At 54.2% G+C, this 44118-nt stretch carries 34 protein-coding genes and 2 pseudogenes; 12 read left to right on the top strand and 24 right to left on the bottom strand.

All coding sequences use genetic code 11. The features are described from left to right. Positions 1–3128: pseudogene (locus BLR64_RS20855) on the bottom strand (hypothetical protein); the annotation flags it as partial. A gap of 311 nt (positions 3129–3439) precedes the next feature. On the opposite strand from BLR64_RS20855, the gene BLR64_RS20860 reads away from it, so the two are divergent. Both BLR64_RS20860 and asd read left to right on the top strand, forming a co-directional pair. Beyond that, positions 3440–4537: a YheC/YheD family endospore coat-associated protein gene (locus BLR64_RS20860; RefSeq protein ID WP_090717094.1), complete on the top strand. Its 1098-nt coding sequence runs from the start codon at positions 3440–3442 to the stop codon at positions 4535–4537. A 90-nt stretch (positions 4538–4627) separates the two neighbouring features. After that, positions 4628–5416, top strand: coding sequence for an archaetidylserine decarboxylase (gene asd / locus BLR64_RS20865; protein WP_090717096.1), 789 nt, complete (start codon positions 4628–4630; stop codon positions 5414–5416). Positions 5417–5506: 90 nt separating this feature from the next. Here asd and gpmA read toward each other — a convergent pair whose 3' ends face one another. From gpmA to BLR64_RS20880, 3 genes are all read right to left on the bottom strand, one after another. Beyond that, complete coding sequence (gpmA, locus tag BLR64_RS20870; RefSeq protein WP_090717097.1) at positions 5507–6256, bottom strand: 2,3-diphosphoglycerate-dependent phosphoglycerate mutase; 750 nt, start codon at positions 6254–6256, stop codon at positions 5507–5509. 509 nt (positions 6257–6765) lie between these two features. Next, positions 6766–7551 (bottom strand): helix-turn-helix domain-containing protein, encoded by a 786-nt coding sequence (locus BLR64_RS20875; protein WP_090717099.1) that lies wholly within the window; start codon positions 7549–7551, stop codon positions 6766–6768. 895 nt (positions 7552–8446) lie between these two features. Then, the gene (locus BLR64_RS20880) at positions 8447–10201 is read right to left on the bottom strand and encodes an aminotransferase-like domain-containing protein (RefSeq protein ID WP_090717101.1); all 1755 of its coding nucleotides are present in this window, start codon (positions 10199–10201) and stop codon (positions 8447–8449) included. Between the two features lie 149 nt (positions 10202–10350). Here BLR64_RS20880 and BLR64_RS20885 point away from each other — a divergent pair. From BLR64_RS20885 to BLR64_RS30595, 3 genes and pseudogenes are all read left to right on the top strand, one after another. Next, a pseudogene (locus BLR64_RS20885) lies at positions 10351–10912 on the top strand (pyridoxamine 5'-phosphate oxidase family protein). A gap of 124 nt (positions 10913–11036) precedes the next feature. Next, entirely contained in the window at positions 11037–12344 is a 1308-nt protein-coding gene (locus BLR64_RS20890; RefSeq protein ID WP_090717103.1) for an aminotransferase class I/II-fold pyridoxal phosphate-dependent enzyme, read from the top strand. A 216-nt stretch (positions 12345–12560) separates the two neighbouring features. Further along, on the top strand, positions 12561–12671 hold the full coding sequence (locus tag BLR64_RS30595; protein WP_020429695.1) for a hypothetical protein: 111 nt from the start codon (positions 12561–12563) through the stop codon (positions 12669–12671). A gap of 89 nt (positions 12672–12760) precedes the next feature. Here the strand turns inward: BLR64_RS30595 and BLR64_RS20895 are convergent, their stop codons facing one another. The 5 genes from BLR64_RS20895 to BLR64_RS20915 form a co-directional block, all read right to left on the bottom strand. Further along, positions 12761–13981, bottom strand: a complete 1221-nt coding sequence (locus tag BLR64_RS20895) for an ABC transporter permease (protein ID WP_090717104.1) — start codon at positions 13979–13981, stop codon at positions 12761–12763. Between the two features lies 1 nt (position 13982). Next, positions 13983–14729: an ABC transporter ATP-binding protein gene (locus tag BLR64_RS20900; RefSeq protein ID WP_090717106.1), complete on the bottom strand. Its 747-nt coding sequence runs from the start codon at positions 14727–14729 to the stop codon at positions 13983–13985. Further along, entirely contained in the window at positions 14726–16204 is a 1479-nt protein-coding gene (locus BLR64_RS20905) for a DEAD/DEAH box helicase (RefSeq protein ID WP_090717107.1), read from the bottom strand. The genes BLR64_RS20900 and BLR64_RS20905 overlap by 4 nt, the downstream gene beginning before the upstream one ends. Positions 16205–16299: 95 nt before the next feature. Then, entirely contained in the window at positions 16300–17079 is a 780-nt protein-coding gene (locus tag BLR64_RS20910) for an SDR family NAD(P)-dependent oxidoreductase (RefSeq protein ID WP_090717109.1), read from the bottom strand. A 27-nt stretch (positions 17080–17106) separates the two neighbouring features. After that, on the bottom strand, positions 17107–17562 hold the full coding sequence (locus BLR64_RS20915) for a chemotaxis protein CheX (RefSeq protein WP_090717110.1): 456 nt from the start codon (positions 17560–17562) through the stop codon (positions 17107–17109). A 338-nt stretch (positions 17563–17900) separates the two neighbouring features. On the opposite strand from BLR64_RS20915, the gene BLR64_RS20920 reads away from it, so the two are divergent. Together BLR64_RS20920 and BLR64_RS20925 are read left to right on the top strand one after the other, a co-directional pair. After that, positions 17901–18803 carry a LysR family transcriptional regulator gene (locus tag BLR64_RS20920; RefSeq protein WP_068726435.1) on the top strand — a complete coding sequence of 301 codons (903 nt, stop codon included), beginning with the start codon at positions 17901–17903 and terminating at the stop codon, positions 18801–18803. A gap of 57 nt (positions 18804–18860) precedes the next feature. After that, a complete protein-coding gene (locus BLR64_RS20925) occupies positions 18861–19673 on the top strand; it encodes a histidinol-phosphatase (protein WP_090717112.1) in 813 nt (270 codons plus the stop codon). Positions 19674–19769: 96 nt separating this feature from the next. Here the strand turns inward: BLR64_RS20925 and BLR64_RS20930 are convergent, their stop codons facing one another. From BLR64_RS20930 to BLR64_RS20965, 8 genes are all read right to left on the bottom strand, one after another. Continuing rightward, positions 19770–20516 carry an NADPH-dependent oxidoreductase gene (locus tag BLR64_RS20930; RefSeq protein ID WP_090717114.1) on the bottom strand — a complete coding sequence of 249 codons (747 nt, stop codon included), beginning with the start codon at positions 20514–20516 and terminating at the stop codon, positions 19770–19772. A 227-nt stretch (positions 20517–20743) separates the two neighbouring features. Continuing rightward, the gene (locus BLR64_RS20935) at positions 20744–21292 is read right to left on the bottom strand and encodes a GNAT family N-acetyltransferase (RefSeq protein WP_090717115.1); all 549 of its coding nucleotides are present in this window, start codon (positions 21290–21292) and stop codon (positions 20744–20746) included. A gap of 61 nt (positions 21293–21353) precedes the next feature. After that, the gene (locus BLR64_RS20940; protein WP_090717117.1) at positions 21354–22289 is read right to left on the bottom strand and encodes a metallophosphoesterase; all 936 of its coding nucleotides are present in this window, start codon (positions 22287–22289) and stop codon (positions 21354–21356) included. A gap of 20 nt (positions 22290–22309) precedes the next feature. After that, positions 22310–23044: an ion channel gene (locus BLR64_RS20945; protein ID WP_090717118.1), complete on the bottom strand. Its 735-nt coding sequence runs from the start codon at positions 23042–23044 to the stop codon at positions 22310–22312. Positions 23045–23127: 83 nt separating this feature from the next. Next, on the bottom strand, positions 23128–23937 hold the full coding sequence (locus BLR64_RS20950) for a DUF3891 family protein (RefSeq protein WP_167360747.1): 810 nt from the start codon (positions 23935–23937) through the stop codon (positions 23128–23130). A 400-nt stretch (positions 23938–24337) separates the two neighbouring features. Further along, entirely contained in the window at positions 24338–25102 is a 765-nt protein-coding gene (gene sdhB, locus BLR64_RS20955; protein ID WP_090717121.1) for a succinate dehydrogenase iron-sulfur subunit, read from the bottom strand. Positions 25103–25152: 50 nt separating this feature from the next. Next, complete coding sequence (gene sdhA, locus BLR64_RS20960) at positions 25153–26895, bottom strand: succinate dehydrogenase flavoprotein subunit (protein WP_090717122.1); 1743 nt, start codon at positions 26893–26895, stop codon at positions 25153–25155. Between the two features lie 80 nt (positions 26896–26975). Continuing rightward, positions 26976–27641 (bottom strand): succinate dehydrogenase cytochrome b558 subunit, encoded by a 666-nt coding sequence (locus tag BLR64_RS20965; RefSeq protein ID WP_090717124.1) that lies wholly within the window; start codon positions 27639–27641, stop codon positions 26976–26978. Between the two features lie 433 nt (positions 27642–28074). On the opposite strand from BLR64_RS20965, the gene BLR64_RS20970 reads away from it, so the two are divergent. Continuing rightward, the gene (locus tag BLR64_RS20970; RefSeq protein WP_090717125.1) at positions 28075–28974 is read left to right on the top strand and encodes a LysR family transcriptional regulator; all 900 of its coding nucleotides are present in this window, start codon (positions 28075–28077) and stop codon (positions 28972–28974) included. Positions 28975–29071: 97 nt separating this feature from the next. Here the strand turns inward: BLR64_RS20970 and BLR64_RS20975 are convergent, their stop codons facing one another. From BLR64_RS20975 to BLR64_RS21005, 7 genes are all read right to left on the bottom strand, one after another. After that, positions 29072–30721, bottom strand: a complete 1650-nt coding sequence (locus BLR64_RS20975) for a type 2 periplasmic-binding domain-containing protein (protein WP_090717127.1) — start codon at positions 30719–30721, stop codon at positions 29072–29074. Between the two features lie 57 nt (positions 30722–30778). After that, complete coding sequence (locus tag BLR64_RS20980) at positions 30779–31678, bottom strand: carbohydrate ABC transporter permease (protein ID WP_090717128.1); 900 nt, start codon at positions 31676–31678, stop codon at positions 30779–30781. A gap of 14 nt (positions 31679–31692) precedes the next feature. After that, entirely contained in the window at positions 31693–32649 is a 957-nt protein-coding gene (locus tag BLR64_RS20985) for an ABC transporter permease (protein WP_244157797.1), read from the bottom strand. Positions 32650–32898: 249 nt separating this feature from the next. Beyond that, positions 32899–35166, bottom strand: a complete 2268-nt coding sequence (locus BLR64_RS20990; RefSeq protein ID WP_090717131.1) for an AraC family transcriptional regulator — start codon at positions 35164–35166, stop codon at positions 32899–32901. A gap of 46 nt (positions 35167–35212) precedes the next feature. After that, on the bottom strand, positions 35213–36313 hold the full coding sequence (locus BLR64_RS20995; RefSeq protein ID WP_090717133.1) for a rhamnogalacturonan acetylesterase: 1101 nt from the start codon (positions 36311–36313) through the stop codon (positions 35213–35215). A gap of 354 nt (positions 36314–36667) precedes the next feature. Beyond that, entirely contained in the window at positions 36668–37339 is a 672-nt protein-coding gene (locus BLR64_RS21000) for a potassium channel family protein (protein ID WP_090717135.1), read from the bottom strand. 12 nt (positions 37340–37351) lie between these two features. Beyond that, positions 37352–38710: a TrkH family potassium uptake protein gene (locus BLR64_RS21005; protein WP_244157798.1), complete on the bottom strand. Its 1359-nt coding sequence runs from the start codon at positions 38708–38710 to the stop codon at positions 37352–37354. 228 nt (positions 38711–38938) lie between these two features. Here BLR64_RS21005 and BLR64_RS21010 point away from each other — a divergent pair, with 228 nt between their 5' ends. The 4 genes from BLR64_RS21010 to BLR64_RS21025 all read left to right on the top strand — a co-directional run bounded on the left by BLR64_RS21010 (position 38939) and on the right by BLR64_RS21025 (position 43478). After that, positions 38939–39331 carry a GntR family transcriptional regulator gene (locus BLR64_RS21010; RefSeq protein WP_090717138.1) on the top strand — a complete coding sequence of 131 codons (393 nt, stop codon included), beginning with the start codon at positions 38939–38941 and terminating at the stop codon, positions 39329–39331. After that, on the top strand, positions 39321–40052 hold the full coding sequence (locus tag BLR64_RS21015) for an ATP-binding cassette domain-containing protein (protein ID WP_244157799.1): 732 nt from the start codon (positions 39321–39323) through the stop codon (positions 40050–40052). Before BLR64_RS21010 ends, BLR64_RS21015 begins: the two co-directional genes overlap by 11 nt. Beyond that, the gene (locus BLR64_RS21020; protein ID WP_090717140.1) at positions 40049–41614 is read left to right on the top strand and encodes a hypothetical protein; all 1566 of its coding nucleotides are present in this window, start codon (positions 40049–40051) and stop codon (positions 41612–41614) included. Before BLR64_RS21015 ends, BLR64_RS21020 begins: the two co-directional genes overlap by 4 nt. 136 nt (positions 41615–41750) lie before the next feature. Further along, complete coding sequence (locus tag BLR64_RS21025) at positions 41751–43478, top strand: CPBP family intramembrane glutamic endopeptidase (RefSeq protein ID WP_090717141.1); 1728 nt, start codon at positions 41751–41753, stop codon at positions 43476–43478. Positions 43479–44118: the final 640 nt, after the last annotated feature.

Below are 44118 nucleotides of genomic sequence, written 5' to 3' on the forward strand. Positions count from 1 at the left end.
CGGCCTGCTACCGCATCGTCTGCCAGCTTGGAACCGCCGATGCTGCCGTCTGGCAGCAGCTCCGCACTCCGGACTTCACCGGACAGATGCTCCAGCGTGATCTCGCCTTTGCCAATGTGACGGCCGGTTACTGCGTCGTTCACCAAATGACTTCCATACACACTGTCTGCCGCCAAATGGCGGAAGCTGACGGAATCATCGGCGAGCTTGGAGCCGCCGATACTGCCGTCAGGCAGCAGTTCGGAGGTACGCGTCTCCTCTGACAAATGCTTCAGCGTAATGCTGCCTTTTTTGATATGGCGACTGTCTACGGCTTCCTTGACCAGATGGTCGCCATACACACTGCCGGGAGCCAGCTTCAGCGGGCCGATGGTGCCATCCGCCAGTTTTTCGGCACTGATGCTGCCGTCGGGAAGCCACTGCGCGCTGATAACTTCCTCAGACAAATGGTCAGGTGTTATTTCGCCTCCGCCGATATGACGGCTGCTTACCGCATCATCCGTCAGATGGCTGCCGTCCACACTGCCGGGCGACAGATGGCGGGAGGTCACCGCCTCATCCGCCAGCTTGGAGGCGCCGACACTGTGCTCAGGCAGCAGCTCGGAGGTGAAGACCTCCTCAGACAGATGATCCAGCGTAATACTGCCGCTGCGGATATGGCGGCTGTCCACCGCTTCTTGAATCAGGTGGTCACCGTATACACTGCCGGAAACCAGATGAGAAGCATCAATGGAGCCTTCGGCCAGCTTATCGCCGTCTATACTGCGCTCAGGCAGCCACTGCGCGCTGCGTACTTCCGCGGCCAGATGCTCCAGGGTGATCTCACCCTCGCGGATATGCCGGCTTGCTACCGCATTCTCCGCCAGATGATCGCCTTCCACACTCTCCGGCGACAGATGGCGGGAGCTCACCGCTTCATCGGTCAGCTTGGAGCTGTTGATACTGCCATCCTGTATCTGGATGGAGGATACCGAGCCGGGCAAAATATGCCCGTTCCCGACAGACATCGGCCGGATATGGGCACCGCCGACGCTTCCCGGAGCCAGATGTCTGCCTTGTACAGCGGCATCGCTGATCGAAGCCGGAGCAACAGCTCCCGGAGCCAGATGCTCGGTGGTTACTGCAGCAGGCACCAGCTTGGAGGAAGTCACACTGCCGTCTGCAAGTTTAATGGAAGTAACAGCAAGATCGCTGATTTTATCGGTAGAAATGCTCTCCGGTGATATCTTTAATGAAGTAACGGCATGATCTGCCAGATGATGCGGCTGTACCACACCCGCCGCCAGATGGACCTCCTTCACTGCTCCGGAAGCCAGCTTATCCCCCGTCACAGCCCCGGCCTGCAGTGCGGTATTGCTTACACTGTGCTCAGCCAGATGTCTGCGCTCAACAGCTCCTGGAGCCAGGTGCTCCGTATCCACAACTCCGCCCTGCAGCACACGGCCGCCCACACTGGCATCCGCCAGATGCTTTTCTTCAACGGCACAGAAGGCGATATGCTCACCGCTCACACTTTCCCGGGCGATTGCATTGGCGTTCACGGCACCGCCGGCCAGCTTCGCACCGGTCACTGCTCCGTCCGCGAGTTTGGCTGTAGTTACGCTATGCGGAAGCAGATGCTCAGCATTGACAGAGTCATGCGCAAGCGCTTTGCCGCTTACCGAGCCGGCTGCAAGATGGCTCCCCAATACGGCACCGGCCTGCAGCTGCTCTGACCCGACAGATTCTGCCGCCAGATGGGACTGGTCCACCGCCTCACGCTGTAAATGAGCGGAGGAGACGGACTGCATGGCGATCTGCGGGCCTCGGACGGCTGACTTGGCCAGATGGCGGGTGGTTACTGCCTCATCAGCCAGCTTATGCGTCAGAATGCTTTGATCGGCGATTTTGGAGGAGGTGACTGCCTGCTCTACAATCTGGGCCGTCCCTACTGCTCCCTCTGCCAGCTTCACAAACGTAATACTCCGGTCTGCCAGATGATGCCCGTTAATTTCCCCGTCGCCGATATGCGACCCGTTTACGCTTTCCGGACTTAAATGCTGGCTACGTACAGCCTTTTCTCCAAGCTGCCGCGCTCCTATTGCACCATCAGCCAGGTGAGTGCTCTCGATAACTGCGGAACCCAGCTGCTCTTTGCCGATCAGACGGCTGGCCAGCTGTTCACGCCCGATCGCCCCCGGAGCCAGGTGCTTCGCCGATACGGTCCCTTCCTTGAGATGGCGGCTGTCAATGGCACCTTCGGCGATTTTGTCGCCGCTGATTTCGCCGTCGGCGATTTTGTCGCCGGATACCGCATCATCCGCCAGCTTGGAGCGGTCAATAATCCCGTTGGCCAAATGACGGCTGACGATGCTGCTGCTGAGAATTTTCTCGCCGCTTACGGCGCCGTCCTCCAGCAGCTCGGAGGTAATCAGCAGCTCGCTGAGATGCCGTCCGGAAATCGAGCGGTCCGCAATCTGCTCCCCGCCGATTGTCCGGTCAGCCAGCTTTTCAGGGCCGATGCTGCCGTTTTTCAGCTTTTCGCCGCCGATGGAATGATCCAGCAGCTTGCCGCCGCTGATGCTGCCTTCCGCCAAATGCTCGCCTGAAATGGATTCGTGGGCGATTTTAGAGGAGGTAACCGCCTTTTCAGCAATGTTGATGCTCTGTACCGCATAATCCTGCAGCCATGGTGTACCGATAATGCCGAATTTCAGCTTGGACCCGTCAATCGTGCGGGGGGCGATTTTGGAGCCGGTAACCGCCGCTTCGGAAATATCATCGGTATAGACCTTCTGCAGCCGTTCCTTTTCTGTCAGCAAAGGTTCAGCAGGGATGCTTACCCGGACATCCGTCTCGTTCAGGAGCGGAGCCTCGGCTGCCGGCTGTTGCTGCGTCTCTGGCTGTAGCTGCGGAGCCGGTTCAACTGTAACAGCTTCTGCCGGAGCCGGAAGCTCCGCCGTGCCTACCCCGCTGACCACCAGTGTCTGATCCGGCGTATCCGCCACCGTATCCGTTTCCCCGGTTGATGTATCCCCCTGTACTCTTTGACCGCTACGTAGCATGCTCAGTTCTGTTTTATTGGGATTATCCACATAATAAAGACGCCGTTTGGATTGGTTATGCCGGTTCTTTCTGGAGCCCTTCACAAGCAGTCTCCTCCTTCCATCGATTGTTTCTCCTTGGCATCATATGCAGTGGCATAGGCGGATGACACCCTTTTACACCAGGCCCGGCATGGTTTAGCAGTACAACATTCATCTTTTTTAACCGGATATCCCCCTCTTCTGAAATATAAGAATGAGGTATAGTGTAAAACTTATAAATTCTTATATTTTAAAAAAGGGCATCTGCCGCCGCGCATTCGTCCATCCTCAAGCCCCAGTACAAACATACAATGCTAGAGAAGCGGAACCGCCGTCACAGGGCGTCATTACAGAAGCTAACAGGAGGAACGAACATGGGGCAAAAGCTCGTGGGGATACTGCTAAATGCCGCTATGCACCGGGGCGTTCCCCGGTTAAAAACGGGACAGGAGTCGCTGGAGGCCTACGAGGAGGCTGCTGCCGGATATGGAATGGTTCCCTGCTTCCTGCAGCTGTCCGATATCAATCTTGAACCGGGATTCAGCGTGGCTTATGTGAAAGGCCTTCAGGGATACCAGCGGACCGTCGTCCCGACGCCGGCCGTCATTCATAACAGGGCCATTTTCAGCCCGGGCAGTACCGGAATCGAACGGCTGCTGGGGCAGGGTCTCCAGATTTTTAATACATGCAACCGTTATGGAAAAGATCACATTCATGGTCTGCTGCAGCAGAATGAGGCTTTGCGGGGATTCTTGCCTGACTCTGCAGCCGGGCTGGCCGGACTCAGGGACATGGTAAACCGCCATCATGATCTCATTCTCAAGCCGTGCCGCGGGAGTGTCGGGAAGGGCGTCATGCGCCTGTCGCGCAAAGCCGGTTCCCGGCGCTGGAGCTGGACTTATCTTCCTGCCGGTTCCCGCCGCTATGTCAGCAGAAACGTCAGCCCGGAGAATCTGCACCCGGCGCTGCGGGCACGCTTTGCTGCCATGCCTTATCTGGTGCAGGAGCGCATTCCGCTGGCTGAAATGAACGGCCGCCCCTTTGATCTGCGTGTCACTGTTCAGCGCGGATGGGGCGGAGACTGGCAGGTAACCGGCATGTTCGCCAAGCTTGCGGCACCGGGCGGCTTCGTCTCCAATATCGCCAGGGGCGGCGAAGCGTTCAGCGCCTCTGCGGTGCTGGAGCAGGTCTTCGGCGGTGAGGCGGCTGCAAGCATCCGCAGGTCCGTCCAGATGCTCAGCCTCTCGATCGCCCGCCAGCTGGAGCAAAGTCTGCCCGGACTGGCCGACATCGGGCTGGACATCGGTATCACCAAAGACCTGCGCCTGTACTTTATTGAGTGTAACGGGCGCGACCAGCGCTACGGCTTCCAAAAAGCCGGGCTCAGCGGCACCTGGAAGGACAGCTACCGCAGACCCATGGGCTATGCCCGTTTCCTGCTGGATAACCCCTCCAGGTATATCCGTTATTGATTTGTCTCCTATTCTATGTCAATATAATGCAGAGCAGTAACGGCCCCGGCTTACGGGACCGTTACTCTGCAAGACGGAAGGGAGATAATCATGGTTAAACAATTGCTGCGGCTGATGACCGAGCTGTCTTCGCATAGGTGGCTTTCCCGGTTAATGGGGGCTTTTTCCCATAGCAGACTCAGCCGTTTTTTGATCCCAACATTTATACGGACTTATCATATTCCTGCCGCCGAAGCGGAGAAACCGTCCGGAGAGTATCACACGCTGAATGAATTTTTCAGCCGCAGGCTGAAGCCGGGCATGCGCCAGATCGCAGAAGGCGCGAACGCCGTGGCAAGTCCCGTAGACGCTCTGATCACCGCGATGGGCGAGATTCATTCCGGAACCATTATGAATGTCAAGGGTCAGGATTACCTGCTGGAGGAGCTGCTCAACCACTCACCGCATCAGGAGCTTTACAAAAAGGGCTTCTTTTTCGTCCTGTACCTCAGTCCGACCGATTACCACCGTATTCACTCTCCGCTTACCGGACGCCGGATTGAGAGCGATTATATCCGCGGACGGGCATATCCAGTCAACGAATTCGGCATGAGACATATGAAAAGCGTGCTGAGCCGCAACGAACGGCTCATTACTTATATTGCCGGAGCAAATGGTGAGGCCGCCGTTGTGAAGGTGGGCGCGATGAATGTCAGCAGTATCCGCTATTCGGATGAGCAGGCTGATCAGTGGCTGATCGGCGATGACCTCGCCTATTTTGAATTCGGCTCCACAGTAGTATTGCTGCTTGAGAACGGGACCTTTACCCCTCGTCCCGGACTTGCGGAAGGAACCAAGGTCAGGATGGGTGAACTGCTCGGAACGCAAAGCAGGCCTTAGCTTGAATCCTGTTATCTTTGCAAAAAGGGTACTCCATTTGCCGGTTAAGGCAGGGAGTACCCTTTATTGTGGTTTGATTCTCAGGCTCCGTTATTCCATTACCTTGCCCGGGTTGGCTACATCGCGGGCCTTCTCCTGTACCTCTTCAGGAACACCGAGATAAAAACGGCTGACCGGCTTCACGTCATCATCCAGCTTGTAGACAAGCGGGACTCCGGTGGGCACATTCAGATTCAGCAGGGTCGGCTCATCCAGATCCTCCATGAATTTAATCAGTGCCCGCAGCGTGTTGCCATGGGCCGAGATCAGCACCCGCTCCTTCTTGCGGATCAGAGGCACAATCCGATTGTTCCAGAAATCGCCGACGCGGCCGACGGTATCCTGCAGACTCTCACCGCGCGGGATATCGCCTTGGCGGACCTCTTTGTAGCGGACATCGTTGCGGGCATACCGCGGATCATCCGGCGTAAGCAGCGGCGGACGGACCGACAGGCTGCGCCGCCAGATATGCAGCTGCTCTTCCCCGTATTTAACGGCGGTTTCGCTTTTGCTCAGCCCCTGCAGCGCCCCGTAATGCCGCTCGTTCAGCTTCCATGATTTCTGCACCGGAATCCAGAGCAGGTCCATCTCCTCGAGCACATAGTTCAGCGTCTTGATCGAGCGCTTCAGCACAGAAGCAAAAGCAAGATCGAAAGAGTAGCCCGCTTCCCGGAGCAGCTTGCCGGCGGCTTTGGCCTCCTGAACCCCTTTCTCCGTCAAATCCGGATCACTCCAGCCCGTAAACAGGTTCTGGCGGTTGTATTCGCTCTCTCCATGCCGTATCAACACGATTTCGTACATACTCTCTCTCCTTTACCCTTTGGCTCATTTGCTTGCTGTTCTGATTATACGATACTCCGGCAGTCTGTATCCGGCTTCTGTATGGGAATGTAGCCCCTCCTTACCCTTATACCCCGGCAGGAAGGGACAGATACGCATAGCCGGAAATACGTCTCACGGCCGCCAAAACCGGAAATCAAAAAACCGGCCGCCTGCCGGCTCCGGTTCTCTGCTGAAACTGCTCTATACTTACGTTATTTCTGTTATTTCCGTTATTTCATATAAAAGCTTTAGAACCACTGATCAGTGGCTGCGCCGCTCATCTGTTTCATACGTCTCCAGCGGCTCCGGCAATAACCGGCGCTCCCGCACTTGAGTGCATTATTTGAAATCCGGCGTCCTCTTAACATGCCTGTTTCTCCCCTTTCATGCTGCGTATACATCTTCTGCTAAACCAGGTTGCAACGTATTTACCCTCAGCAGAAAGGGCTGAAACAAAGCGGCACACGTACCGGAAGACCCACAGGCGGTCAGCGGATCTCGGAAGGACTTTTACCGGTGTGCTGCTTGAATTGGCGGCTGAAAAAGAAAATGTCGCGGTATCCCAGCGCATCCGCCACCTCGGTCACATTCATCCCGGCATACAGCAGCAGATGCTGTGCCCGCTCAATCCGGGCTCGGATCACATAAGACTGCACTGAAGATCCGGTGATCTCCTTAAATTTAATAGAAAAGTAGCGCGGGGACAGGCCCGCCCGGGCGGCCAGATCCTCGACCCGGTGCGAAGCCCCGGGATGCTGGCTTACATAATTGGCCACCTCATGGATAATTTCGGTCAGATGATTGCTGACATGCCGTTCTACCGGCATCATCCGGTCCTCACGCAGCAGATGAATCATCAGCTGCTTCAGAATCAATCGTCCCTCCTCCTCAGCGGCAAAGGTCTTCACCAGAAACAGCCGCACATAACGGGCCAGCAGATGCTCGAACTCCACCGTTTCATTCAGTTCCCGGTAAGGCTCGGGGATCTCGGTCACCGCTTCGGTCACATCAAAATGAATATATGTAAGAACCAGAGGCTTTTGCGGATTATGTGTCGCATGCGTATAATCGCCCGGCCGGAACAGGAAGCAGCTTCCCTTGCCCACCTGAAAAGGCGTACCGTTGCGCACGACCGTCCCTTCCCCGCTCCAGACATAGAACAAATCATAATTTTGCAGCGGCTTCTCTCTTTTCTGCCACCTCCAGCCCGGTTCACAGACGATCTTCGCCAGGGCCGGAAGTATGACAAAAGAGGTCGGCGATGCGTGAAGCATAATTTTCCCCTCCTAAAGGTTGTTTACCTATAAAAAATTGAACGGATCATTGTAATTTTCGGGATTGGTTGTAACTCCGGAAATTGTTGGAACTCCGGCCTCTGTTTGCGGTAAAAATCAGCTGACTGCTTAGGCATCCGGAGAGAGCTTGTCTGTGCCGAAATGCTTTCGAGGGAGACGCGCTCCCTACAATTCCCCCTGCCTTGGGCTGATTGCCGGACTGGATTTTCCACAGTTAAACAGACAAGCTTCCCGTGGACGTCAGCTTATCAGATTAAGTGGACTTAATCCTATAGTGGAGTGCTTTGGGTCTGATATTGGTGTTATTAAGGGGATTTTTCCCTTTAATTGATCACTTTCGGCATGGTATTGATGCCATTAAAGGGATTTTTCCCTTTAAATGAGTACTCTCGACTCGCTATTGATGCCATTAAAGGGATTTTTCCCTCTAAATGACCACTTTCGGCCCTCTACTGGTGTCATTAAAGGGATTTTCCCCTCTAATTGAGTACTCTCGGCATGCTATTGGTGCCATTAAGGGGATTTTCCCTTTATTTGAGTACTCTAGGCCTGCTACTGGTGCCATTAAGGGGAATTTTCCCTTTATTTGAGTACTTTCGGCACGCTACTGGTGACATTAAGGGGATTTTTCCCTCTAATTGAGTACTCTCGGCATGCTATTGGTGCCATTAAGGGGATTTTTCCCTTTAATCAAGTACATTCGGCACGCTACTGGTGACATTAAGGGGATTTTTCCCTTTATTTAAGCACTTAGACCGCTTTTCTAAAAGACTTATGCTCATTTAGCTCTTGGCTACGATTCCGGCCCAATTAGCTCCTGCATCAAGGCAAAATCTATTCAGCACCCTTTTTTCTTACCTTTTATAATACCTTGTCACGCGCGGTTTTGCACATCATTCCACGCCAGCTGCAGGCGGTTCACGCCCTCCTCCAGCGCTGCGGCATCCAGGTGGGAGAACGAAAAGCAGGCTGCCGCCCCGGAGGGCCTTATCCGGTACAGCGCGGCGTCGCGGAAATCTGCACCGCGCCGGAGAGCCGCCGTCCGGAAGGCGGCGAATTCCGCGTCTGTGCGCAGCCATCGCGCATAAAGATGCAGGCCGGCGTCGCCCGGCAGCACTTCAAAAACCGTCCCGAGCCGCGCGGCCAGCAGCGTCCGGAGAAGACGCGCACGTTCACCGTAAACGCGCGTCATGCGCCGCAGGTGTCGGCTATACCCGCCGGTACCCATGAAACGTGCTAAGGCGCGCTGTTCCAGCTGGCCCGCGGGCAGCGGCTCATACAGCGCCTTGGCGGCGGTTACCGGCGCCACCAGTGATGAAGGCAGCACGGCAAAGCCTACCCGCAGCCCGAAGAACATGCTGTTGGAGAAGGAGCCGACATAAACGACCCGCTCCTCCCGGTCAAGTGCCTTCAGCGGCTCAATCGGCCGTCCGCCCCAGCGGAACTCGCTGTCATAATCATCCTCGATGATGACAGCCTGATGACGCCGGGCCCACTCCAGCAGCCTGCGCCGCCGCTCCAGAGGCAGCACAGCCCCGGTAGGAAACTGGCGGCTCGGCGTGACGAACAGCAGCCGGGCCTCCCAGTCCTCCGGGACCATTCCTTCCGAATCCACCCTGCCCGGGAGCAGCCTGCCGCCGCTGATCTCCACTGCCCGGCGGATGCCGTGATAGCCCGGGTCCTCAACCACAGCGCAGCTGCCCTGCTCCAGCAGGAGTTGGGTCAGGATGACAATGCCCTGCATAGAGCCGCTGAACAGCACGATCTGTCCGGCCTCTGCGCGGATACCGCGGGTAATCCGCAGATGGGCGGCGATCGCCCGCCGCAGCCCTTCGTCACCCTGGGGCGGGCAGTAGCTGTCCAGCAGGCCGCCTTGCTTGCCCCCGGCATAATTCAGCGCGCTCCGCCACTCAGAATACGGGAACTGCCCCCGCTCCATACCGCTGCTGCGGAAGCTGATGAAGCCGTCCCCGGCCCGTTCATAGACAGAGAGCTGCCGCTCCATCAGCCGCTCTCCCCAGGCACTGAGCTTAACCGGCGCTGTTGAACCCGCCGTCCTGTTCCCGTAATCCGGATCGCCCTCTGCAGATGCTCCTCCACTGATAGCCGCGGCCACAGTCGTACCAGCACCAGCCCCCGGCCTGCTACCGCCACCGTCTCTCAGCTCAGCGCGCTCATCCTCTCCGGGCAAGCCTCGGAATGCATTGCTCCCCTCATATGCAGCAGTCCCAGCACCAGCCTCAGGCACATTCCAGCCTCTGCCTCCCGGCACGGAACCGGCTGTCTCCCCGTGCTGCTCAATTTCAATTCCCGCCCGGTTTGCCGGCAGTTCTCCGGCATCTTTCCTTCCGCCGTCCTCCCCAAACACGTCAAACACGCCGGCCTCCGAGACAAAGGTGCCGCGCCCCCGTTCGGTTTGGATGTAGCCGTCGGCCAGCAGCATATCGTATACCTGCGAGGCCGAGCCGCGGGACAGCTGGTACAGCTCTGCCAGCTTCCTTGTTGAAGGCAGCCGGGTCCCTCCCGGCAGCGTGCCGCCAATGATGGCTGTGCGGAGTGCATGATACAGTGCAAGATATTTGTAGCGGTAGATGTCGAGATACTGTTCATAAGGCAGCGTAAAATTCATGCCTCTCCTTCTCCCTCCAAAGTGGACCATTAAAATTAATGTAAACCGGTCCTTTTTTTATGTCAATTCTTACTCTATGCTGATTGAAATCTGATAGGCACCTGCACCCACATGTATCTGCTACTCAGTAAAGGAGAGGATGACCAGCCATGCGCAGAAAAGAGTTCAAGATCGAACAGGAAGAGGAAATCACAGCTTTTCTCCAGGGGATGAGTTTTGGCTTTCTGGGAACCGTTACTGAACAGGGGCTCCCCCGGGTGACACCGCTGAACTTCGTATATTCGGAAGGCCATTTCTATTTTCACGGCAGCCATGCCGGAGGCAAGATGGAACACATCCGCCGCCAGCAGCAGGTCTGCTTCACCGTAGCAGATGAATTTGCGCTGATCCCGTCCTATTTCAGCGATCCTGAGCTGGCCTGCCCGGCCACCGCCTATTTCAAAAGCGTGACAGTCTTCGGGCAGGCCGAGCCTGTGGAGGATCTCATTGAAAAAGCAGCCGCTTTATCTCTCTTCATGCAAAAGCTGCAGCCTGAAGGGGGTTGCGGTTGTCCGGATCACCCCCGATGAGCTGACCGCCAAATTCAAATTCGGCCAGAATCTGAAGGAGGAGGGGCGGGCAGGCGTTACGCGCGGCCTCACAGAACGCGGCGGAGCCCGCGATGCTGAAACACTGGAAATGATGAAGAAATACTGCCCCTACCATTCCTGACGGAATTTTTCGAAAAGTATTCAAAAAACGCGGCTTTCTTCAGTGACGCAGGCAGGCCACGGTGATATAATGTTAGGCAATGTTAACGTATATATCCCAGAAGAATACCGGAAGGATGAAAGTGATGAATCCACTGGCTGGACAATTGAACGACAATATCAAGGCAGGCAATGAACATGTGTACGACATGCTTTCCAATCTTGGCAAAGCGATCTATTTTCCAAAAGAGGGCATTCTGAGCCAATCTGCCGAGGCGGCGGCTCACGCCAAGAAGTACAATGCTACCATCGGTATCGCCACCGAGAACGGTGTCCCTATGCATCTTGCCGTCATTCAGGATAAGCTGTCCGCATACAGTCCCAAAGACCTGTACGGCTATGCGCCTCCTGCCGGCAAACCGGAGCTGCGTACCGTATGGCGGGAAAAGATGCTTCGCGAAAACCCTTCGCTCGAAGGCAAATCCTTCGGCAATCCCATTGTAACCAACGCCCTTACCCACGGGCTTAGTATTGTTGCCGATCTGTTCGCCGAGGAAGGCGATGCCATCATCTATCCGGACAAGAACTGGGAGAACTACGAGCTGACCTTCGGAATCCGCCGGCTCAGCCGCATCGTCAATTATCCCCTGTTCACTGAAGATATGAAGTTTAACAGCGAAGGCCTGCTCGATGCACTGCTGGCCCAGAAGGACAACGGCAAAGCCATCGTGCTGCTGAACTTCCCTAATAATCCTACCGGCTATACACCGGGCCTTGAAGAAGGCGAAGCGATTGTCGCCGCCATTCTCCGTGCTGCCGAGGAAGGCATCAATGTTGTCGTGGTCAGCGATGACGCCTATTTCGGGCTCTTCTTTGAGGATTCACTCAAGGAATCCCTGTTCGGCCGTCTGGCCAACCTGCATCCGCGCGTGCTGGCCGTCAAGGTTGACGGGGCTACCAAGGAAGAGTTCGTCTGGGGCTTCCGTGTCGGATTCATCACTTTTGCTTCGCAAGACAAAGAGCTGCTGGCTGCCCTGGAGCAGAAGACGCTCGGCATTATCCGTGCAACGATTTCCAGCGGAGCCCATCCTTCACAGACCTTTGTGCTGGATGCCCTGAAAGCGCCGGAGTTCGCGCAGCAGAAGGAAGAAAAGTTCCAGATCATGAAAGGCCGTGCCAACAAAGTGAAGGCACTGCTGGACAGCGGCAAATACGGTGACGACGTATGGACCTATTATCCGTTCAACTCCGGCTACTTCATGTGTCTGAAGCTGCACACGGTGCCGGCCGAAGCCCTGCGTCTCCACCTGATCCACCAGTACGGACTGGGCACGATCGCCCTGGGCGAGACGGATCTGCGCGTTGCCTTCTCCTGTATCGAAGAAGATCAGCTTGAGGATCTGTTCGACATGGTATACGCAGGCATCCGTGATCTGGAGCAGGCCAGCAAATAAGCTTAGCCAATACAAGCAGACAGTCCCGGATTACCGGGGCTGTTTTTTTTCGAATTCTAAGGGGCGTTGTTTAGCTTTGGAGCCAGCTGCCATGCCAAGTTTTAAATTTGTAGGGTTATTTTGCAGCCTCATGGCATTGGCCTATACACGTTCTTCCCTCCGCACATACAATACGGTGTACTCAAGTACAACAACACATTCGAAAGGGGAATGAACATGAGCGAAGAAGTAAGAGGCGGATACGGATACCCTGGATTCACAAGCACTGGCGCTATTCTGGTTCTCTTCATCCTGCTGGTTATCATCAGCCGTTCACTCTTTGTCTAACTGAAATCTTTTGATATACAGCAAAGAAGCCTTGATGCGGAGCCTGTGCTCCCTTCAAGGCTTCTTGCTGTTATGCTTGCTTCTATCCGTTACAGGTCATCATCGTCCGGGTCAGCCGCTTTGCGCTGCATATACATTTTGAAAAAGAAGGCCAGCAGCGCACCGCACAGCAGGCTGCCGGCGGCCGGAAGCGGCCGTTCCCCCAGGGTGAGCAGAAAAGGCCAGCCAAGGACCAGCACAAGCACCAGCAATGTGCGGAAGATGAATTGCGTAGTGCTGTCTGCCCTGCTGCCTGCAGGCAGCGGATACACCGTCAGCCAGAACGACTCACTGTGCAGCTTGCGCAGTGCCGACAGCTGAATGCCGGTGATGAACAGGAAAAACAGGTAGATGCCGGTTCCGGCATAGCTGCTGCGGTTCCAGAGGACCAGCAGCATGCCCAGAACGGCAATCCGCAGCACGATGCCGAAGACATCGCCGCGGGCGAAGCTTTTGGTCAGCAGGAAGCGGTAGGCGCTGTCCCGCCGCCAGGCAATGCCGCCGCCCCAGCGGGACAGATAACGCCGGGCGTAGACCCGCTGCTCGCGTCCCGGCACGTCCACGAACCAGCCGAGCATCATCAGGGCTCTCGTGCCCTGGTTCTTCTCGGTGGCAATCAGCCGCTCCCAGGGAACGGCATGCCGGTTAGGAACACGAAGCGCCGCGAAATAGGCTGCAGACAGAATAACGATGAAGATCAATGCCCGCAGCGGCGGCTGCCATAGCCATGCCGCGATCATCAGCCCGCCTACGGCCCAGCGCAGCAGCTGGTATCCGGCTGCAGCAGGACGTGAGAGCATCGCGGTCTCCCGCCACAGCCCGTAACTGGACAGCAGCTTCACTGCAATCAGCACCAGGGCTGTAAGCAGCAGGGACCCGTGCGCAGCATCGGTGCGTATGTACAGCGGCCATAATGTAATGAGAATGAAGGCCAGCCGAAGTATTTTCCAGACGTTTCCGCTCACCCAGGCCGGTGCAAAATACTCCTTCATCCGGTGGCCCTGCGGCAGGAGAAAGATTGTGTCCGGGCTCCGCAGATAGGTCCGGAAGCTGCTGTGCACCGCTGCAGGCAGCAGAAGCACCAGCATAATCCAGCGGATCGGCAGATCGGCCGGCGTGTCGCGCAGCAGCGCGGTATACCAGGCTGAGAAGGCGATCAGCACAAGCAGGAGCACCATGGCTACACCGCTTCTGATTACATATCCCGCATAAGGGATCATGCTGCCCATGAACCGGCTGCGCCGCTGCCGGCGCAGCTCTTTCAAATCCATATCATTTCCCTCCCTGCACCAGTTCGTAGAACAGCTGCTCCAGATTCAGGCCGCGCAGGCCGGCAGCTTCGGTCATCTCGGCAAGCGTGCCCTGGGCGATAACCTTGCCGCGGTGCAGCACGATGAAGCGGTCGCAATAGTTCTCAATTGTGGAGAGGATATGGGAGCTTAGCAGGATGGAGGCCCCCGATTGTTTCAGCTCCAGCATGAAATCAAGCAGGGAGCGGATACCGAGCGGATCAAGCCCCAGGAAGGGCTCGTCAATGACATAGAGTGCCGGCCTTGCCACAAAGGCACACATAATCATAACCTTCTGCTTCATCCCCTTGGATAAATGGGAGGACAGCGTATCCATCTTGTCCTCCATATTAAAGAGTGCAGCCAGCTGCAGGCTGCGGGTCTCATAATCACTGCGCTCAACCCCGTAAGCCCTGGCAGTAAACTCAACATGCTCGCGGACCGTCATCTCCTCGTACAGAAGAGGCGATTCCGGCACGAACGTCAGCGCGCTGTGATACCCTTCCGGGTCGCTGCTCCGGGTCTTCCCCTGGACGGTGATTTCGCCCTTGTGCGGCGACATCAGCCCCAGGATATGCTTCATCGTTGTGCTCTTGCCTGCTCCGTTCAGGCCGATCAGCCCGACCATTTCGCCGGGCTTCACCTGCAGGCCAATGTCATGCAGCACCGGCTTGTTCAGGCTGTATCCTCCGCTTAATCCCGTAATTTGCAGTACGGGCGCACTATTCATTGACCGTCACCTCCCGTGGTTTTGTTCTTGAGCCACTTGGGCGCTCCTTTATTCTTGCGGTTCTTCTCGCGTTCCGCACTGCTGCTGCGGGCTTTGCCGCCGCCCGCAGCAGAGGCTGCTCCCGCCCCGCTGCGCCCGCCCGGGGCCCGGCCGGCCCCATGCTGCGGCTCACGCCGCACAGCCGCGCCGTCCGGCCGCGCTGCAGCCGGCCTTGCGCCTGCCGTGTCCGGCTGCACAGCCGCCGTCCGCACCGTCTTGCCGCCGCGCGGCGCTGCGCTCTCCCCGCGCTGGCCGCCTGAACTCCCGCCGCCTTGGCCGGGCGCCGGTCTGCGGGCTTCTTCCGCCGGCAGCACCTTGCCGGCGGACAGGGCCCGTTCCTCGAGCTGAATATCCAGCTCGCGGGCGAACTTGCGCATGATAAACGTCTGCTGCTCGGTGACGATCGTCACCGACAGCCCGCGTTTGCCCATGCGCCCGGTACGGCCGGCCCGGTGCACATAGTGCTCGGCGTCAAAGGCCGGATCGAAGCTGACGACAAGCGTCAGATCTTCGATATCGAGGCCCCTGGCCGCCACGTCACTGGCGACCAGGACGCGGAACTTGCCGTCCCGGAATTTGGCCAGCACGTTGCTGCGCGTAACCTTGTCGGCATCGCCGTACAGTGCCGCCGCCGTAAGACCAAGATGGTTCAGCTTGGCCTCCACCTCGGCTATGTCCTCCGTTGCATTAACGAACACAATCGCCCGTTTCGGATTGTAGTGGCGGATAATCCGGCGCAGCATATCCACCTTGTTCCGTTCCTCTGTCACCACATAATGATGCTCCAGCGTCTGGGCGGTCATTACGCCCGGGTCAATGCCGATCTCGGCCGGGTTCTTCATCTCCCGCGCGGCCAGTGCTTTTGTCTCCGGGCCGATGGTCGCAGACAGCATGACCAGCTGGCGGGTACGCAGCGCGCTGCTGACAATCTTGGCCACCTCGCCGGCTCCGCTGAGCTGGAACATCTGGTCGGCCTCGTCAATGACAATCGTGCTGACCTCGTGCATCTTGAGCTTGCGCAGGCCGATCAGCTCGCGGATGCGTCCCGGTGTGCCGACGACAAGCTGGGGATGCTCGCGCAGCTTGTCAATCTGGCGTTTGATCGCCGCTCCGCCGATCAGTCCCATCACCTTGATGCCGCGGTAATCGCCGTACCGCTCCGCCTCGCGGAGAATCTGCATGGCCAGCTCCTGGGTCGGGGCCAGCACCAGCTTTTGCACCACTCTCTGCTCCGGGTTAATCCCTTGAAGCAGCGGCAGCAGGTAAGCCAGCGTCTTGCCTGTTCCGGTCTGGGATGCGGCAAGCACGTCCCTGCCCTCCAGCAGCAGCGGGATCGTCTGCTCCTGAACGGGAGACGGGGCGGTAATGCCGAATTCCGACAATCGGGCAACAAGGTCCTCCTGGATGCCGATGGCCGCAAAAGAAGCGTTAGTCATAAGTAGGTTTCATCCTTTTCGCTAAGTAATATCTTCATTATATGCCAAAAAGGCCTCTCCACCAAATGGAAGGCCATTTCTTTGTAAATACACCTCTATTTACGGTTCATTGCATTATAGGTCAGCTTGTCTGCCAGACGGGGGAACAAACCGTACAGCCGGATGCCGAAGCCGGCAATTCCGGGAAGATCGATTTCTTCCTTGCGCTTCTCCATCAGCTTGACGATTCTGGCGGAGACATACTCGGGGGTCATCATCATCCGGGCCACATTCTTCTGGTAATTGCCGGAGGGATCTGCCGTCTTGAAGAAATCGGTGGCAATCGGTCCAGGATTGACCGCAGACACGGTGATACCGCTCTTACGCAGCTCCTGGCGCAGGGCATTGGTGAAGCCCAGCACGGCATGCTTGGTCGCCGTGTAGGCAACCGACCGGGCTGTGCCGATTTTTCCGGCCATTGAGGCGACATTGACAATCTGGCCGCTGCCCCGCTGCAGCATATGAGGAACGACCGCCTTGGTACAGCGGACGATGCCCATGTAGTTGACATCCATCATATCATCGAACTCCTGCGGCTCCATCTCGGTGAATCCGGCAAACTTGCCGTATCCGGCGTTGTTCAGCAGAATATCAATTCTGCCGTATGCCGCCAGGATCTCAGTGAACACCCGTGCCACTTCAGATTCGTCAGTAACATCGCAGGTATACAGTCCAAAAACGCCCGGAATTCCGGCCGCCGTTTCTTTCAGCTTCTTCTCCGAACGGGCCAGCAGAACGGGAACCGCTCCCTTGGCGCTGAGCATCCGGGCAGTAATGGCTCCGATCCCGCTTGAAGCTCCTGTAATCACAACAATCTTGTCTTTAAGCTGTTGCATGAATATCTTTCAGCTCCTAAAGTCCGCCTAAGAAATCATCACTTGAATATCGAGTTCTCCAATGCCTTCCATCAGCAGCGGGATGCTGAGTGCTCTGCGCGGAACAATCGCCATGCTCTCCAGCTTCATCAGCTTGGGCGGCGTAATATCAACGGATACCCCCTGATTGGAAAGAATCGTACTGGCATTTCCGCTGATCATATTGCCCAGCTCCGAAATGGCACTCTGCCCCATTTCATCCATTTCTGCGATCGGATAGCCGCCCATCATTGCAGATACCATCTTCAGCGCCACATGCTCCTCAAGCCCAAAAATAATATCCCCGCTGAGCTGCCCTGTCATCCCCACCTGAATCCATATATGATTATCGATCAGTTCAATATCCTTGATGCCCAGATTTCCGGTGGATGGCGAGACCTGAATCACCTGCTCAATTACAATGCGTGCAGACTCTAGAAATGGATTGATTACTTCTGCTTTCATGAAAGTGCTGTCCCCCCTCTACCTGGCTTTAGTCATATACCAAAAGTCCTAAGCGATAATGATTAATTATACTTCATATATCGGCATTATTCACCAAAAATTAATGCTTCTGTCGAAGGAATTGAAAAGATAGTTTTATGCCGTGCATTGCCCTGCCGGATGTAATCTCCTATAATTTAATCAAATGCCAACATTCCGCGTAAGATAAGCCTGTTTAAACCATCTATTTCCCTGTACAGCATTTCAGATTAATTATCCTGCGAAAACGCCCGGTTTCCACACTATATAACAATTCAGCTATTCGGCGAACGATTCGGTAGGCAAAAGGGGGCACATCTATGAACATTAGCCAGCTGGAGACACTGATCACAATCTCCAAGACGATGAGCTTTCGCAAGGCAGGTGAACTGCTTAACCTGACCCAGCCGGCAGTTTCGGCACAGATCAAAAGTCTGGAGGAAGAGTTCAAAACACAGCTTGTAGACCGGAACCAGCCGGTTACCCTGACGGACCGGGGCAAAGTATTCCTTACGCATGCAGAGAAGATTGTGGGCATTGTGGAGGAGCTGAAGCAGCGGCTTGCCGATCTGGACGAGAATCCCCAGGGGCATATTATTCTCGGAACGACCACCTCCATTGCAATACAGATTCTGCCGCGCATCCTGTCCTATTTTCAGGATCAGTTCCCGCATATCAAAACCTCGATTTCCTCCATGTCCTCATCGCAGATCTATCAGCAGGTGGAGAACGGGATTGTTGATGTGGGCATCGGCTACCTGATCGGGCAAAATCCGGGAATGACGACTTCCGTGCTGTATTACGACACCTTTGAGCTGGTTGTATCCCCAAGGCATCCGCTGGCCCAGATGAAAACAGCGGGCATTGAAGCGCTCGGCACCACACCGCTTATTCTGCTCTCCCCCGATACGGTCGGCCGCAGATTCGTCGATGATGTACTGGCCAGGCACGGCATCCAGCCTCAGGTTATTATGGAGCTGACGAGCAGCGAGGAAGTGAAGCGGATGGTCGAGCTTGATCTTGGCGCAGCCGTTATTTCCAAGCAGTCAGTAACGGCCGAGGTCCGCAATGGAACACTCAAAATCGTCCCGATTATCGAGCTGGAGGTTACCCATCCCGTAGGTGTCATAACCAAATCAGGCAAATATGTCAATTCCGCCATGCGCCAGTTTCTAAGCGATTTGAAGGGCATGCCGGAAACTCAGTTCATCGGTTCGGAATAACCGGTATGATGTACTGCTGACGTACACACACTATGGCCAAAGGAGATGTCCACACATATGAAGTTCGACCTGCACACCCATCATTTCCGCTGCGGCCATGCCGACGGAACCATCAGGGATTATGTAGAGGCCGGAATCGCCGCCGGTCTTAGCGTTATCGGAATTTCCGACCATACCCCTTACTTCGGCCATAAGGCGGAGCAGGCCTTTCCCCATATCGCCATGGCTAAATCAGAGATTGTAAACTATATAGAAGAAGTGCTGTCCCTGCAAAAAGAGTACGCCGGCAAAATTGACGTCCTGCTCGGCATTGAATCGGATTATTTCCCCGAGCATGCTGAATTGTACAGGGCTACGCTGGCCGCTTACCCTTTTGACTATGTAATTGGCTCCGTACATAGTGTTCACGGCGTCAGCATCTTTAACAAGAGCCGCTGGAAAAAGCTCGGCCAGCAGCAGAAGCAGGCCGTCAAAGCGGAATATTACCGGCTGATCGCTGATTCTGCCCGCAGCGGCATGTTCCAGATTCTTGGCCATATCGATGCGATGAAGGGCAACTATCCTGAGTTCTGTGATATTCCTGCTGCTGCAGAGATTGATGAAGCTCTGCGTGTGATCGGGGAATGCAGAACCGCAATCGAGATCAATACCTCCGGCGGCACGAAGCTGTGCGGCGGCTGGTATCCTTCGGATGACATTCTCGAGCGCGCCCTGCACTACGGCGTAAAGGTCAGCTTCGGCTCTGATGCGCATAAGCCTTCCCGGGTTGCCGACCAGAGAGGTGCGGTGGAAGCACGGCTGAAGGAAATCGGCTTTAAAGAGTGGGTGTATTACAAGCGGCGTGAACAGATTGCCGTACCTATTGAATAACGGACTACATCCGATCCAAAAAGCACCGCAGCAATCAAGGCTTCGGGGCAGCGTACCTTGCTTCCCTGACTGTCCTTTTATGCTGCGGTGCTCTGTTTATTTCTGCAGGTTGCTGCAGGTAAAGCCCTGCTTAGGAAGAGTCTCCCCGGCATCCCCGTACTGCGGATTCAGCGCATAGAAGTGGGCGATGACTGCGCTCCAGTCCCGCTCCGTCTGGCCGGCCGACTTCAGATACTCCCGGAATTCCGCATTGTACTGCCGGATGCTGCCTTCAAGCTCGCGGTTATAACGTTCTTGGTGGTACACGGCCTCCAGAGGCAGACGCGGCTTCTTGGGCAGCTCCTCACCGGGGTAGCCGATACACAGGCCGACTACCGGGAATACATACTCCGGCAGCTCCAGCAGCTCAATAACCTCCGCGGTATTACGGCGGATGCCGCCGATCGGAATAATGCCAAGTCCCATGGATTCGGCAGCAGCCACCGCACTTTCCAGCGCAATTCCTGCATCGACGGCCCCGACAAGCAGGACATCGGCATCCGCCGCTGCCTCAAACGGCTGGCCCTCCAGCCCGGCGGCCAGCTTGGTGCGGTAAAAATCCATACAGAACACCAGGAACACCGGTGCCTCCGCCACATGCTTCTGATTACCGCTCAGCGCTGCCAGCTTCTCCCTGCGCTCCTTGTTCTGCACGGCAATGATAGTAACCTGTTGCCCGTTAACCCAGGAAGGGGCTGCCTGTGCAGCTTCGATAATCATCCGCAGCTGATCGGGTTCTACAGGCTTATCCGCATATTTCCGGAACGAACGGTGATTCTTTAGGGTGTTCAGCACTTCATTCAATGGTTGATTCCTCCTAAGGCTGTAATAAACATTATTCTTGTTCCTTATCATAACCCGGCTGCATCGGCAGCCGCCAGTTTTCCGGGCATAAAGCTGCAGCTCAGCCCTGCTACCGCTGAACGCACAAAAAAATGGACCCGGAGCACCGGGTCCCAACAGCAGTTATATTTTCAAAAGGGGGTCATGTACTTAGTTTAACCGGACACTGTTAGAGTTTGATAACGGCTTTATTTCAATTGTGTAACAATGCTGAACACTTTTATGACATCGCCCGAGCCGTCTGCCACCGGCAGAATCCGGTCCAGGGCCAGTCCGTTTTTGAGCATGACCCGCTCGCTTCTCAGATTGCTGCCGCGGCAGCGCCCCTCCGCCTTCGCAAGGCCCAGCTCCTGCACCGCATAGCTCAGCATCAGCCCGACAGCCTCTGTCGTGAAGCCTGCACCCCACCAGTCCGGATGCAGCATGTAACCTAACACGGCTTTGCCTTCATGCCGGTTCCAGTTCTGCAGGGACACTGTTCCGATCAGCTCCTGCCCGCCTCTGGCATAAATGCCGGCATGCAGGGCACAGGGATCATGGGCATGAATCATCCGCTGGGCCAGCTTGTCCAGAACCGCCTGCTGCGATCCGGCTCCGCAGCGCATCACAATATGCGGCTGAACCTCCGGATGCGAGAGAAGAGCCTTCAGCCTGCCGGCTTCAGCAGGCTGCATCTGTCTTAGTTCAACTGCTGTTCCTTGCCGGGCGGTGAATGATACTGTTTCATAAGTAATCATATAGTTCCCTCTCCTCTGCAGTTAATGGCGGTTCAGCAGCTTCGCCCTGATTCTTCCTCCGCTAAGCTTGACGCAGGGTGAGCACCGTCAGCTCCGGCCTGCACAGCAGCCGGAAGGGCATATAGGTTTCGCCGAAGCCTCTGTTCACATAGACCGGCATGGCTTTTGCTGCGGTGTAATATAAACCGCTTATGTATTTAAGCGAACCGTAAGGCGTGTACGGTGCCCCAATGAACGGCATGCGGATCTGGCCGCCATGGCTGTGTCCCGATAGCTGAAGATGAAAGGGATAGCCCTCCGCCGTGTCGGCATAATCCGGCTCATGCATGAGCAGCACCGTGAACATATCCTCAGGGACATCCTTAAGCGCAGCGGCAGGATCGGGAATGCCCTTGAGCATGTCCTCCAGACCGGCCACCGCAATCCTCGCGCCGCCCAGGCTGACCACATAGGCCTGATTCCGGAGGACGACAAAACCGGCAGCCTGCAGCAAACGGGTAAGCAGCTCTGTATTTTTATAATCATGATTGCCAAAAATCGCGTATTTACCCAGGGGTGCGGTTAATTCCGCCAGCAGGGCTACCGAATCGGTCAGATCCTCGGCTTCACTATCCACGATATCCCCGGTGAAGCAGATCATATCCGGCCTGGCTTCCTTGATATGCTTCACCAGCCTTTTCACATCATCGGCATCTTTATTGAAGCCCAGATGGACATCGCTGAAGTGAACAAGCCGGGTACCGGAAAAAGCGGAAGGAAGCTTGCCCAGCGGCAGCTCCAGCTCCGTAACCTCGAGCCAGTTAGGCTCCCCCTGCCAGACATATCCGCCTGTAAGCAGCCCTGCCCCGAACAGGGTCGCGGTTCCCCAGGCCAGGAACTGGCGGCGGGTGATTTTGCGGCTCCCGGCCTTGCCGGGCTCCGGAGCACCTGAGCGGCGTCCTGCGCCCGAAGGATTTTGTATTATATTGGGAGAAGCCCCGGACGAGTCTCTATTCATAGGGAGATTCTCCTTTCGTACTATTTGGTGGACGGTGTATCTTCAGCTGCAGCAGCCTGCCCTGATTCCTGTTCACTTTTATCGTCCTCATAGTCTTCGACTGCATCATCAATTTTCACATCAATTTCAGCTTCAATTTCTTCTTCCGTACCCGGCCCGAGAATTTTGCGGAACAGCCCCAGCATGGACAGGGCATAAGCCACAGTGATGAAGCTGAAGCTGATCTGCATAATGACAGCAAGCCGCGAAGTATTGTCACTTGGTGCCACATCCCCATAGCCCACAGTCGTAAACGTAGCAACGCTAAAATATAGGAAGGTGATCAGTTGGCTGAGCAAATCTTCTCCCAGCCCCTTTCCCTGAAAGGAGGACTGTCCAAACAGCTTATAAATAGATGTATATACGATGGTAAAGAAAAGAATACAGGTCAAGGCGGCAATACTGATGCGGACCAGCGTCTGCTGCAGCCTGACCTCCTTGTCATTGGATAATTTGATTTCATGAAAGATGAACAGGATGTAGAACAGGACCGAAGCCAGCACAAACAGCAGAATCAGTGCCCGCAGCCCGCGGTGACCCGGTACAATCGAACCCAAGTCGATCCAGTTCAGCAAATCCTCCGCCGAGATCAGCGCATAAATCAGCACCGGAACAAGCAGTACCGCCTTTCCTACCCATCTCCTCCGGAGCCGGTAAAACAGCAGCGACAGCAGGATTATTACACCAGCGTTAAAGGTCCATATCCATCCGGTCACCGCTATCACACTCCTGTTCATTGGAAAGCAAAGCTTATCGCTTCAATAAAGCACTGCGGGCAAATGTTGCTCCCCGCACGGTCCTATGCATCAGCAGATTTTTCCTCCAGACGCCCGGTCAGCCTAATCCGGCATTCTTCCTCCGGTGTCTCACGGTAGGCGCGGGCAATGCCCCTGTCTTTAATCTCCTGCCGGCTGACCCTGCGCAGCTTGAAGACTGCCTCTACCTCCCGTGTAAACGGGAACGGCTCAAGCATTAGCGCCGACTCATCCTTCCATTCTGCGGTAATGGTCCGGCCTGAAGTAAACCTGAAATCCTCGCTCCCGGAAAAGCCGTCTGTCCACCATGGATGCTCCTCGGATTTGGGGCTTCCGGGCCTGTTGAGCACCATATACAGTGACAGATCATCGCAGAATTGCAGCAGCCTGGCATCATAGAACAGCTCATCCTCGCCAATCGGCACATTACGCTGCTCCAGCTCCCGGTGAATGCGGGCCCTGCGCTCTGCCTCATCCTTCTGATATTCCGCAAGCTCCGGATTCTCCTCTCCGGACACTTCAATCAGCCGTTCAAAATGCAGGCTGCACAGCAGCGCGCCATAGGCTGTCACAGCTTCAATCTCATTTAGCCCGCGCCGGTAAAAGGTCAGCTTGGGCACAACGGGAAAATCAATAAAGCTGTAAGGCGCGTCCTCCGCATCATTCCAGAAAGGTGTCTCATCCAGATCAATCCAGCCGCGGTCATGGTTGGCGATAGCCCACAGCACCTCATCCCGGCGTACGGATTCCGGCACCTGCTCCTCTTTGAACCATGCCGCCAGCTCCCCGGCCAGCCGTCCGTGATCATGCTGTTTAACCATTACAATGAATCCATCCTGCTCTCTACAAATCAACGTCATTCCTCCCCGGTACTCCTTGGCCTGAAAGCGCATTAACTAAGGAGATTATAACATATGGACCTAAATTTGTTTAAGTTTCCCTTATATACAGGCACAGCGTATGTATCTGCGGAATGTAAATCATGTACCCTTTATGGCAGCAAAAAGAAACATACAAACATTTACCAGTCGGATGTCTGAGCCTACATTTCACAGAACTGTACCAATCCTACTTTATTCAGGCGTTTCCGGCAAAATCTCCCCGCAAGGCGGAGCCTGCTCATGTCCCGAAAACAAATAATAAAAAGCTGTTCCCCCGGGCAGCATTGCCTTAAGGAACAGCTTTAGCATATGCAGCGTTTTAGCTGCCGGAACGGTCGCCTTTTATCAGCCGCCTATGCTCAGTACTCTGGAGTTACACACCCAGCCAGCGCTTGAACATATGCTTGGTGGTCTGTTTGTTGATCTCGGCGATCGAGGTGGTCAGCGGAATGCCCTTTGGACAAGCGCGTACGCAGTTCTGCGAGTTACCGCAGCCGTCGATCCCGCCGTCCTCCATCAGTGCTTCCAGGCGGTCGTCGGCATTCATTTCGCCCGTAGGATGGGCGTTGAACAGCCGGACCTGGGAAATGGCAGCCGGACCGATGAAATTCGTCTTCTCGTTAACGTTCGGGCAGGCCTCCAGGCAGACGCCGCAGGTCATGCACTTGGACAGTTCATAAGCCCACTGGCGTTTTTTCTCGGCCATCCGCGGCCCCGGACCCAGATCATACGTACCGTCGATTGGAATCCAGGCTTTGACGCGCTTGAGGGCATTGAACATCCGGCTGCGGTCGATAACGAGGTCGCGCACGACCGGGAAGGTCTTCATCGGCTCAATCCGCACCGGCTGCTCCAGATTGTCGATCAGAGCGGCGCAGGCCTGGCGCGGCTTGCCGTTGATTACCATCGAGCAGGCGCCGCACACTTCCTCCAGACAATTGGAGTCCCAGCAGACCGGCACCGTGCTGTCGCCGCTGGCGTTAACCGGGTTACGCTGGATTTCCATTAAGGCGCTGATTACGTTCATCCCCGGCCGGTAGGCCAGCTCAAATTCCTCTGTATAGGGCGAGCTCTCTGGTGCGTCCTGGCGGGTAATGATAAATTTCACGTTTTTGGGAGCTGCAGCTGTTTCCGCCATATCGGTTACCTCCTAAAAGTTTTGTGAACGTTACTTCTCAGATTTATTACTTAGTCCTTGGAATAGTCACGCACCCGCGGCGGGATCAGCGAGACATCCACTTCCTCGTAGGAAATCTTCGGTCCGTCCGGTGTCCAGGTTGCTTTGGTCGTCTTAAGGAACTCCTCATCGTTGCGGTTCGGGAATTCCGGCTTGTAGTGGGCTCCGCGGCTCTCATTGCGCAGCAGCGCCCCCAGCGTCATCGCCTCGGCCAGCTCCAGCATGTTCCACAGCTGACGGGTGAAGGCTACACCCTGGTTGTTCCAGCGCGAAGTATCACTCATGTTAATACGGCCGTAACGCTCCTTGAGCTCTTTGATTTTGCCGATGGTCGCTTCCAGCCGTTTGTTTTCGCGCACCACGGTCATGTTGGCGGTCATCCATTCGCCCAGCTCTTTGTGAATCACATAGGCGTTTTCTGTACCGGACATGCCCAGCAGGGACTCGTATTTGCCAACCTGCTGCTTATGGAAGCTGTCGAATACACTGGACGGAATATCCTGTACAGACTTCTTAAGCCCTTTAATGTATTCCACTGCCTTCGGCCCCGACACCATACCGCCGTAGATCGCCGAGACGAGCGAGTTCGCGCCGAGACGGTTCGCGCCGTGATACTGGTATTCACATTCGCCGGCCGCGAACAGTCCGGGAATATTGGTCATCTGGTTATAATCGACCCACATGCCGCCCATGGAGTAGTGGACCGCCGGGAAAATCTTCATCGGAATCTTGCGCGGGTCATCGCCCATGAACTTCTCGTAGATTTCGATAATACCGCCGAGCTTGACATCAAGCTCCTTCGGGTCCTTGTGCGACAGGTCGAGGTAGACCATGTTCTCCCCGTTAATGCCCAGGCCCTGATCCACACATACGTTGAAAATCTCCCGCGTGGCGATATCACGCGGCACCAGGTTTCCGTAGGACGGATATTTCTCCTCCAGGAAGTACCACGGCTTGCCGTCCTTGTAGGTCCAGATGCGTCCACCTTCACCGCGCGCCGATTCCGACATCAGCCGCAGCTTGTCATCGCCCGGAATCGCCGTCGGATGGATCTGGATGAATTCCCCGTTGGCATAATGCACACCCTGCTGATACACCGCGCTTGCAGCCGTTCCTGTATTGATAACCGAGTTGGTTGTTTTGCCAAAAATAATCCCCGGGCCTCCGCTGGCCAGAATAACCGCATCGGACGGGAAGGTCTGAATTTCCATCGTCTTCAGGTTCTGTGCGCTGATGCCGCGGCAGACGCCCGCATCGTCGAGAATAACCGAGAGGAACTCCCAGTTCTCGCTCTTGGTCACAAGGCCTTCCGCCTCCCAGCGGCGTACCTGCTCATCAAGCGCGTACAGCAGCTGCTGGCCGGTAGTTGCCCCGGCAAAAGCCGTCCGGTGGCGCTTCGTACCCCCGAAGCGGCGGAAGTCGAGCAGCCCCTCCGGCGTGCGGTTAAACATAACCCCCATCCGGTCCATCAGGTGGATGATTCCCGGCGCCGCCTCACACATCGCCTTGACCGGAGGCTGGTTCGCCAGGAAGTCACCGCCGTAGACGGTATCGTCAAAATGCTCCCAGGGCGAGTCGCCCTCGCCCTTCGTATTGACGGCCCCGTTGATGCCGCCTTGTGCGCAGACCGAGTGCGATCTTTTGACCGGAACGAGAGAGAATAGATGAACATGTGCGCCGGCTTCCGCGGCCTTGATGGTAGCCATCAAGCCTGCCAGCCCGCCGCCCACGATAATGATATCGGCTGATGCCATGAGCGTTCCTCCTAAAGTTTTGTAGGGATACAATTAATATAGGTTCATACAAAACCGTCTCCTGTAACAGACATCACCGCTTATAACAGGGTGCGTAGATGCTGTGCGGCACTGGCCGCAGTCTGGAATTCACTGTCACGGAACGTGAACAGCGAGATCAGGAACATAAAGGTTACGATGACGAAAAGACCGAGACAGAGTATTGAGGACACTCGTTGCGAGCGCGGTCCGACGGTAATTCCCCAGCTGATGAGGAACGACCACAGGCCGTTGGAGAAGTGGAAGCAGGCTGCAATGATAGCGATCACATAAATCGCCAGCATCAGCGGCTGGGTCACGATTTCATGCATAACGCCGCCAAGCTCCTCATGTTCAACATTGCCTACGGCAACCTGAAAACGTGTCTCGAACATATGCCAGACAATGAAGACAAAGGTAATGACGCCGCTGATCCGCTGCAGGGTATAACGCCAGTTTCTTTCCAGGTTGAAGCGGCTCAGGTTCGGCTTAGACTGGTATGCGATATACAGCCCGTAGACCCCGTGATACAGCAGCGGAAGCCAGATCCCGAACAATTCCAGGAAGAAGACAAGCGGCAGGCTGTTCAGCCATAGCACACTGTCGGTGAAACCTGAAGCGCCACCCTCTACTGCTGCGAAATTCGTCATCATGTGTTCGATGAAGAAGAATCCGAGCGGGATAACGCCGAGCAAGGAATGAATCTTTCTGGAATAAAATCCTCTCATGCAAAGTGTCCCCTTTCCGATTAAAACAGCGTTTTCATTAATGAGCATACACCGCCGGGAGTACAGTTGAAACAGGGGAAGAAAGGCCTCGTCAGCTCACCAGACATCTATTTTCACCGTTATCCATTGTTTTCCCGGACTTTGCTCTAACATTCACAATATGTGAATATCTTGTGTCACTTTTTATGTTACTCTTTTTTGTCTTATAAGGGAATTGCAATCTAATTATAAATCGTTATACTATATTTGCATAAGAATATTTTTAATGTGATAATAATTCTCATTTAGAGCCTGGTTTTCCCGGGTATACTGCCTTTTTACTATACAGAACAAGTTTTGAATAGCGGCTATGCTATGAGCATTATCACTTTCATCCATATACAATGAGCGTACAGTATCAGCATTACCCCAGAATGGTCAAAGGAGAACCCGTATGTTCGATGATTTGGACATTTTTGCCGCGGTTGTAGAGCATTCCAGCCTCAACCGTGCCTCGCGCCAGCTCAATCTGTCACAGCCTGCCCTGTCCCGCAAAATTTCCAAGCTGGAGGAACGCCTTGGCGTTACCCTGTTCAACCGGTTCGGTAAACGGCTGGAGCTGACTGAGGTCGGACGACTTACTTATACTTATGCGCTTGAACAGCGTCAGCAGCGTTCCAAGTTCCTTGAAGCGCTGTCCAAATTCAAGGAAGGCGAGCCGCAGCTCGTCACCCTGGGGGCCAGCCTTACCACCCTGCAGACGACGCTGCCGCCGCTTGTGAACGCCTACATGGAGAAATATCCGGCTGCCGAGCTGAAGCTTGTTACCGGCCGGACGCATGAAATTGTCTCCTCGGTCAGCGAAGGCCGGAGCGATGTCGGCATTGTCGCCTCCTCCATTCAGGAGCCGGGCCTGCGCTGCATTCCGCTGTTTGAGGACCAGCTCCGTCTCGTCGTCTCCGAGCAGCATCCGCTGACCCTGAATGCGAAGCTGACGATGGATGATCTCAACCGGCTCCCGATGATCCTGTTCTCCAAGGGCACCTGGTACCGCCGCATGACCGATGAGCTGTTCCAGCGCTGCGGCACCGATCCCGACGTGCGGATGGAGATTGACTCCTTCGAGGCGATCGTCCGGCTTCTGCCTACCATCAAGGCCGCTGCACTGCTGCCGAAATCATACCTGCGTCCGGAGCTGCTGAACGGAGGCGGGCTGGTCTCCCTGCATATCAAGGAGCTGGAGCAGACCCAGCGTACCACATGCCTGATCTATCCGAGCAGCGGCGGACTGAGCACGGCTGCCCGCTGCCTTGTACAGGTTACCGAGGAAGTGTTCCTCGAAGGCCGCGAATAAAACACAAACCCCCGGCAGGCTTCCATATCACTATGGATCGGCCCGCCGGGGACGGTTTAACTGTAGTGCTGTTTAATTATACAGGGGTACTCCCTGATTAACGGAACTGGCCTGCATCAATTGCTTTTTGCTTCTCGTCGAGGATTTCCTGATAGCCTGCATCCAGGTAAGTCTTCTTCGCTGCTTCATAGTTGGCGTCAAAGTCAGCTTCTGGTGCCAGTACAATCTTCACATACAGCTCCTGGAAGAGGGTATTAAGGTCTGCTTTGTATTCGTTAACCTTCTCAAGTACAGTAGTGAACATAGCGTCCGGTGTGCGGAATTCAGCTACTTCATTATAGTATTTCACCAGATCATCAGCCAGATATTCATAGCCGGCAGGCGCCCAGTTGCGCAGGTTCGCTTTGAGGGTTTTCTCAGGATCAGGGTATTGGGCGATTTCTGTTACAAGACCCCAGTAGTCTTTGTTGTTGTTCTGGGACAGTACAGATTCACCTTTGAAATCCGGATTCTTAACAGCAATGCCTTCTGCATCAAGCGTATAGTTCTCGCCTTCAACCCCGTTCTGGAACTTGAACAGGTTCTCCGGCTGGCTCAGCCATTCCAGGTACATCCACACTGCAGCACGTTCTTCGTCAGTGGTTTCATAGTTGATCCCCATGATGAAGCCAAACGGCCAGTATGCACGCCCTTGCGGTTGCTTGCCTTCCGGAACACCTGCATATGGAGGCACGATTGCGAACTCAGCGCTAGGGTCATTGGCCAGTGTTGCAGAAATAACATCCGTATTATTGGTCAGATAGAGGCCGAAGGTACCTGTTTTGCCGGAAACGAATTCCGATTTAATCTTCTGTTCGTCGGTGCGCAGATAGAATTCTTTATCAATGAGTCCGTTATTGTATTGATAGTTCAGGTTGCGCAGCCATAACTCTGTATCCTTAGTAGTGAAGTCAGCCACGCTCAGGTCGGAATATAGTGCACGGTAATTGGCATCAATCGGCCAGTCGCGGAATGCATAGTTATAGTTGAAGCTGTTGGCAGTCAAGCTGCCCCCGGTTACACCGAGTCCGGCTTCCTTCCACTTCACTAGCATTTCGTTGTACTTCTCAAGGGAAGTCAGATCCTCAACCTTCATGCCCACCTTCTCTACCCAGTCCTTGCGGATGATAGTAGTGAAGTTGTCTGCTTCAGGGCGCGCTGCATAGAAGAAGATGTTCTGGTCGTCTACAATACCGTACTGCTTGATGGTCTCACCCATGTTCGCCCAGTAAGTCGGGGCATAATTCTCGATTTCAGACCAGTCCAGCGGCTGCATAACATCTTCACCATAGTAAGTAAGCGCTTGCGGCATATCGTAGTGGAAAATAATATCCGGAGCCTTGTGTGACGCCAGCAGCTGTTCATAGTCGATAACTTCGCTCTTGCGGGTAATCGGAATGTAGTTAACGTCAATGTTGTACTTATCGCCGAATTCCTTTTGAACCCAGCGGGTGTAATAGTTGTCGGTTACATTCCAGCCTTCGAATGCACGCTCATAGACAGGGATATCAAGGGTAACCTTGTCTTTGAAGCCTTGTGAATAATCCGGGTATTTCCCTTCGGCAGCAGCGTTTGTTGCTGCCGCTGTCTCTGCAGGGCTGTTAGTGGCTGCGGCATTCTGTTTATTGTTGTTGCCTGAGCATCCGGCCAGCATGCCGGCCGTCATGACCGAAGCCATCAATAGTGATACATACCCTTTTTTGTTCATCGCAATTCCCCCAATTATAGTTTTCGTATTGAAGTAGTACTGCTGTGGAACATATAATTACTCTTTGACTGCTCCGAGCATAACACCCTGTACAAAGTATTTCTGAACGAAGGGATATACGCAGAGAATAGGCAAAGTAGCAAACACAACGACTGATGCCTTCAGAACTTCAGGATTACTGAGTGTTACCGTAGTTGCTTCCAGCTGGAAGCTTTCACTGGCCTGGATGACCAGATAGTACAGCTTAAGCTGCAGCGGCCGCAGATCGGTCGCATGCTTGATATAGAACAAGGCGTCCTGATAGGCGTTCCAGCGTCCAACCGCATAAAAGAGAGACAGGGTCGCGATAATCGGCTTGGAAAGCGGAATCACAATGTTCCAGAGAATCCGGAAATGTCCGGCACCGTCTATCCGTGCAGATTCCTCCAGGCTGACCGGAATACTGCTCGTCAGAGAGGTTTTCATGATCAGCAGGTTAAATGCACTGAAGGATAACGGCAAGACCAGTGACCAGATCGTATCCATCAGTCCCAGATTATTGATGTTCATGTAATCCGGAATAATCCCTCCGCTGAAATACATCGTAAACAGGAAGATGAAGGTAATGACCCGGCGGCCCTTGAACTGGGCTCTGGACAGCGGATAGGCTGCGCAGATGGTCAGGATCATCCCCAGAATCGTGAACAGTACGGTTACGATCACCGAGATGTACAAGGACCGGAGAATGCTCGCATCGGCAAAAATCTTGCTGTAAGCTTCCAGGGTAAAGCCTTTAGGCCACAGAAAAACCTTATTGGCTATAACGTAGGAATCTGAACTGAGGGATTTGGAGGCCACATGCACGAACGGCAGCAGACACACCAGCGAAGCAACGATCAGCCCAAATTTGATCAGCAGATCATAGATATCTATACGCCATTTGCCGGTTGCGGCGGGAGTTACGGTTGATGCTTTCATGGTTCCTCTCCTTTCTATAGTATTCCGTCCTCGCCAAGCTTTTTGGCCAGGCGGTCAGCGGATATGACCAGGATAATCCCAATGACGGACTGGAACAGCCCGATTGCCGTCGCCCGGCTGAAGTTACCCGATTCGATCCCCCAACGGTACACGAGAACAGGTATGGTGGTCGTGAATTCAGTAGTCGCCTTATTCTGCAGGGACCAGATCCGTTCGAACGAGCCGTCCATCACTTTCCCCAGACTCATGATCAGCAGCGTTACAATCGTAGCCCGGATGGAGGGAAGCGTGATATTCCATACCTTTCTCCAGCGTCCGGCCCCGTCCACGGTTGCCGCCTCATACATTTCCGGATTGATTCCGCTGATTGCGGCCAGATAGATGATCGTTCCCCAGCCCATGCTGTGCCATACCCCGATGGCCAGATAGCTGATCAGCCAGTTCGTATCCTCCTGCAGGAACGGCACGCGGGTTCCGCCCATCAATTCAATGAGATTATTGACGGCACCGCTTCCTTCGCTAAGCAGCTGATACGCAATCGCTCCGATAATAACCCAGGAGAGAAAGTGCGGCAGATACAGCAGCGTCTGGTTTACCCTTTTAAACTTGATGCTCTTTACCTCGTTCAGCATCAGCGCCAGAATGATCGGCATCGTGAAGCTGAATACAAGATCAAGCACATTGAGCAGCAGCGTATTGCGCACAGCCCGTGTGAAGTCAGGCTTGGAGAAGATCTGCTGGAAGATTTCGAAGCCTACCCAGTCACTGCCCCAGAAGCCTCTGGCAATTTTGTAGTCTTTAAAAGCGATTACAAGCCCGGTCATCGGCATGTATTTGAAAACGATTACAAAAGCTAGCGGAAATAATACCAGCAGATACAGCTGCCAGTCACGGCGCAAGTAATAGAGCGGCCCGTATTTTTTTCTTAATAAAAGGGCCTGATTGGTTTGTGAAGCGCTTGCAGCTTTCAAAGTCTCACCCCCTGCACCATTTTTATCTTGTGGCCGGCTGTGTGATCCGGCGTGAATCCAATGTATCCCGATTATCCGGTTTTGAAAATCATGAGTATTGATGATCCCCATCAAATTTGATTAGAGCGCGGTATTATCAGCTTTCTGAGCATGTCCATAATCAAATATGATAGGCATTCCCAAAAATAAAACGCTTTCATTAACAGGTAAACAAATAAAAACCGCCGGCTGCCGGCCCCGAGAGGGCTCTTAGGAGCCCTTGCTCTTGGCCGACTTGTAGCTGCTCGGCGGCATACCTTCATATTTGCGGAAAAAGCGGTTAAAGCTCTGCAGATTATAATATCCTACCTCTGCGGCAATCTGTTTAATGGTCAGGTCGGTATCCAGCAGCAGCTCCTTGGCCTTTTCGATGCGGAGCTGATTCAGGAAATCGATCATGCTTTTGCCGGTCTGCTCATACACAATTTTGCGCATATAGGAGTAACTGATTCCGATTTCTTTTGCCATATCCTCAAAAACAATTTCTTCACGGTAGTGTTCCTTCAAATACTGAACGATCCGTTCCCCGTGATTGGTTTCGCCAGGACTGTGATCGAGGCTCTGGACGATTTCACGGAACATTTCATGCAGGTATTCCTCCAGCTCCTCCAATGTATCCATCGCAGCAAGAATACTGTAGATGTTGCCTTTCCCCACGATCATTCTTCCGGTACCGATATGATTCTCGCGCAGATGCTTGATCGTAGCTCCCATCAGCTGGTGATAGATGAACATAATATTATCGTACGAAATATTCTCTTCTGCACTGATCTGGCTGCGGATCGTCTGCAGCTCCTTAAATATCCCGTCCAGGTTACCGGCATCCAGAAAATTGAGAATCCGCCGCTCACTGCAGTCGAAGTCGATATATTTGCGGCTGTGCTCCTCCTCATCCTCCCAGTACATAATGCTTCCGGCCCCGTTGATCATCCGCTGCTTGATCAATTCCATCGCTTCAAACAGCCGCTCGGCCACCATTTCAGGGACATCCGCCACATCGCTTACCCCGATCGTGACGGTATGCTCCAGCAGCGCAAGTGATTCATCCCGGATCGTTTCCAGCACCTGCTGAATCTGCCCTCTGCCCGCCTCATCCTCATCCGGCGCAAAATTCAGCACGATGACCAGGCAGCCGTCGTTATGATATACAGAGCTCGCCAGAATCTGCTCAGGGAACAGACTCTCGAATTTTGTGTTAAGCAGATAACGGTGATAGCTGCGTGTCTCCACACTGGTATTGCCGACATATACCCTGTAACGGTCGATCGAGACAACAATTACCCGGTAGTAAGCTTCAGGAAAAATTTCGTTAATCCGCGGCGGAATTTCGCCGCGCAGCAGACGGTGAACTGCGAGACTCCGGGTATCCTGCTCACGCTCCTGCAGCAGCTGGAACAGGCTCTCCTCCTCCTCCTGCATCCGCTTAAAGGCCATGTCCAGGAAGGCCAGCTCATTTTTGCCTGCCACGTTCAAATCGCTTTTGGAGCGTATGGTCTGCACCAGCTGCCGGAGGGGTCTGGACAGCCAGGTGGCAAAAAAGAGAGCCAATAAGGTTCCAAGTAAAATAATGGCGCCGGTAAGCAGAATAATATTTCCCTGCATCTCCCGGGAATCGGCCATCATCTCATCCAGCGAGCTCCAGCTGACGTTCCACCATCCGGATAATGCCGAACGGGTCCAGGCATACACCATCCGCTTGCCGTCAAGTTCCCGGAACGTGTAGCCTTCGCTTATATTCTGATCCAGCAATTCCCGGAGAAACGGCAGCTCAAAGCCGTCTGACAGCACGAGTGATTTATCATTGAAGGAGATCACCTTGCCGTCTGCATCCAGAAGCAGATTGCTGCTGTTACCGACCTCTGTGGCATTCAGGTATTTGCCGATCTGGCTTTCCTTCATATTGACTACAATGATTCCGCGTGTGTTGGACGACAGCCGGTTAAGCGGATACACATAGGAGACGACATTCTCGCCCGAATCCAGCTTGCGGGGAACCCATACACCGCTGATTCCCCTCTGCCCCTCAAGGGCATCCTCCACCCAGTCCATCGCCTCATAGCGTTCCAGCTTGGTCACACTCTTGTCCGTAGAGACTACATAATCGGAACCCTCCAGATAAAAGTAGGAAGAAGCTACGCCATCTACCCGGCGGTTCAGATTGAGCAGTTCGTTTGTTACATCCTTGCCGCGGCTGTAATTATTAAAGCTGGAATTAATCTCGTCGTACGTCTCGAAGCTGCGGATCCGGTCAAACACACTCGTTGCCGCCAGACGTGACGTGTCCTGGGCCAGATTGGCCAGTGCATTTTCATTCAGCTTACGGTTGGCATTAAGTCCGGCAAGCGTTGATTCCCCGATGGCTGCCTCTGAGTTTTCAATAATCTGCGACCCGCTGTACCAGGTAAGGATGGCCGTCGGAATGGCCATGATACAGAACAGAATTAACGCCAGCTGCAGCATCATCGGTATTTTTTTCATAGTGTGCCCCCCTTAATCTCTAATCCCATGCAGATGATCACAGCAGCTATCTGAGGAACATAATAAGCTTTTGCAGTCCAAGCTCCCTAATTCCCTGAACCACCAGTTCAGCTATGCGCAGGCTGCCGCGCTCCTGGAAATGTGTATTGTCAACGGTACCGCCGGGATGGTTCATCCATTCCCCGGGCGCTCCCCACAGAAAAATCGACTTGGTTGCTTCCGGTCCAGCCTCTTCAAACAGGCGTCTGCTCTTCTCGGCCAGGTCAATCAGCGGAACCTCTTCCTCCTCAGCCAGCTTTCTTACGGCTTCCAAATAGGCTCCGTGTGTGTCAGTCAGCTTGCCTGCAGCATCGAAATAACGGCGGTGCACAGAAGTGACCAGCACAGGGATCGCCTGCTTGGCGCGGGCACCTTCAATGTACCGGCGCAGATGCTCCGGATAGGTTGTAAGCGGGTCAGTATGGCGGGCCTCATCCCACTTCTGGTCGTTATGGCCGAACTGGATGAACATATAATCGCCTTCCTTGATCTCATCCAGAATCGGCTGAAGCCGGTTTTCCCCGATAAAGCTCTTCGAGCTGCGTCCTCCCACGGCATGGTTGGCAACCGCAACATCATGCTTGAAAAAGTATTGGAGCATCTGCCCCCAGCCGGAGAACGGAAAGCCCTTTTCATCGCCGACATCCGTGACTGTTGAATCACCGGCCAGATACACCGTAATCTGTTCACTCGTCTTCGTGATCTCCAGCGCATTAATCCGCGGGGCGACCCCGCCGAATCTGAGCTTCAGCTGGCCACCGCGCACGTTCACGCCGAACAGCTCACGGGAGACCTGACCGGTTACAGTCCGGTAATTGTTAAGGATCAGCCTTTCCCCGTTGGTCTTCAGTGTGGTGCAGGACGGCGCAGCCTCATCCCCAGTAAGAATAGAGACAATATAGTTCCCGTCTTCCACATCCGCAACAAAAGCCGTATTAAAAGGTATAACAAAATCCCCGGCAAGCGGCTCTTCCCCCCGGTTATGTTCCGTTACCTGTGACACATCTGTAAAGCCATACCCTTTTGCGGCATCGTAGCTGTCTGCAGCGGACACTTTGGTATATCCTTCCGCTGCTCCGGCAGGTCCAAAATCAAAACGCCAGCTCATATTACTTCCCCCTACTTTAATTTAGATGAAATTTTAAACGCTTACAAGTTATATTGTGGAAACCGTTAAACATTGGCACGCTTACAGTTATTTTAACATTACAAGAAACAGTTAATATATATCTTCAGTGAAATTTCTCGAAATATTTTTTTGAAAACAAATAAATACCAATTACAAAATCATAAAAATGTTGGAAACGGACATTCGCCTGAAATAATAAATATTATCCATTTGTGATATTATGACGCTGTATTCTTTAATATTTGGCCGGTAAAATAAAGAAAGCCCGGACTCCCGTCCGGGCTTACAGTACATATAATAACCTCGCTATTATTCTATTATTCTATCCTTCTTTCAATCCGCGTTAACCGCCCCGTCTTCAAACTCCTCGATACTCTCATTCGAGCCGATGACAACCATAATATCTCCCTGGCTTACATAATCATGGGCCGTAGGGGCAACGATAATTCCGTCTTTGCGGTTGAGGGCAATGATGCTGCAGCCGTATTTGGCACGGGTGTTCAGCTCGGAGAGGCTTTTTCCGTCCATACAGGAGGGAACGGCCAGCTCGACGATTTTGTAGTCCTTGGAAATCTCGATATAATCCAGCAGATGGGGAGTAACCAGCTGATGCGCTACACGGATGCCCATATCCCTTTCCGGAAAAATAACCCGGTCCACACCAAGCTTGGATAGCGCACGCCCGTGGAGAATCGTAATCGCCTTCGCAACCACCTGCTTTACTCCCAATTCCTTCAGCAGAATCGCCGTCAAAATACTCCGCTCCATATTGTCCCCGATGGCAACAATCCCGCAGTCAAAATTGCGTACACCCAATGAACGCATGATCCCTTCATCCGTCGCATCCGCCATGACCGCATGGGTCAGCTGCCCGTTCATTTCCTCTACACGATCTTCCAGATGGTCAATTCCGAGCACCTCATAGCCCATAGCCATCAGCTCAAGCGCCAGACTGGAGCCGAAACGGCCGAGGCCAATCACAACAAACTGCTGTGCTTTTAACATCACTTTAACCCCTTATCCAATGATCATTTTACCTTCCGGATACTTATACAATGGTTTACCCTGTTTCGGACCAAGTGCATAGGCCAGTGTCAAAAGACCAAGCCTTCCGGCAAACATCGTCAGGCAGAGCAGGATTTTACCGGCATCAGACAGCTCCGGTGTCAGCCCCATCGATAGCCCGACAGTCGCAAACGCCGATGTCGTCTCAAACAGAATCGTCAGGAACGGGTGCCCTTCTGTGGTTGAGAGAACCATCGACACAGATACAATCAGCAGCAGGGCCAGCAGCGTAATCGTCAGCGCCTTAAATACCCGCTCCTGGGCAAGCCGGTAACGGAACAGCACAATATCTTCCCGTCCGCGCAGCATAGAGACAACCGCCCCGATCATCAGCGTAAAGGTGGTCGTCTTGATTCCTCCGCCGGTGGAGCCCGGAGATGCGCCGATAAACATCAGGATGATGATAAAAAACTGTGTGGCCTGACGCATTCCGGCGATGTCTACCGTATTGGCACCAGCTGTACGTGGTGTTACCGACTGAAAGAATGAGGCCCAAATTTTGCCGCCGAAATTAAGAGAACCGAGTGTACGGGTATTGGTGAACTCAAACACAAAAATCACTACGGCACCGGTTAGAATCAGTGCCCCTGTCATCGACAGAACGACCTTGCTGTGCAGCTGCAGCCGGCGGCTTTTCCGGTATTCAATCAGGTCGGCCATCACAATGAACCCGATACCGCCAGACACAATCAGCAGCATAACAACCAGATTCACGACGGAGTCACCGGCATACGCGGTTAGGCTGCGGTAATTCCCAAACAGATCGAATCCGGCATTATTGAACATGGAGACGGCATGAAATACACCGTAATACAACGCACGGCCAAAGGGCATATCCGCCGCCCAGCGGAGCGACAGCAGAACCGCACCGCCTGTCTCAATAACCAGTGAATAGACAAGGACCCTGCGGATCAGCCGGACAATCCCCTCCATCGAGCTCTGGTTCATCGCCTCCTGGAGAATGAGCCGGTCGCGCAGCGAGATTTTGCGTTTGAGCAGAAGCGCGAACAGGGTTGCCATGGTCATAAAGCCGAGGCCGCCGACCTGTATCAGCAGCAGAATAACAATCTGGCCAAAGACGCTGAAGTGGGTGCCGGTATCCACTACAACGAGCCCGGTTACGCAGGTCGCCGAAGTTGCCGTGAAAAGCGCATCTATAAATCTCAGGGAATGACCGGATGCACTGGCAAAGGGCAGCATCAGGAGCAGTGTTCCAATCAGGATGACTGCGGCAAATCCCCCCACCAGAATCTGGGGCGGCGACAGCTTAAATAATCTGAATTTCGAAAATTCAGGAAATGGCGAGGCCAAACGGCTCATCCTTTCACATGCTTCATAACAGCATAAAAAATTAGTATTGTTCCAATAAACATACAAATTATATACGTTATTGTCCAACATCACAAAGCCTGATTTTTCAATGTAATTAATCTCGCTTGAAATTGTATGGTGTGTAGTGGTACACTCCAATTATAAAGTGTATGGTTATCCTCCATACACATGACCTCAGGAATCAGTCAGAGAAGGAAGGGGTATTTCATGGATCAGTCCTTTGAGCTTTTGCCGGAACCGTTTCAGATCAACCCCTCACTGCCAATCTACGAACAGTTTGCCTGGGCTATCCAAGGAAGAATTGTCAGCGGACATATACCGCCCGGCTCGCGGCTGCCCTCCGTAAGAGAGCTTGCAGCAGGCAGGGGCGTCAACCCTACCACCGCAGCCAGAACCTATCAGGAGCTGGAGCGCATGGGCCTGATTGTTACCTACCGCGGGCAGGGTACCTTTGTCACCAGGGATGCAGCTGTGATTGGCGAGGCACGTAAAGAAATTATGCGCAAGGCAATCAAGGAATTTAAGGCGGCTGCCGGAAAGCTCGGCCTCACGGCCGCGCAACTGCTGGAATTCGATAAGGAGGATTCACATGACGGCTAATCATTACAGTATGGAGGCGGCTGCAGGGCCTGCGGCGGTAGAGTGCCGGGGACTCGGGCTTACGCGAAGAAAAAAGAGCATTCTCCAGGACATCAGCTTCGATATTCCGCAGGGCAGCCTGACCGGCCTGCTTGGCCCTAACGGCGCCGGCAAATCCTCACTGCTGCGGATTATCGCCGGACTGGCCGCCCCGGATACCGGCTCTGTACGAGTTTTCGGCCAGCCGGCTGGTATAGAGCAGCTCGGCATGCTGTCACTCCTGCCGGACCGCAGCAATCTGCCCGGCTGGCTGAGCGTCAGGGAATGGCTGGATTTTGCCGCCGGAATCTATCCGGACTGGGACCCGGTCAAGGCGCTGGAGGTGCAGGCAGAGCTCAATGTATCCGTGGAGCCGGCCATCTCTTCACTGTCCCGCGGTGAAGAAGCACGCCTGCAGCTGCTGACCTGCCTGTCACGCACAGCACCGCTGATTATCCTCGATGAACCATTCACCGGTGTTGATCTCATCTCCCGCGAACGGATTGCTTCTGCTGTAGTCGGCGAGCTTGCGGACGGCCGGCGCACCTTTCTGATCGCTACCCACGACATCCGGGAAATGGAGCTTCTGTTCGACCGCCTGATCCTGATCGGCAAAGGAACAATCCGCAGCATTGAAGATGTAGATAGGCTGCGCCGCTCCGGGAAATCGGTAGAATCTCATTACAGGGAAGTGTTCGCATGAGTGCGATGAAGACGCTGGTCCGGCTGGAGTACAGCCGTTATAGCCTTTCAAGACTTGGTAAACATTACAGGCTGCTGACAGCCCTGATTCTGGTCATCGGCACGGTGTTAATTGGCATCTACCTTCCCGGCTCCAGATCATCGGAACGCATACCCTTCATCTATGCCGCTCTGCTTGTATGGTCAGCGGTGACAGTCCTTTCGGCAGTCAGTATGGTAAGCTTTATGAACGCCGGCTCCCGCGACTGGATGCTCTCCTTTCCCCACTCCAGATTAAAGCTGCTGTATGCCAAAATGATCAGTCTGCTCGGACATAGCCTTCAGCTGATGCTTGCGGTTCTCCTCGCCGCCGTTATGCTATATCTCTATTCTGTCCGCAGCGGCTGGTATCCGCCGTTATCCATGCCTGGACTTCTCTATTTGGTTGCGGCATATACGCTGTTCATGCTGATTTTTCTGCCGCTTGCCGTGGTATTCGGACTCGCAATCAGCCTGTTTCTGCAGCCGGGCAGATTAGCACGGCTGCTCTTCATTCCGTACACTGCATTATGGATGTCACCGTTTATAGTTGACGGCATTTATGGCACCGGGTACTCAGGTGCGCAGGCAGCAGCCCCCGGCTCACCCGGTTTTATGCTGTATGCTTCACTTGCAGCAGCCGCTGCCGGCTGGCCGCTTAGCCATCTGCTGATGCTGCTCGTTGCCGCCAGAGGCCTGGAAGCGGAAGGGCAGGAAGTCCGTTCTTCCAGTCCTACCGGCGCTTCACGCCGTTTCAGATCCGGGACGCTCCGGATTACCCGGAATACCGGCCTGCAGAAGGATACCTCCACATTCATGATGCTGTACCGGCTCTATGCCGGCCGGACGCGCCGGACAGAGAAGCATCCGGCTGTACTCAGCCTGAAGTTCGCTGTTCCGCCCATGGTGGCAGCCGTTTTTTACTTCGGCATAACCTCAAATGTGGAATCCGTAGTCCTGTCCCTCATGAGATCACTGTTTGGGCTGGTGATTACCTTCAGCAGCGTCTGGGTTCTCCTGCGCAGCAGCAGCGAGCGCAAACAATTACCTTGGCTGCTGAGCTTTCCGCAGAGCCGGCTGGCTCTGCTGCTAAGCGGTATTGCCGTGGTATGGACTACTGCAGTGCGGATTATGGTTATCCTGCTGCTCTCGGCCGCTGCCGGCAGCGTCACCGCCCTGATTGCCGGCAATACCGGGCTGCAGGACTGGTCTCAAACCTTGATCTGGCTGCTATATTTCTTCCTGTTTTATGTATTGGTGTTAACTGTCATGCTATGTCTGCTGCAGCTGGAATACTATACGATGAAAGCACCGGTGCTGGGTATTCTGATGTTCCCGGTATCTTTATTAGGGCTTATGGGCGGTGTTTTCCTGAATAAAATCATTTTTCTGCCTGCTGAGCTGCACACTGGGATTCTGCCCGACTGGAGTCTACTGGGCTGGATCGCTCTGATCGGATTGCCTGCAGCATTTTGCTGTATTCCGGCAGGCGCCAGATATTATCACCTCAGCTTGAGCCGGCCTGCCGGGAAAAAGCAGGCATAAGCCGGGGCTCGTTCACGTAAATGTAAAGTTAGATAAGCCGGCATCGTATAACAGGTATTTTTTGTAACTGCCCGGCCTGTCCCGTATAATGAAACAGATATGCAACTACAAATGAATCCATGCAAGGAGGCGTTTCATGAATTCCGTCGGCCAGCCTTTACAGCAGCGGCCCCTTACCAAAAGACTTATTTTCGCCGGTATAATCGGTCTTATCGTTTTCCTTATGTTCCAGGTTGTACCCCAGCTTTACAGCGGAGGATCGGCATCCACGATCAGCAAGACTGAAGCCCGCGACAAAGCGGCCGCATTCGCAGCACAGCAGCTCGGCCATCCGGAGACAGAACAGGATCACTGGACAGTAAGCTACCAGACCGACTCCTCCTTTTACGGCTATATGTCACAGGAAAAGCTCTTGCAGAGCTACAATGACAATAAGCTGGATCAGCGGTATCCATTCGATGTCTACCATGCGGTTCTTTATACTGACGGTGAAGCCGATCCTGTTCTTGCCGTTGACCTCAATATGTATACAGGCGAGGTTACCGCCTTTGCCCTGGGCGGGTATGCCCATGCAAGTGACGGATGGGACTATGGCGATCCGCCGGCACCCGGGAATTCGAAAGGCGTCTCTGTGGACAGCAGCGCAAACGGCGGACTCAGCCTGCAGCAAAAGGAAACCCTCGCCAGACCCTGGCTGCAGTTATGGGGAGCAAACCCCGCCAAGCTGCAGATTGAAGCAGATTCCGATGGCTACGGTCTCGTCTATTCCGACAGCTCCGTCAAAATAGGAGAAGCTGCTCTGCGCTATCAGTTTCATTTTCTGGACGGAGAGCTGTCTTATTTCCGTGCCGGATTCTCCGCCCCGGCCTGGCATGACTCCTACGTGGAGGACCAGAAATCGCTGGCTACGAAGCTAACCCTGTTCGGCTATGCCCTGCCGACGCTGGCACTCGGCCTGCTGGCGCTGATTTTCAGCATTCTGCGGCGCAGTCATACTTCTTTTGTACGCGGCATCACTTTAAGCTCGATCCATTTCACCATCATGTTGATCAGCACCTACAATATGCTGCCTGAGCCGGTTTCCGACACTGCTGAGGCCCGTATAACCTCTGTAATTATGTTTATTATCTATGCCCTTTACAGCCTGCTGATGTCGTCACTGCTCTATTTCTCCCTCGTCGGGGGCAACGGGCTGTGGCGTAAGGAGGAAGGGCTGAACCCGTGGCCGCGCGCCAAGGAGCCGGGGTACGGCAAATATGTGCTGGACAGCATGTCTGCCGGTTATATCTGGGCGCTTATCCTGCTTGGCGTGCAGACCATTATGTTTATTATTTTGACGTTCACCCTGGATAACTGGTCAACAACAGACGCCAGCCAGTCTCCTTATAATATGAGGTACGCCCTGCTGATGCCGATTGTTGCCTGGCTTGCCGGCTTGTCCGAGGAAGCGGTCTACCGCCTGTTCGGCATCCGGATGCTCAAAAAGCTCGTCAAAAACACCCTGATCGCCTCCCTGATCACCACACTGATCTGGGCTTTCGGGCATACCCTGTACCCGATCTACCCGGTTATCTCAAGGCCGATTGAGCTGACCGTCATCGGGCTGCTGTTCAGCTATATTTTTCTGCGTTACGGCTATATCGCCGTCATGTTCGCCCACGTCGTATTTGACAGCATCCTGATCGGCATGACCCTGATCTTCATGCGGGAGAGTGTAAATGTAACCGCCGGTACTGTCACCATCCTCCTGCCGCTCATTGTCGGCTATATCGTGTACCGGTTCAATCCGCCGGACCGGACCGGCCGCAAGGACTCTCAAGGTCCTGACGAGCCGCTCCAGCCCGCAGGGCTAGATTCCCGTTAAAATAAGGTGCTCCGCAGTCTGCTGATATAGCAGCCGGGAGCACCTTTTTGGGGTTGCGGGATACTCTTTACTTACGGAATACTCTTTGTTTGCTGGATACTCTTGGCTTGCGGGATCTCCGTTTATCTGCTCTTGAAAAACCGGTCATAAATCACCAGCGCAACCACGATCGTAAATACCTCCATTAAAAAGTTGGGAAGCAGCAGTATGTATTCCACAATAAGCCTCCTATTTATGGTTAATTTTGTATTATACCTATTTCTGCATAACTCCCGCCTATCCTCTAATCTTCTGCAGCTTCCGGCCGCAGCTAGAGTAAAGGGCTGAATAAATTCAGCCCCTCCTCATCAAACCGTACGTGAGGTTTTCCCTCATACGGCTTTCCGATGTTCGTCATTCATGGGCATGCAGCATTCTGGCCTTGGCCCATGACCTAGTTTCCCCTGTCGAGTTCTTGAGTGTTTTCTTGCGTGTCGTTAGCCGCTTTGGGCATTCACGGACTCGTACCTCTTGGTGAAACATGAACAAAGCAGGGCTCCTTCCCTCCCTAAGGTTATGTTGTCCTTAGGTTCCTTGGTACTATGAGCCCCTCGGACTCCCTTCCCACAGACGATTCACTTCGTCTTCTGGACTTATAGAA

The organism is Paenibacillus typhae (genome assembly GCF_900099765.1).
Classification (GTDB): Bacteria; Bacillota; Bacilli; order Paenibacillales; family Paenibacillaceae; genus Paenibacillus_AQ; species Paenibacillus_AQ typhae.

Bases quoted from the DNA above. Each gene is read 5' to 3' on its own strand.
- BLR64_RS20860 (WP_090717094.1), top strand. From the start codon at position 3,440: ATGGGGCAAAAGCTCGTGGGGATACTGCTAAATGCCGCTATGCACCGG.
- asd (WP_090717096.1), top strand. From the start codon at position 4,628: ATGGTTAAACAATTGCTGCGGCTGATGACCGAGCTGTCTTCGCATAGG.
- gpmA (WP_090717097.1), bottom strand. From the start codon at position 6,256: ATGTACGAAATCGTGTTGATACGGCATGGAGAGAGCGAATACAACCGC.
- BLR64_RS20875 (WP_090717099.1), bottom strand. From the start codon at position 7,551: ATGCTTCACGCATCGCCGACCTCTTTTGTCATACTTCCGGCCCTGGCG.
- BLR64_RS20880 (WP_090717101.1), bottom strand. From the start codon at position 10,201: ATGAATTTTACGCTGCCTTATGAACAGTATCTCGACATCTACCGCTAC.
- BLR64_RS20890 (WP_090717103.1), top strand. From the start codon at position 11,037: ATGAATCCACTGGCTGGACAATTGAACGACAATATCAAGGCAGGCAAT.
- BLR64_RS30595 (WP_020429695.1), top strand. From the start codon at position 12,561: ATGAGCGAAGAAGTAAGAGGCGGATACGGATACCCTGGATTCACAAGC.
- BLR64_RS20895 (WP_090717104.1), bottom strand. From the start codon at position 13,981: ATGGATTTGAAAGAGCTGCGCCGGCAGCGGCGCAGCCGGTTCATGGGC.
- BLR64_RS20900 (WP_090717106.1), bottom strand. From the start codon at position 14,729: ATGAATAGTGCGCCCGTACTGCAAATTACGGGATTAAGCGGAGGATAC.
- BLR64_RS20905 (WP_090717107.1), bottom strand. From the start codon at position 16,204: ATGACTAACGCTTCTTTTGCGGCCATCGGCATCCAGGAGGACCTTGTT.
- BLR64_RS20910 (WP_090717109.1), bottom strand. From the start codon at position 17,079: ATGCAACAGCTTAAAGACAAGATTGTTGTGATTACAGGAGCTTCAAGC.
- BLR64_RS20915 (WP_090717110.1), bottom strand. From the start codon at position 17,562: ATGAAAGCAGAAGTAATCAATCCATTTCTAGAGTCTGCACGCATTGTA.
- BLR64_RS20920 (WP_068726435.1), top strand. From the start codon at position 17,901: ATGAACATTAGCCAGCTGGAGACACTGATCACAATCTCCAAGACGATG.
- BLR64_RS20925 (WP_090717112.1), top strand. From the start codon at position 18,861: ATGAAGTTCGACCTGCACACCCATCATTTCCGCTGCGGCCATGCCGAC.
- BLR64_RS20935 (WP_090717115.1), bottom strand. From the start codon at position 21,292: ATGATTACTTATGAAACAGTATCATTCACCGCCCGGCAAGGAACAGCA.
- BLR64_RS20940 (WP_090717117.1), bottom strand. From the start codon at position 22,289: ATGAATAGAGACTCGTCCGGGGCTTCTCCCAATATAATACAAAATCCT.
- sdhB (WP_090717121.1), bottom strand. From the start codon at position 25,102: ATGGCGGAAACAGCTGCAGCTCCCAAAAACGTGAAATTTATCATTACC.
- sdhA (WP_090717122.1), bottom strand. From the start codon at position 26,895: ATGGCATCAGCCGATATCATTATCGTGGGCGGCGGGCTGGCAGGCTTG.
- BLR64_RS20965 (WP_090717124.1), bottom strand. From the start codon at position 27,641: ATGAGAGGATTTTATTCCAGAAAGATTCATTCCTTGCTCGGCGTTATC.
- BLR64_RS20970 (WP_090717125.1), top strand. From the start codon at position 28,075: ATGTTCGATGATTTGGACATTTTTGCCGCGGTTGTAGAGCATTCCAGC.
- BLR64_RS20975 (WP_090717127.1), bottom strand. From the start codon at position 30,721: ATGAACAAAAAAGGGTATGTATCACTATTGATGGCTTCGGTCATGACG.
- BLR64_RS20980 (WP_090717128.1), bottom strand. From the start codon at position 31,678: ATGAAAGCATCAACCGTAACTCCCGCCGCAACCGGCAAATGGCGTATA.
- BLR64_RS20990 (WP_090717131.1), bottom strand. From the start codon at position 35,166: ATGAAAAAAATACCGATGATGCTGCAGCTGGCGTTAATTCTGTTCTGT.
- BLR64_RS20995 (WP_090717133.1), bottom strand. From the start codon at position 36,313: ATGAGCTGGCGTTTTGATTTTGGACCTGCCGGAGCAGCGGAAGGATAT.
- BLR64_RS21000 (WP_090717135.1), bottom strand. From the start codon at position 37,339: ATGTTAAAAGCACAGCAGTTTGTTGTGATTGGCCTCGGCCGTTTCGGC.
- BLR64_RS21010 (WP_090717138.1), top strand. From the start codon at position 38,939: ATGGATCAGTCCTTTGAGCTTTTGCCGGAACCGTTTCAGATCAACCCC.
- BLR64_RS21015 (WP_244157799.1), top strand. From the start codon at position 39,321: ATGACGGCTAATCATTACAGTATGGAGGCGGCTGCAGGGCCTGCGGCG.
- BLR64_RS21020 (WP_090717140.1), top strand. From the start codon at position 40,049: ATGAGTGCGATGAAGACGCTGGTCCGGCTGGAGTACAGCCGTTATAGC.
- BLR64_RS21025 (WP_090717141.1), top strand. From the start codon at position 41,751: ATGAATTCCGTCGGCCAGCCTTTACAGCAGCGGCCCCTTACCAAAAGA.